Consider the following 51,673-nt stretch of genomic DNA (forward strand, 5'->3'; position numbering starts at 1 on the left):
GTGACCAGAAGAAGCCGCGGTCGCCGACCCGGGCGCCACCCGCCTCGAGCGAGGCGTGGTCGGGCAACCGGTCGATGAAGCCGGAGACCCGGGCCAGCTGGCCGGCGTTGTTGACCGGGCCGTAGAGCACGTCCTCGTCGTCCGGCTGACCGGTTTTGATCCCACGGGCCTGCGCCGCGAGGGCGGCCACGAAGTCCTTGTAGACGGCCGGGGCGACGAGCACCCGGGTGGCCGCGGTGCAGTCCTGGCCGGCGTTGAAGTAGCCCGCCTCGGCGATCGCGGCGGCCGCCGCCTCGATGTCGGCGTCCTCGAAGACCACGACCGGCGCCTTGCCGCCCAGCTCCAGGTGGGTGCGCTTGAGGTCGGCGGCGGCCGAGCCGGCCACCTCCATGCCGGCCCGCACCGAGCCGGTGATCGACACCATCTGCGGGGTCTTGTGCTCGACCAGCGCGCGGCCGGTGCCGCGGTCGCCGAGCACCACGTTGAACGCGCCGGCCGGCAGGAACTCGGCGGCGATCTCGGCCAGCAGCACGCTGGTCACCGGGGTGGTGTCGGACGGCTTGAGCACCACGGTGTTGCCCGCGGCCAGCGCCGGCGCGATCTTCCAGACCGCCATCATGAGCGGGTAGTTCCACGGCGTGACCTGGGCGCAGACCCCGACCGGCTCGCGCCGCACGTAGCTCTCGTAGCCGTTGAGGTACTGCCCGGCGGAGCGGCCCTCGAGCAGCCGGGCGGCACCGGCGAAGAACCGGATCTGGTCGACCGCGGGCGGCAGCTCCTCGCTGGCGGTCAGGCCGAGCGGTTTGCCGGTGTTCTGCGACTCGGCGGCGACCAGCTCGTCGGCCCGGGCCTCGACCGCGTCGGCGAACTTCAGCAGCGCGCGCTGCCGGTCGCTCGGCGTGGTGTTGCGCCACTGCTCGAACGCCGTGGCGGCCGCCGTCATCGCGCGGTCCACGTCCTCGGCGCCGGAGACCGGGGCGGACGCGAACACCTCGCCGCTGGACGGGTCGATCAGGTCCGCGTACCGGCCCTCGGCGGGCGCGACCGCGGCGCCGCCGACGAAATTGTGCAGAACCTGCTTGGCGGTCATCCGGCCTCCAACTGTGGTATCAGTGCATGCGGCCCCATCTTTTCCGCTGAATCCGTGGCGGACAAGGGGGTGCAGGCATTTTTCCGTGTTACGAGTGTGTGTGCTTACGCGTGCCGGCGGACCGCGAGCACGGCCACGTCGTCGCCGGGTGGCTCGGCGCCGACCGTGGTCATCACCGTGGTGCAGACCGTCTCCGCATTGTCCGCCCTGACCAGGCCGACCAGGCGCCGCAATCCGGTATCGATCACCTGATCCCGGCGTTCCACGAGACCGTCGGTGTAGCAGAGCAGCAGCGCGCCGGGCGGGAACTCCAGGACGCTGCTGCGCCGGGGCGTGGCCGGGCGGCCGATGCCGAGCGGCGGGTCGACCGGCACGGCGGCCAGCCGGGCCGGGCCGTCCGGGTGGGCCAGCACCGGGCGCGGGTGGCCGGCCGAGGAGACCAGGATCCGGTCCCGGTCCGGGCTGATCATGGCGTACAGGGCGGTGGTCAGGCTGCCCGCCTCGAAGTGGTGCACCTTGCGGTTCAGCAGGGCGAGCGCCTCGGCCGGGCCGTCGCAGATCAGCGCGTAGGCCCGGAGAGCGCTGCGGACCCGGCCCATCACCACGGCCGAGGCCAGGCCGTGCCCGGAGACGTCGCCGATCACGATGCCCAGCCAGCCGGAGGGCAGGGTGAACACGTCGTACCAGTCGCCGCCGATGCCGGACGCGTGCCCGGGGACGTACCGCGCCGCCAGCTCGACGCCGGGGACCTCCGGCAGCCGGGCCGGCAGCAGGCTGCGCTGCACGGCCAGGGCCGCCGTCTGGTCCAGCTTGTCGGCCCGGATCCGGCCGGCCGCTCCGGCCCGGTCCGCGACGAGTTCCAGCAGGCGTACGTCGTCGGCGCCGAAGCGGCGCGGGTTCAGCGTCCCCACGTGCAGCACGCCGACCAGGTCGGTGCCGACCATCATCGGTACGCCGAGCAGCGACCGGATCCCCTTCTGCACCAGGATCGGGTTGACCACGTCTGCCGGGGTGACGTCGGCCAGCCGGACCGGGCGCCGGAGCGCGGCGACCCGCCCGGCGAAACCGGTGCCGACGGCGACCCGGAACCCGGCCCGGACCTCGTCCTCGAGCCCCTTGGCCGCGGTGGCGACGAGCTGCTGGGCGTGCTCGTCGAGCAGCAGGATCGCCGCGGTGTCCACGTCCAGGAGGTCCCGGACCCGGTCGAGCAACTCGTCGAGCAGGTCCGAGACGTCCAGACGGGAGAGTGCCGCATCGGTGACGGCTTCGAACCGGCGGAGCCGCTCGTCGTCCTTGATGCGTCGGGGCACCGGTTCAGCCTAGTGTCGGTTCCCTCAGGCGAGCGGTGACCGCCGGTCACGATTAGCGGGTGCGCACCTCCACCGGGGTGACCAGCCGGCGCTCCGGACCGGCCTCGCGGACCGGGCCGGTGAGCCGGACGGAGGCCGTGCACGGCAGGTTCCCGGCCGAGGTGCCGACGAGGATCCTCAGGTCACCGGGCTCCACCACGCGCCGCAAGTCGCGGCCGACGAACGCGGTCCGGTCGGTGTGCACCCGGAACGTCACGTCGGCTTCCGCGCCGGCGGCCAGCGCGATGCGATGGAAACCGGACAGCTGGCGCACCGGACGGGTGACCTGGGCGACCGGGTCGGCCAGGTAGAGCTGCACCACCTCGGCGCCTTCGCGCTCGCCGGTGTTGCGCACCCGTACGGTCACCGCGAACTCCCCGTCGGTCGGCACCGTCTCCGCGTCCACCCGCAGCTCGTCCACCGCGAACGTGGTGTACGACCGCCCGTGCCCGAACGGGTAGAGCGGTGTCGGGTCGAGGTTGCTCACCCCGCTGTGCGTGGCGCCCAGGATCGGCTGCAGGTACGTGCCCGGCTGCCCGCCCGGGTGCCGCGGGATCTGCACCGGCAGCTTCCCGGTCGGCTGGATCCGCCCGCTGAGCACCCCGGCGATGGCGTGCCCGCCGGCCTGACCGGGCATGAACGCCTGGACCAGCCCGGCGACCCGGCCGTCCAGCGCGCCCAGCGCGTACGGCCGGCCGGAGACCACCACCACCACGACCGGGGTGCCGGTGGCCAGCAGCTCCTCGATCAGCTCGGCCTGCACTCCGGGCAGCCGCAGGTCCTCGGCGTCGCAGCCCTCGCCGGAGGTGCCCTTGCCGAACAGGCCGGCCAGGTCGCCGACGAACACCACGGCCAGGTTCGCGTCCCGGGCGTTGCCGACCGCCTCGGCGAAACCGGTGCGGTCGTCGCCGTTCACGTCGCACCCTCGGGAGTACGTGATCTCGTTGGCCGGGAACTCCGCGCGCAGCCCGTCGACCGCGGTGGGGATGTCCAGCCCGAGGCCGAGCTGGGGGTAGCGGGGGAGCACATGGTTGGGGAAGGCGTAGCAGCCGAGGAAGGTGCGGGCGTCGTCGGCGCACGGGCCGATCGCGGCGATCCGGAACGGCTCGGTGATCGGCAGCGCGGTGCCGGTCTCCAGCAGCACGATCGAGCGCTCGGCCAGGTCGATCGCGATCTGCTGGTTCTCCGGCGCGTTCAGGTCGGTCAGCGGCGCGGCGAGCACCGACGCCTCCGGGGTCCAGCCCTCGTCGAGCAGGCCGAGCTCGGCCTTCTGGGTGAGCAGCCGGCGGGCCGCGCGGTCGACGTACGCCTCCGGCACCTCGCCCCGGCGCACCCGCTCGATCAGCCCGGCGCCGAACCCGATGGTGTCCGGCAGCTCCACGTCGATGCCGGCCACCAGGGCCTGCGCGCCGGCGTCGGTGTTGTCCTCGGCGACGCCGTGCATGGTGGCCAGGAACGGGACCGCCCAGTAGTCCGAGACGACGGTGCCGGTGAAACCCCACTCGTCCCGCAGCACCTCGGTGAGCAGCCAGGAGTCCGCGCCGGCCGGGACGCCGTCGACGTCGGAGTAGGAGTTCATCACCGACCCGACCCCGCCACCGCCCCGGCTGACGTCGGCGACCGCGGTCTCGAACGGCGGGAAGATCAGCTCGATCAGCTCGCGGCGGCCCATCGGCACCGGGCCGTGGTTGCGCGCGCCGCGCGAGGCGGAGTAGCCGGCGAAGTGCTTGAGGGTGGCGATCACCCCGGAGCTCTGCAGCCCCCGCACGTACGCCGATCCGAGCATCGAGACCAGGTACGGGTCCTCGCCGATGGTCTCCTCGACCCGTCCCCACCGGTAGTCGCGGACCACGTCGAGCACCGGGGACAGGCCCTGGTGCACGCCGAGCGCGGCCATGTCCCGGCCGATCGCGGCGGACATCCGCTCGATCAGCTCCGGGTCGAAGGTGGCGCCCCAGGCGAGCGCGGCCGGATAGACGGTGGCGCCGAACGCGGTGAACCCGGTCAGGCACTCCTCGTGGACCAGGGCCGGGATGCCGAGCCGGCTGCCCATCACGATCTGCTGCTGGCGGATCAGCTCGGTGGCGCCCTCCGCGGGGGTGAGCGGCACGCTGCCGTACACCCGGGTCAGGTGGCCGAGGCCGTGCCGGGCGGCGTCCTCGAGCGCGACGCTGCCGCCGGCCGCGAAGACGTCCTGCATCGGGGCGACGTTGTGCTGCTCCTCCGGGTCGTACCCGTCGTCCTCGCCGGTGTCGCCCATGTCGTTGCCGACCCAGCGGCTGCCGAGCTGTGCGACCTTCTCCTCGAGGGTCATCTCGGCGAGCAATGCCTCGACGCGGTCGGTCACCGGCAGCGCCGGGTCACGCCAGGGCTGGGTCACCTGTTCAGTAGTCAACGTTTCCTCCGGGGGTCCCCCCGAAACTTTCGGGGGCCTTGGCGTGCGCGCCGACGTTCTGAAAATGCCTGCCGACGCTGCCTACTCTCGCGCTCCGGGCACGGTTACGGCAAGGGTCTTGACACCTGTCACAGCGAAACCCTACGTTAACGAAACCTCGCGTTAATTTGCGGCTGTCACTCGAAAGTTCCGGAACTCGGTGACCGCCGTCGCCATCGCTAAATCACCCACCGCGCTTCGGCGCGGCTTGCTTCGAGTACGGAGAATAAGCGTGAAGCGCAGGAATTTTCTGAGTCTCTCCGCGGGTGCCGCCGCGGCCACCGGTCTCGCCGCGTGCGGCAAGTCGGGCCCCGGCGACTCCTCCAGCGGTGGCGGTTCCGGTGACAAGGACGCCGCCGGTTACTGGTTCCTCAGCGGCCCGCCCGGAGAGCCGATCCGGCAGGGTGCGGTCGATCGGTTCAACAAGGCCAACTCGGCCAACCAGATCAAGGTCACCGCGATCCAGAACGACGCCTACAAGGACAAGCTGAAGACCTCGCTCGGCGCCGGCCAGGCCCCCAGCATCATCTGGGGCTGGGGCGGCGGCGGCCTGAAGAGCTACGTCGACGCCGGCCAGGTCGACGACCTGACCGACTGGTTCGGTCAGAACGCCGCCGTCAAGGACCGTCTGTTCAAGGCGTCCTTCGGCCCGGCCACGATCGACAAGAAGATCTACGCGATGCCGTGCGAGACCGTGCAGCCGATCGTGATGCTCTACAACAAGGAAGCCTTCGAGAAGGCCGGTGTGGCGGCCCCGCCGCAGACCTGGGCCGAGCTGATGAGCATCCTGCCCAAGTTCAACGAGAAGGGCATCGCGCCGTTCTCGCTCGGCGGGCAGTCCCGCTGGACGAACATGATGTGGCTGGAGTTCCTCTTCGACCGGATCGGTGGCCCCGAGGTGATGGACGCCGTCTACGGCGGCCAGAAGGACGCCTGGAACAACCCGGCCGCGATCGACGCCCTGACCAAGACCCAGGAGCTGGTCAACGCGAAGGGCTTCATCAAGGGCTTCTCGTCGATCACCGCCGACTCGAACGCCGACCAGGCGCTGCTCTACCGCGGCAAGGCGGCCATGGAGCTGCACGGCAGCTGGTCCTACGGCATCATCAAGGCCGAGGGCGGCAACTTCATCAAGGACGGCAAGCTCGGCTTCTTCAACTTCCCGGCGGTCGACGGCGGCAAGGGCGACCCGACGAACACGTACGGGAACGCCGGCCAGTACCTGTCGATCTACTCGAAGGCCTCCGAGCACCAGAAGGAGACCGCGAAGAAGTTCTTCACCAGCCTGCTCGACGACACCGAGCAGCAGGGCTGGATCGAGACCGGCGGTGTGCCGATCGTGCAGGACGCGAAGGCCAAGCTGGCCGCCTCGCCGGACGCCGAGTTCCTGAACTTCGTCTTCGACGTCTCCTCCAAGGCCGCCGGGTTCGGTCAGTCCTGGGACCAGGCGCTGAGCCCGTCGTCCGCCGAGACGCTGCTGGACAACATCGCCAAGCTGTTCCAGTTGCAGGTGACGCCGCAGCAGTTCGCCACCAACATGAACGCGGTCATCGGCAAATGACGATCGCACCGCCTGTCGTGCGGACCGCTCCCTCCACCGCTTCCCGCGGTGGGGGGAGCGGTTCCGTCTCCTGGATGGCGTGGCCGGCACTTGTGGCATTCACGATCTTCGGGATCCTGCCGCTCTTCGGCGTGCTGGCGCTCAGCTTCACGTCGTGGAACGGCATCAGCCCGGAGCTCAGCCTGACCGGGCTGGACAGCTGGAAGACCGTGCTCAGCGACCCCGGCCTGCCGCACGCGATCTGGGTGACCTTCCTGATCATGGCGCTCTCCTGGCTGGCGCAGACCCCGCTCTCGATCCTGCTCGGCGTCTTCATCGCCGCGCACAAGCGGTACCGCACGGTCCTCGCGGTGCTCTTCTTCATCCCGCTGCTGCTCAGCCAGGCCGCCATCGCGATCACCTACAAGATGCTGCTGGACCCGAACTTCGGCCTCGGCGCCAGCCTCGGCGTCGAGTTCCTCCAGCAGGACTGGCTCGGCGACAGCACCCTGGCGGTCGGCGTGGTGATCTTCGTGGTGTCCTGGCAGTGGATCCCGTTCCACTCCCTGATCTACCAGGGTGGCATCCGGCAGATCCCGGCCTCGATGTACGAGGCCGCCGAGATCGACGGCGCCGGCCGGATCCGGCAGTTCTTCAGCATCACGCTGCCGCAGCTGAAGTACACGATCATCACATCGTCGACGCTGATGGTGGTCGGCTCGCTGACCTTCTTCGACCTGATCTGGGTGCTCACCGCGGGTGGCCCCGGTGACGCGACCCGCGCGCTCGCGGTCGACATGTACGTGACCGGATTCAGGTCCAACCTGATGGGCCCGGCGAGCGCGATCGCTGTCATCCTGGTCCTGGTGGGCCTGGGTCTGGCTCTGCTGCTGCGCCGGCTCGGTGGCCGCGACGCGTCGCAGAGTCAGCTGGAAGGAGCCTGATCATGACCACCGTGCTCGACACCCGGGCGCCCGGCCGATCGGCCAAGGTGCCGCCGCCCTCGGGCAGCCGGCGTTCCAAGCTGTCCCAGCTCAACTGGGCCGGCGGCCTGGCCGGCTGGCTCTGGCTGCTGATCGTGGTGATCCCGATCTACTGGATCGTGATCACCAGTTTCAAGGCGCAGGCCGACTACTACGGGACCAACCCGCTCGCACCGCCGGCCAGCCCCACGCTGGAGAACTACCGGTTCGTGCTGGAGAACCACTTCGTCCGGTACTTCTTCAACAGCGTGATCGTCACGCTCGGCTCGATCATCCCGGCCGTCGCGGTGTCCTTCATGGCCGCGTACGCGATCGTCCGGGGCAGCGCGGTGAGCCGGTTCCTGCGCACCGCGAATGCGATCTTCCTGCTCGGGCTGGCGATCCCGCTGCAGGCGGTGATCATCCCGGTCTATCTGATCATCATCAAGCTGGAGATGTACGACACGCTCGGGGCGATCATCCTGCCGTCGATCGCGTTCGCCATCCCGCTCTCCGTGCTGGTGCTCTCCAACTTCATCCGTGACGTGCCGAAGGAGCTCTTCGAGTCGATGCGGATGGACGGCGCCACCGAGTGGGGCACGCTGTGGCGGCTGGCGCTGCCACTGACCCGGCCGGCGCTGGTGACCGTCACGATCTACCAGGGCCTGCAGGTGTGGAACGGCTTCCTGCTGCCGCTGATCCTGACCCAGAGCCCGGAGCAGCGCACCCTGCCGCTCGCGCTGGCGAGTTTCCAGGGCCAGTACAGCGTCAACATCCCGGCCGTGCTGGCCTCGGTGGTGCTGACCACCCTGCCGATCCTGACGCTCTACATCATCGGCCGCCGTCAGCTGCTCAGCGGTCTGACCGCCGGCTTCGGCAAGTAGGCCGCGCGGCCGCCGGCCGCTACTCGGGGGTGTGGCCCCGGGTGGCGGCCAGCGGCGCGGTGCTCTCCCGCACCATCAGCTTGGTGACCAGCTCCACCCGCGGGGTCTCGATGGTCTCGCCGCGCGACAGCCGCAGCACGGTCCGCGCGGCGAGCGACCCCATCTCGGCGAGCGGCTGACGGATCGTGGTCAGCGGCGGGGACGCCCAGCAGGCGTCCGGCAGGTCGTCGAAACCGATGACGCTCAGGTCGTCCGGCACGCGCAGGCCGCGGCGGCGGGCCGCCTCGTAGACCCCGAACGCCATCTGGTCGCTGGACGCGAAGATCGCGGTGGGCCGGTCGGGCCGGTCCAGCAGCCGGCCGCCGGCCTGGAAACCCGACTCGTTGAGGAAGTTGCCCTGCTCCATCAGGTCGGGGTCGAGCGGCACCCCGGCGGCCTCCATGGCGGCGCGGAAGCCGTCCAGCCGGGCGCGGCTGCAGAGCAGATCCTTCGGCCCGGCGATGAACCCGATCCGCCGGTGTCCGAGCCCGATCAGGTGGTCGGTGGCCGTTCGCCCGCCCGACCAGTTCGTCGCCCCGATCGTCGGCACGTCGGTGGCCGCGCCACCGGCCGGATCGATGATCACCACGGGCACGCGCAACCGGTGCAGCTCGCTGTGCACCGGCTCGGCCACGTCCGACGTCACGAAGATGACGCCGTCGGAGGCCCGGGCGCGCAGGTTCTGCAGCCACTGCCGGGTCGCCGTGGTCCGCCGGTGCACCTGGGACACCACGGTCCCGACGCCGGCCGCGTGGGTCACGTCCTCCACGCCGCGGACCAGCTCCAGGGCCCACGGGCTGTCCAGGTCGTTGAAGACCAGGTCGATCAGCCGGGCGCGTCCGGAATGCCGAGAGTTCCGGGGGCGGTAGTCGTGCTCGCGGAGCAACCGCTCGATCAGCTCACGGGTCTGCGGCGAGACGTCGGAGCGCCCGTTGAGCACCCGCGAGACGGTCGGCACCGAGACTCCGGCGGATTCCGCGATGGACGCGATGGTGACGCGCTGCTTGCCGACGACCATGGGGGTGCACTCCTTACCTCCGGGGTGCAATGCCTGTGGGGACATCTCATGACTGCAACTTCCGGGCCCGGCACCGAAATCATGCCATGCCGGAGTGTCGGTTTTGCACGCTGGAAACCGCCGTTTTTCGGTTAACCGGTTAAGCGCTGGCTGCGGTTTTGCCCTGGGAGCGCTTCCGGTCGAAGTCCCGAAAGTTCCGGAGAGCGCTCCCTGGAACGCGTCAGGAAAGGGAGCCGCTGGTCAGGGCCGGATGGCGGGTGGCGGAGGGCGCTCGGTGATCGGGGAACGCCTGGTGACGCACCTCATCCACACGAAAAAGGGGGAGCCGGTCTCGGCTCCCCCTTTTTCGCGAACGGTCAGGAGAACTGCGGGATGACCTCGTCGGCGAACGCCAGCAGCGGCTCGTGCTCGTACGCCACCCGCGGGATGTACGCGATCACGTAGTCCGCGCCGGCCTCCGCGATCCGCTCCACCCGCTCACGGATCGCCGCGGTGGACTCGCCGGGCTCCAGGTTCAGGCTCGTCGACTTGGCGATCCGGTCGAAGTCGGTGCCCTGCTCGTCGCAGTGCCGGCGGAGTACGTCCAGCTTGTGCCGGATCACCTCGGGGTCACCGCCGCCGATGTTGCAGCCGTCGGCGTACTTCGCGACCAGCTTCAGCGTCACCTTCTCGCCGCCGCCACCCAGCCACAGGTCGGGCTTGCGCTGCCCGGCGCCCTTCGGCTGGTTGATCGCCCCGTCGATCCGGTAGTGCTTGCCCTGGAACACCGGCTGTTCCTCGGTCCACATCTTGTGGACGATCTCGACGGCCTCCCGGAACGCCCGCATCCGCTCCGGCACGTCCGCCCACTCGTAGCCGTAGGCCTTCCACTCGTGCTCGTACCACCCGGCGCCCAGCCCGGCGTAGAGCCGCCCGCGACTCGCCACGTCCACCGTCGACGCGATCTTGGCGTACAACGACGGCTGCCGATAGCCGTTGCACCCGACCATCTGCCCGATCTTCACCCGGCTGGTGTCCCGGGCCAGCGTCGCGCTGACCGTCCAGGCCTCGAACGTCGTGTTGACCGTGGGCTCCGGCACGGTGTGGAAGTGGTCGTACACCCAGACGCTGTCCCACGGGCCGGCGTCGGCGAGCTTGGCCACCGCGGTCATCGCCTCGTACTGCTCCACCGGATCGTCGATCTCGACCAGGTCCATCCGCCAGCCCTGCGGCACGAAAACCCCGAAACGCATGCTCATACCGCTCAACCTACCGACCCTCTGGCAAACCCCTTTTGGGTACGAGCGGGGAGTCCCGTCCGCAGGCTACGAGCCGCGTCCCGCCCGTGCCTCCGCGAGACCGCCCGCACTCGCGGCCGCAGCGCGCCTCCCGGTCCCCGGCTGGTTCCCAGGGGTGTCTCCGGGGGTGTGAGGCACCCCTGAGAACCAGCCGAGGACCCGGTGCCGGAGGCGGCCTTGACCACCGGCGCGGTTCGACGGCCGCGAGGTTGGACGGCCGGGGGCCAGGGCTGGCGGCTGGGGCTGGCGGCTGGGGGCTGGCGGCTGGCGGGGCGGAAGCAGGGGTGTGGGTTAGGTGTGGTTGCGGAGCCAGCGGCGGAGGGCTTCGGCGGGGTTGGGGGCGGGGGACTCCGGCAGGGCGGTCAGGACCTCGGCGTCGGTGGCCCGGCGGGCGGTGGCGACGGCCGTGCGGAGCTGGGCCGAGGTGACGCCGGGGCCGCCGGTCAGTTCGAGGATCAGGTCACCGTCGCGGATCGCGGCGTTCGGCGGGTCGGTCTCGTCGATGCCCCAGGCGGTGCCGAGGAACGTGGACGGGCCGGTCGAAGGCAGCAGCGGGTGGGCGAAGCCGGGGCAGTCCGGTGTCAGCTGGCACTCGATCGGGAGCAGGGTGGTGACCAGCCGGATCCGGCCGGTCACCGAGGAGCCGTTCAGGATGGCGCCGGTCGCCAGGTATTCGTCGCCGCCGGAGCCGAGGCCGAAGGTCTGCTGGGCCGGTTGGTAGCCGGGGATGGTGACGACGCGCAGCTGGTCGCGGGTCCAGCCGGCGTGGGCCAGGCGCAGGTCGATCTCGGAGGGGCCGCTGTCGCGGAAGGCCACCAGGCCGGAGCCGGCCAGGACCAGCAGGATCAGCGCGGCCGGGGTGCGCAGCCACCAGCCGCGGGTCAGCAGGGCCGCGACCGGGAGCATCACGGCGCCGCCGAGCAGGACGGTCAGCCGGCCGTTGTGCAGGACGCCGAGGTCGTGCGCGTTGACGATCGCCCGGCCGGCCAGCCAGGCGATCGTGCCACCGTCGATCATCAGGGCGGCCCAGAGCAGGCGGCGGGCCGGGGTGGCGCCCAGCGGGGTGACCACCGAGGTGGCCCGGGCCAGCAGGTAGAGCAGGGCGACGGCGCCGAGCACGGCGACCACGAGCATCACCGTGGCCAGGGCGGCGACGCCGCCGCCGAGGTCGAAGCCGCGCGTGATGCCGGCCAGCACGAGCGGGGCGCAGCCGCCCAGCACCCACACGGTGACGAGCTGCCAGACGAGCTGCCCGGGCCGGGACGCTGCCGGATCCGTCCAGCGTGGACGTCCGGCCGGCGACTCGGCCGGCTCGCGGCGGGCACCGGAATCGGCCTGGTCGCGGCGGGCGCCGGACCAGACCTCGACGGCTTGGGTGCCGGGCTCGGCCGGGGTGCGGCGGCTGCGGGGCTGTGCACTGTGACGGGGCGCGGCCATCGACACAGGGTGGCAGGTTGATCACCATTCGTGCTGCCCCGGCCGGAGCCCGAATTGGCGCATCGGATGAACAGGAAGCTTTACCGCACGATCGCTGAGGCCGTCGATATCAGAGGGGTAACGGTCTGACCGTTGGGGCGTGCCTTCCGGGCCGGGGAGCGTGAAGGTGTGTTCCAGGGGGTGAGACGGGGGAATGTTCACGATCCTCTGGGGCGCGGTGCGCTCCCGGGCCGCTCAGGGGTGTGCGCTGCTCGTGCTCACCGCGCTGCCGGCCGCGGTGGCCGCCGCCGCGCCCTGGTACGCGCTGACCGCGACCGCCCACGCCTCGGCCGTCGTCGTCGCCGGCGTCCCGGCCGCCGAGCGCACCCTCTACGTCCACCGCCCCGGTGACACCGGCGGCGACCCGGAGTCCGCGCTGCGCGTCTTCGGTGAGTCGGTGCGGCGTGACCTGCCGATGCCCGGCGCGGACGGCGTGCTCGGGCTGAGCCGGGCGATGAGCACCACCGACCCGGCCGGCACCCCCGACAAGGTCAACGTCGACTACCGGGACGGCTTCTGCGCGCACGTCCGGATCACCGGCTCGTGCCCGGCGGTGGCCGGCGACGCCGCGATCACCGCACCGGTCGCCCGGCGGCTCGGCGTCCGGCCCGGCGGGACGATCGGGGTGGCGGTCAACTCCGAGGGCGTGCCGATCCCGCTGCGGGTCACCGGGATCTACACGATCGGCGACGCGTCCACCGGGTACTGGACCGACCCGCTGTTCAAGGTGGAGAGCGGCCTCGACCCGATCTTCACGGTCGCGCCGACGTTCACCGGGGGCGCGCTCGGCCAGCCGGTCCTCGCCTGGTCGGCCGAGGTGCCGGTGCCGCTGATGCGCGGCGACGGCGGGTACGACCTCGGTGACCTGGTCGCCCGGGCCGGCGCGCTCGGCGAGATCACCGACCCGACCGGGCCGCTGCGGGCCGTCCTGGCCGAGGCGGGGGAGCGGCTGCTGCGGGCCGTCCTGCTCGCCGCGGTCCCGGTGCTGCTGCTCGGGTGGTACGCGATCGCGCTGGCCGGCCGGTACACCGCCCGGGACCGGCGGCGCGACGCGGCCTGGGCGAAACTCCGCGGCGGCAGCCGATCCCGGCTGCTGGCCCTGCTCTCCGGCCAGCACCTGGCCCCGCTGCTGGCCGGTGGCCTGCTCGGGTTGCTGACCGGTGCGGGCGCCGGGTGGCTGCTGGCCGGGGCGCCGGTCGCCGGCGAGCGGGTGGTCACGGCCGCCTGGGCGATCGGGGCGGTGCTGGCCGTGCTGCTCGGGGCGCTGGGCACGCTGGTGGTGGCGGACCTGCTGCTGATCCGTACCCCTGTGGTGTTGTTGAACCGCGAGGTGCCCACCGCCCGCAGCGGACGGGCGGCCCTGCTCGCCGACCTCCTGGTGATCGCGGTCGCGGTCGCGGCCGGCTACCAGGCCCGGTCCGGCAGCCCGGACGCCGGCGTCGGCGCGATCGCCCCGTTCGCGGTCGCCGTCGCGGTCGCGGTGCTGCTGGCCCGGTTGCTGATCCGGGCCGCCGACCGGGGTGGTGGCGCCGCGTTGCGGGCCGGACGGTTGCGGCTCGGCCTGACCGCGGTCCGGATGTCCCGGCTGGCCGGCCTGGACCGGGTGTGCACGCTGCTCGCCGTCGCGGTGGCGATGCTGGCCGGCACGACCGGCGCGGCCACCGCCGACCGGGACGCGCACACCGCGCGGGCCGAGGCCGAACTCGGCGCCGCACGGGTGCTCACCGTCCGGGCGGAGAACTGGACCGCGCTGCGGCACGCGGTCGCGGTCGCCGACCCGCAGGGCCGGTACGCGATGGCCGCCGCCGTCGACCGCACCGCCAGCCCGCCGGTCGTCGTGGTGGACACCGCCCGGCTCGCCGCGGTCGGCGTGTGGCGCCCCGAGTTCGGCCCGCGCCCGCAGCCACCGGCCGCCGTCGACGCCGTCCCGCTGATCACCGGCCACGCTCTGGTGCTGCGGGTCCGCAACGACCGTCCCGCCCCGGCCACCGTCGACGCGATCCTGCAGGACGAGGTCACCGGCGCCACGGTGACCGTCGGCTTCGGACCGGTGCCACCCGGCGAGCACACCGTCACCCGGCGCGTGACCGGCTGCACCGGCGGCTGCCGCCTGGTCCGCTGGCAGCTGCCCAGTCCGCCCGGCCCGGACGGGCGGTCCGCACCGGAACCGATCACCCTGCACTCGCTCCGCGGCCGCGACCCGGACACCGACCTGCTCAGCACGGCCCGGTTCGGCGACGCGACCCGCTGGCGGACCGCCACCTCGGACGCCGGCCTGGCCCTGGCCGGTGGCGCCGGCGGCCTGACCGTCGCGGCCGGTGGCAGCGCGGTCAAGAGCGGCGCCGACCGGCTGTACGCCGTGGACGCCACCCTCCCGCTGCCCCTGCTGCTGGCCGGGCCCACCCCGGTGGCGTGGCGGTTCGGCGAACCGGCGATCAACGTGCTCGGCGCCGGTCAGGTCCCGGCCCGGGTCACCGCGGAGGTCGCCGCGCTGCCGGTGCTCGGCGCCGCCGGGGTGCTCACCGACTTCGACGCGGTACGCCGGATCGCGGCCGAGACCGGCGCCACCGGCATCACCCAGGTGTGGCTGACCGGCGACGCCCCGGCCGCCGTCGTCGACCGGCTGACCGGGGCCGGGCTGATCGTGCTGGCCGACGAGACCGCCACCGCCCGGGCCGGCCGCACGCCCGGCCGGGGCACCGCGCCGGCCGGGTCGTTCGCCCTGCTCTGCGCGGTGATCGCGCTGCTCACCGCGGCCGCCGCGAGCGCGGTGGCGGCCGCGGTCGACCGGGCGCCGCAGCGGGCCTCGGCGCGGGCCCTGCGGGTGCAGGGGCTGCCCGCGTCGACCGCCGCCGCGACCCGCCACCTCGGACCGTTCGCCCTGGTCGTGGCGGGCACCGCGAGTGGCGTGCTGGCCGCGCTGGTGGCCCGCCGGGTGGTCGGCGAGCCGGCGTCGTTCTTCGCCGACGGCTGGCGGCTGCTGCCACCACCCGAGGCGCTCGGCTGGCTGCCGCTGCTCGGCGCCGCGCTGGCCGGGTTCCTGGTGCTGGGGGTGCTGGGCTGGCTGACCGCGGCCGTCGAGCGGACCCGGACCGAGGGGACCCCCCGATGATCGCGCTGGTGTTCGCGATGGTCTGGGCCCGGCGCGGTCCGGCGCTGGTCCTGGCCGTGCTGGCCGCGTTCGCGGTCGCACCGGCGGTCGCGGCGCCGGCCTACCTGCGGGCCGCCGGCCGGGTGGTGGCCGCCGGGCAGGTGGCGCAGGCCGCACCGGCCGAGCGGACGGTCAGCATCCGGGCCGACGACAAGGACCATCGAGCGGCCGGCACCGGACCGGGCGGCGGGGTCGACCTCTCCACCACCGGCGTGAGCCTCGTCGACCTGCCCGGGTTCCGGTACGCGTACTCGGCCGAGTTCGCCACCGTCGGCCTCGAACGGGACGACCGGCGCCGGACCCGGCTGGTCCAGCGGCAGGACGTCTGCGCGCACCTGGTCATGGTCACCGGGCGGTGCTTGCTCGGCGAGGGTGACGTGGTGCTCGGCGAGCAGACCGCGACACGGCTGAAGCTGGTCGCCGGGCAGTCGGTGTCGCTGTCGTACGCGGTGTTCAGCAAGGACCCGGACGTGATGGAGTACACCGCCGACGGCGCCCCGAAACGGTTCTTCGTGGCCGGCGTGTACCGGGTGCCGGACCCGGCCGAGGCGTACTGGGGCACGCACGGCTACTTCGCACCGGACGAGCTGGCCCCGGGCGAGCCGGCGTTCACCGACCAGACCACGTTCGCCCTGATGGAACACGGCGACGCCGAGCTCGGCGTGGACGGCTGGGCCGGGCCGGGCGCCCTGGACGTGGACCGCCTGCCGGCTCTGCGCGCCGCCCTCGACCGGCTCGGCGCGACCGTCGCCGACCTGGGCGCCGACCTCTCCGTCCCCGGTACGACGAGTGCCGGGCTGCGGCTGGAGTCGCAGATGCCGGCGCTGATGGCCCGGATCGACGAGGGGCGCACCACGGCCGGCCGGATCGTCCCGGTCCCCGCCGTCGCCCTGATCGTGCTGGCCTGCCTGGCCATCCTGCTCGCCGTCGCGGCCGGCGCCGAGGTCCGCCGCCCGGAGACCGCGGTGCTGGCGCTGCGGGGCGCCCGCCGTCCGCACCGCTGGCTGCTGGCCACCGGGGAGAGCCTGGTCGCGGTGCTGGCCGGCACGGTGGCCGGCGCCCTGGCCGGGCAGTGGCTGGTCGACGCCGTGGTGGCGGTCCGCTGGCCCGGGGTGGGCGCCGACCCGCACCCGGGGTCGTTCGTCTACGCCCCGCTCGCCGCGGCCGCCGTGGTGCTGGCCGTGCTGCTCGCCCAGGGCGCGACGATGCTGCGCCCGGTCAGCGAGCTGCTGCGCCGCGCCCCGGCACCGGGCCGCTGGGCCGGGCTCACCGTGGACATCCTGATCGGCGCGCTCGCGGCCGCCGCGGCGGTGCAGCTCGCGCTCGGCGGCGGCGACCTGGTCGGCGTCGGCGCGACCGCCCCGGCGCTGGTCATGCTGGCCCTGGCCCTGCTGGTGGCGCGCGCCCTGCGCCCGCTGGCCGCCCGCTCCGGGCACCGCGCGCTGGAGCGCGGCCGGCTCGGCCCCGGCCTGACCGGGCTGCTGCTGTCCCGCCGGCCGTCCACCGGCCGGGTGTTCGCGCTGCTGGTCGCGGCGGTCGCGGTGAGCTGCTACCTGGTCGCCGCGTCCGACGTCGCGGCCCGCGGCCGGCAGGTCGAGGCCGGGCTGGGCACCGGCGCCGACCGGGTGCTGTCGATCCGGGACACCGGCCGCAACCAGCTGCTCGCCGCGGTGCGGGCGGTCGACCCGGACGGCGTGTTCGCGATGGCCGCGGTCCGGATCACCCAGACCCCCGGTGAGCCGCCGCTGCTCGGCGTCGACTCGTCACGGCTGCCCGCGGTGGCCAGCTGGCCCGGTGGCGGCGCGGCCGGCCCGGACGAGATCGTCGCGGCGCTGCACCCGGAGGCGCCCGCGCCGCTGGAGGCGCCCGGCCGCGCGACCGTCACCCTGGACGTGACCGCCGCGGACTTCGAGCACGGCAAGGGGGTCAGCATGGACGCGGTGCTGACCCCGTCCGACGGCAGCGGGCCGGACGTGGTCGCGCCGATGGGCGTGATCGACCCGGGCCGGCACACCTACACGTACTCGGCGGCCGGGTGCGCCGGGGGCTGCCGGTTGAACGCGCTGCGGATCGCCGGCGGCAACGCGGTCCTCGGCGTGCACGGCGTGCTCACCGTGCACGGCTGGGGCAGCGGCGACCCGGCGGCCTGGCGGGTCACCGAGGGCGGCCGGCTCAGCGCCGCCCCGGACGGGCTGCGGATCGACGTGACCAGTCTGGACGGTCTGCCGGAGGGGTTGCTGGTGCAGCCGGCCGACGTGCCGTGGCCGCTGCCGATCGTGGCCACCGGCACGTACGTGCCCGGCTCGGTGACCGGACTCGACTATCGCCAGGTCCCGGTCACGGTGGCCGGTCGGCTGCCGGCCGTACCGGGGGTGGGCGCGCCCGCCGCGCTGATCGACCTGGAGTACGCCGACCGGGTGTCCGCCGACGGCGCGCCCACGCCCGGTGCCCAGGTCTGGCTCTCCGCGAAGGCGCCCGCCGACGTGCTCGACCGGCTGGCCGCGCAGGGTCTCGAGGTCACCGCCGACATCCGGGCCGGGCAGACGGCCGCGCGGCTGGACCGGCAGGGCCCGGCCGTCGCGCTCGGATACGCCGGGCTGGTCGCCGCCCTCGTCGCGATCCTGGCCGCCGGGGTGCTGGTGCTGACCGCCGCGGCCGGCCGGGACCGGCAGGTGGAGGACCTGTCGGCGCTGCGGGCGCAGGGGCTGAGCCGGGGTGCGATGCTACGGGCGGCGCTGTGGGCGTACCCGGTCCTGGTGGCCGGTGCGGTGCCGGCCGGCGTGGTGATCGCCCTGGCCGGCTGGGCGGCGACCGGGTGGGCGCTGCCGCTGGCCGGTCTGGACCCGTCCCCGCTGCCCCGGCCGTCCTGGCCGTCGGCGCTCAGCGTGCTGCTGGCCGCGGCGATTCTCACGGTGGTCCTCGGCGGGACCGCCCTACTGGCCGGCCGCCGCACCCTCCGCAAGATCCGATAAAACCTTTCCGGTACGGATACCGAGCGCCCCGCCGCAGGCTACGAGCCACGCCCCGGGCCGGTCCCGCGCGACGCCGCCGCTCGTCCCGGACCACGACGCGCCTGCGGGCTGTCGGCTGGCTGCGCGAGGCCGCTGTCGCTCCGGACCGTGACGCGCCTGCGGGCTCCGGCTGGTTCTCAGGGGTGCCTCGAGGGCTCCGAGGCACCCCTGAGAACCAGCCGGGGTCTCTAGGCTGGGCCGGTGAGTGAACCGCAGCTGCTCTCCGCGCACGCCGGGAACTGGACCGGCGACGGCACCGGCGTCACCGTGATCCTGCCGCCGCCCGGCACCGTCGGGTCCGGTGAGGTGCGCGGCGGCGCGCCGGCCACCCGCGAGTTCGACCTGCTGCACCCGGCCCGCCTGGTCGACCGGGTCGACGCGGTCGTCCTCTCCGGAGGCTCGGCGTTCGGCCTGGCCGCCGCGGACGGTGTGATGACCCTGCTGCGCGAACGCGGCCGGGGCTTCCCGACCGCGCTCGGCCCGGTCCCGATCGTGGTCGGCATGTCGATCTTCGACGGCTCGGTGGCCGGGACGCCGCCGGCCGCCGAGGCCGGCCGGGCCGCCGCGCTCGCGGCCCTGGACGGCGACGAGTTCCGCACCGGCGCCACCGGGGCCGGCGCGGGCGCGCACACCGGGACGTGGCGTGGCCGTGCCGACCCCGGCGGGCTGGGCCGCGCCGACGGCCGGGCCGGCCCCGCCCGGGTGACCGCCCTGGTCGTGGTCAACGCGTGGGGCGACGTGCTCGCCCCGGACGGCCGGCCGTTCTTCGGCGGCGCCGAGACGTACCAGGCCGCCATGCCGTTCCAGCGCGCGAACACCACGATCGCGGTGGTGCTCACCGACGCGAAGCTGACCAAGAACGACTGTCATCTGCTGGCGCAGAGCGGCCACACCGGCTTCGCCCGGGCGCTGCACCCGGCGCACTCCCGCTACGACGGTGACGCCGTCGTCGCCCTGGCCACCGGCGAGCTGACCGCGGACGTCGACCTGGACCTGCTGCGCGCAGTGACCACCGAGACGATGGCGGCGGCGATCCGGGCCGCCGTGGCGTACCCCTGAGGTTTTTCCTGGATCGTCCTGGTGTTATCACTGTGGGATGTTTGTTGACTTCACCGCGCCGGTGGCGGCGTCCCCGGCCGAGGCGGAAGCCGCGGCCGTGTCGGCGGAGCAGGTCGGTTATGACGGCTTCGGGGCGGCGGAGACCAAGCACGACGTCTTCACCACGCTCGCCCTGGTGGCCCGGGCCACCGAACGGATCTCGCTGCAGTCCGCGATCGCGGTGGCGTTCGCCCGCAACCCGATGACCGTGGCGGTGCTCGCCAACGACCTGCGGCTGATCTCCGAGGGCCGGTTCCGGCTCGGGCTCGGCTCCCAGGTCAAGCCGCACATCGAGCGCCGGTTCGCGATGCCGTGGAGCCGGCCGGCGGCGCGGATGGAGGAGTTCGTGGCCGCGCTGCGGGCGATCTGGCACGCCTGGGCCACCGGCGAGCGGCTGATGTTCCGCGGCGAGTTCTACAAGCACACCCTGATGACCGAGTTCTTCGACCCGGGCCCGAACCCGCACGGCAACCCGCCGATCGAGCTGGCCGCGGTGGGTGAGCTGATGACCGCGGTGGCCGGGCGGGTCGCCGACGGGCTGCTCGCTCACCCGCTGACCAGCGTCACGTACCTCGCCGAGCGGACCCTGCCGGCCGTGCGCGCGGCACGCGGCGGCTCACTCGACGGCTTCACCATCGGGCTGGGCGCGATGGTGGTGCTCGGCGCCGACGAGGCACAACGCTCCCGGGCCGAGCAGGCGGTGCGCGCGCAGATCGCGTTCTACGCGTCCACTCCGGCGTACCGTCCGGTGCTCGAGGTGCACGGCTGGGGTGACCTGGCCGACCGGCTCAACGTGCTGTCCCGCCGGCAGGACTGGACCGCGATGGCCGCCGAGGTCACCGACGAGGTCCTCGACACGTTCGCGGTGGCCGGCGATCCGGCGACGGTCGCGGCCGGGCTCAAGGACCGATTCGGTACGACGATCGACCGCATCTCGCTCTACACGCCGTACGAAACGGACCGCTACCAGCTGGCAGCGGTCCGCTCGGCACTACGGGCTGACTAGTCACCCGACCTGGATGCTGTCCACCCGGTCCGGGTAGAACGCGACGTGGTCCTTGATCTGCGCGACCGCGTCGTACGGCGCGACGTACTCCCAGATCGCGTCCACCACGGTCTGGCCGTCGACCGTGATCGAGTAGTACCCGGCGTCACCCTTGTACGGGCAGTACGTCCGGGTCTCGGTGCGGGTCAGCAGCGACCGGTCGACGTCGGCGAGCGGCACGTACTGCATCGCCGGATACGTCGACTCCTGCAAGCTGAGCGCGTCTTGCGTGTCGGCCACCACCTTGCCGGCGACGGTCACCACGACCCGCTTGCCGGTCGGCGTGATGGTGATCGGGTGATCCGGTCCGGGCAGCAGCCGGGGCTTGTCACTCATTGTCCAGCCTCCTGATTTCGACAGTTCCGAAGCTACTACGGTGGCAACGTGACGAGCGCCGCGATCATTGCCGTGAACGGGACCGGGATCGGATACGAGGTGGTCCGGCACGGCCGGGTGAGCAGTGTCGCCGAGGCGGCCGAGGCCCTCGGTGTCGAGCTGCGCGACCTGGTCAAGACGCTCGTGGTGCGGCGCGGGCCGGACGAGTACCTGTTCGTGCTGGTGCCCGGGGACCGGTCGATCTCCTGGCCGAAGCTGCGGGCGCTGCTCGGGGTGAACCGCCTGTCGATGCCGGACGCCGGCACCGCCAAGGAGGTCACCGGGTACGAGCGGGGGACGATCACACCGTTCGGGTCGGCCACGGCGTGGCCGGTGATCGCGGACGAACGGACCCGGGGGCGGACGATCAGTCTGGGCGGCGGGGAGCACGGTGTGGGCCTGCGGGTCGGCGCCGACGACGCGGTGACCGCGCTGGGCGGCACCTTCGCCGACGTCACCGACCCCGCGTAGCAGTTCAGCCCTTCAGCGCCGCCGCCACCGCGTCGCTCAGCGACGTCGTCGGCCGCCCGATCAGCTCCCGCAGGTCACTGCCCGGGTTGTCCAGCGCCCCGTTCTCCTTGATGTGCACGTCGGTGTCCGCCAGGATCGCCGCAAACCCCTCCGGCACCCCCGCACCAGCCAGGATCGTGACCAACTGGTCGGCGGGCACATCGCTGTACCCGATCTCCGTCCCGGTCTGCTTGCTCACCTCGGCCGCCAGCTCAGCCATCGTGAACGGCGTGTCCCCGCCCAGCTCGTACACGGACTTCACGTCGTCGGCCACCAGCACCGCGGCTGCTGCCTCGGCGTAGTCGGCGCGGCTGGCCCCGGCGATCCGGCCCTCGCCGGAGCTGCCCAGGAAGCCGCCGTTCGCCGTCGCGGTCGGGATCTGCGCGGTGTAGTTCTCGTGGTACCAGCCGTTGCGCAGGAACGAGTGCTTCAGGCCGGACGCCGCGAGGGCCTCCTCGGTCGCCTTGTGGTCGGCGGCTAGCAGGACCGGGGTGGTGTCGGCCCGCAGGATGCTGGTGTACGCCACGAACCCGACCCCGGCCGCCTTGGCCGCCTCGATCGCCGCGTGGTGCTGGGCGAGCCGGCTGCCCGGCGAGCTGGTGGAGACGAGCAGCAGCCGGTCGACGCCGGCGAACGCGGTGGCCAGGGTCTCCGGCTTGTCGAAGTCGGCCGCACGGACCTGGACGCCGCGGGCGAGCAGCCCGGCCGCCTTCTCCGGGGACCGCACCGCCGCGATGATCGAGCTCGGCTCGACACCTCGGCTGAGCAGGGCCTCGACGACGAGACGGCCGAGGTGTCCGGTGGCGCCGGTGACAGCGATGGTGGTCATGAGAGCTCCTTCAGGGCCAGCAGTGGGTGCTGCATCCGAGAATGCACTAACTTTTCGAAAGCGCCAACTGCAAGTGGGCACCATCACCAAGGAAAGCACGGTGGAGCTGGGTATATTCGACGCATGACTGATCCCGCCGACGACCTGATCCCCAGCGTCTTCGCCCGGGACTGCACCTCCCGCGGCGTGATGAACAACGTCACCGGTCGCTGGGGCGGCCTGGCCCTGGCCGCGCTGCACGACGGCGCCTTCCGATTCAACGCCCTGCGCCGCCGGGTCGACGGCGTGAGCGAGAAAATGCTCGCCCAGACCCTGCAGGCGCTCGAGCGCGACGGCCTGGTCCACCGCGAGGTGCAGGCCACCATCCCGCCGCGGGTGGAATACACCCTGACCCCGCTCGGCGCCCGGGTCGCCACCAAGCTGAAAGAGCTGATCGAGCTGCTCGAGGGCGAGATCGACCAGGTGCAGTCGGCGCGCGAGGAGTACGACCGGGAGCACCCCGCCCCGGTGCGGTAGGTTGCGATCGTGAGCACGTCGATTCAGCCCGAGGTCCTGCCGTCCGGCACCGGTTGTGTGGAGTGTCTGGAGTCCGCCGGTTGGTGGGTCCACCTGCGCCGATGTGCGCAGTGCGGGCACATCGGCTGCTGCGACACCTCGCCCTCGCAGCACGCCACGGCACACTTCCGGGAGACCGGCCACCCCGTGATCCAGTCTTTTGAACCGGGCGAGGACTGGTTCTGGGACTATCGGAGTGAGCAGGCGGACAACGGCCCCGAACTGGCCGCACCCACCAGTCACCCGGACGATCAGCCGGTGCCCGGCCCGGACGGCGCCGTACCGGCGGACTGGCGCACCAAGATTCACCGGTAGGAGTCAGACCTCTCCGGCGTTCGGCGGTTGCAACCGGAAGGAAGCCGAGCAAACCGTACGAAGGCCTTGAGTCTTCCTCAGGTGGCCAAGCTCATGGTCGATCGTGTGGGCAGTCAGCCAACCCTGGAGGGAAGATGCTCGGCCTGGAGAACATCGGCACAGCCAAACGGCTGGGCATCATCGTCGTCACCGGCGCGGTCGCGCTCGGTGGCATGGCTGCCATCACCCTGATCGGCCAGAACAATCTGGCCGAACAGGGTCTGCGTGTCAGCGAGCTGCAGTGCGGCCAGGCCGCGCTCAACCACCTGAACAACCGGCAGAGCGAGCTCAAGGTGGACGCCTACCGGGCGGCCCTGGGCCAGGACGTCACCCAGGACGCGGCGGACGACATCCAGTCCTCGGTCGACGCCTCGGCGGGGGTGAACTCCTGTGGCCTGCCGGCTCCGATCGTCGAGCAGTTCACGAGCTACGACGCGGACTTCGCCGACTTCAACACGTTCATCAACGACTTCGTCGCGGCCGGTGTGGCCGACCCCAAGTCGGTGATCGACAAGATCGACCAGATCGCCGAGAAGAACAACCAGACCGACGACGACCTGGACGCGATCACCGAGGTGGTGGAGAAGGAGGTCGCGGCGCAGCAGGCCGCGATGGTCAGCACCGTCGGCTCCACCCGGAACACCGCGATCGTGGTCGCCCTGATCGCGCTGGCCCTGCTGGTCGGCATGGCGATCCCGATGGTCCGCTCGATCCTCGGCCCGATCCGCCGGATCGGCCTGGTGATCGAGGCGCTGGACCGCGGTGACCTGACCGGGCGCAGCCACATCAAGACCCGCGACGAGCTGGGTGTGATGGCACAGGGCCTGGACCGCTCGCTGGACAAGCTGCGCGACTCGATGACCACCATCGCCAAGGACTCCGACTCGCTGGCCACCGCGGCCACCGAGCTGGCCGCGGTCTCCGCGGAGATCGCCTCGGCGGTCGACAACACCGACCGGCAGAGCAGCTCGGCCGCCACCGAGGCGGACGAGATCTCCCGCAACGTGCAGAGCGTCGCGGCCGGTTCCGAGGAGATGGGCCTGTCGATCCGGGAGATCTCCCGCAACGCCGCCGAGGCCGCCCAGGTCGCCTCGATCGCGGTCGGTGAGGCGGCGCGGGCCACCGAGACGATCCGCAAGCTCGGCGACTCGTCGGCCGAGATCGGCAACGTGATCAAGCTGATCACCAGCATCGCCGAGCAGACCAACCTGCTCGCTCTGAACGCCACCATCGAGGCGGCGCGGGCCGGCGACGCCGGCAAGGGCTTCGCCGTGGTCGCCTCCGAGGTCAAGGACCTGGCACAGGAGACCGCCCGAGCCACCGAGGACATCGGCAGCCGGGTCCTCGCGATCCAGCAGGACACCAGCGGCGCGGTCGAGGTGATCAACCGGATCTCCGAGGTGATCGCGCAGATCAACGACTTCCAGACCACCATCGCCTCGGCGGTGGAGGAGCAGACCGCCACCACCGGCGAGATGAGCCGCAGCATCGGCGAGGTGGCGGCCGGCTCGAACCGGATCGCCTCGAACATCACCGACGTCTCGTCGGCCAGCCAGGCCACCGTCAGCGGGGTCAACCAGACCCGCGAGGCCAGCGAAGAGGTCTCCCGGACCGCCGAGGAGCTGCGGGCCCTGGTGGGCGCGTTCACGTTCTGATCCGTACGACGTAGCGCGGAAGGGCCGGTCGCCGACGCGACCGGCCCTTCTCTCATGTCCCGGGCCGGGGGGCCGATGGAACGCACGTGGGAACCGAGACTGTCCAGCACCGGGCGGCGGCACTCGACGACACGCTGCTCACCCGGCGGCGCATGGTCGAGATGGCTGCTCTGCTGTCGCGGTCGATCGGCCTGGTGACCACGCTGCTCTACGGCTTCGGCATCGGCGGGATCGGCCCGGCCGACCCGGTGCCGGCGCTGACCGGGGTGAGCCTGCTGGGCGCGCTGCTGATGGCGGTGTCCTGCGTGTTCTCGCTGCGCGGCGTCCGGGCGCCGGGATCCCGCTGGTACACCTGCCTGAGCGTGCTGCAGGTCGCCCTGGACACGGTGACCGTGGTCGCCTTCGTGGCGGTCACCCAGGCGCACACCACGCAGACCACCTGGCCGGTGCTCGGCCTGCCGATCGCGATCGCGGCGATCCGGCACCAGCTGGCCGGCGCGCTGGCCGCGTGGGTGGTCACCTCGGTGGCGCTGCTGAGCATGCCGCTGCCGGGTGGCGAGGGCCTCGGCGGGATCTGCCTGAACATCATGATCGCTCTGATCACCGGAGCGCAGTCCAGCGCGTTCCAGCGCCAGCTCACCACCCTGCAGCAGGTCCGGCGCGAGCTGCAGCACCAGGCCAGCCACGACTCGCTGACCGGGCTGCCGAACCGGGCCCAGCTGGCCGAACGGGCCGAGCGCTGCGACGGCCGGCCGCTCGCCGTGCTGCTGCTCGACCTGAACGGGTTCAAGCAGGTCAACGACACGTACGGGCACGCCGCGGGCGACGTGCTGCTGCACGAGGTGGGTCAGCGGCTGGGCGCGGTGCTGCGCGACGGTGACCTGGCCGGGCGGCTGGGTGGCGACGAGTTCGTGGTGCTGCTGCCCGAGGGTGACGCCGCGTCGGCACGGCTGACCGGCGAGCGGATCCGGGCGGCGATCTCCCAGCCGATCACGATCAGCGGCGGCGCCGCGATGACCGTCGGGGTGAGCATCGGCGCCGCGTTCCGCCCGGCCGGGGGCACCGCGGACCTGGACGCGCTGACCGCTGAGGCGGACGCCGCCATGTACCGGGAGAAACACGCCCGCCGGGCGGCATGATTCACCATCTGACGTTCCCGCGATGCCGCGTGCCGTTCCGCGCGCCCCGGCGTTGATCCCGCTGACGCCGCCCAGCCGGGACGGTCCGGCAAACGGCCCGGCTGGGCGGTCCCTCACGAGCGGGTCAGGACCAGGACTCCAAGATTTCGGCGACACTCGCGGTCCGGCTCGGTTCCGGCACGCGTGACGGCGTACGACCGAATCGCGGAGCCGGAGCGGGCTGGACCTGCCCGCCCACCTCGACAAAAGCGGACCTGGCCCGGTTGTGCGGATGGTCCGGTGCCTCGCGCGGCGAGAGCACCGGGCTGACACACGCGTCCAGTCCCGCGAAGACGTCCGCCCACTCGTCGCGGCTCCGGGTCAGGAACCGTTCCGTGAAGGTCCGCCGCAGCTCCGGCCAGGCCTTCCGGTCGAACTGGGCCGGCAGGTCCGGGTCGTCGTCGAGTCCCAGCCCCTTGAGCAGCGCGGCGTAGAACTGCGGTTCCAGCGCGCCGACCGCGACGTGCCCGCCGTCCGCAGTGGTGTACGTGTCGTAGAACGGCGCCCCGCCGTCGAGCAGGTTCTCCCCGCGCCCGCCACGCCACGTCCCGGCCCCGATCATGCCGTGCAGGAACGTGGTGAGCAGCGCCGAGCCGTCCACCATCGCGGCGTCGACGACCTGGCCCCGGCCGGAGCGCTCGCGTTCCAGCAGCGCGGCGAGCACCCCGACGGCGAGCAGCATGCCGCCACCGGCGAAGTCGGCGAGCAGGTTGATCGGGGCGTGCGGTCGTTCACCGGCCCGGCCCAGCGGGTCGAGCGCGCCGGCGATCGCCAGGTAGTCGATGTCGTGCCCGGCCGCGGCGGCCAGCGGACCGTCCTGTCCCCATCCGGTCATCCGCCCGTAGACCAGGCGCGGGTTGATCTCGGCACACCGGTCCGGACCGAAGCCGAGCCGCTCGGCGACGCCCGGGCGGTACCCCTCGACCAGCACGTCGGCCTCGGTGATCAGGGTGAGCAGACCGGTCAGTCCGTCCGGCGACTTGAGGTCGAGGGTGACCGTGCGGCGGCCGCGCTGCAGCGGACCGGCCTGCGGAACGAGCGGTCCGGTCCCGCCCGGCCGCTCGACCAGCACCACGTCGGCGCCCAGGTCGGCGAGCACCATGCAGCCGAACGGCCCGGGAGCCAGCCCGGCCAGCTCCACGACCCGGATCCCGTTGAGCGCGGTCATGGCTGAGCCTCCATCGGCATGCCCTCCCGGCCCTCGCCTGCGGGGCCGCTGGTAGGAGCGGGTGGCTGCCGCTCGGTGCGGTCGGTCATGCCGGTGCGAACCGTTCGCCGTACCGCGCCGCGAGCTCGGTGGCTCGGCCCTTGAAGTCGGGGTGCTGCTCGACGTAGCGGATCACGCCGCCGGTCCAGGCCGGGAATCCGATGCCCAGGATCGATCCGATGTTGCCGTCCGCGTCGGTCCGCAAGACCCCTTCGGTACGACAGCGCAGCGCGTCCAGGGCCTCACTGAACAGCAGACGCTCCTGCAGATCGGCGAACGGGACCGCTCGTCCCTCGTCGGTGGCCAGCTCGGCCAACCCGGTCCAGAGCCTGCCGCGCCGCCCGTTCTCGTACGCATAAAAACCGCGCCCCGACGACCGCCCGGAGCGATCGTGTTCGGTCAACATCGTCTCGACGAGAGCGTGCGCCCGCTCGTGCCCGACCGCCACCCCGGCCGCCCGGTACGCCAGGTGGATCTTGCGCATCAGCGTCAGCGTGACCTCGTCGGCGAGCGCCAGCGGACCGGTCGGGTACCCGGCCTGCAGCGCGGCCTGCTCGACCGACGCGGCCGGCACCCCCTCGGCGACCATCCCGATCGCCTCGTTGATGAACTGGCCGATCACCCGGCTGGTGAAGAAGCCGCGCCCGTCGTTGACCACGATCGGCGTCTTGCCGATCCGGCGGCCCAGGTCGAACGCCCGGGCGATGGCCGCGTCACCGGTCCGCTCGCCGACCACGATCTCCAGCAGCGGCATCTTGCCGACCGGGGAGAAGAAGTGCATGCCGATGAAGTCGGCCGGCCGGCTCACCCCCTCGGCCAGGCCGGTGATCGGCAGCGTGGAGGTGTTCGAGGCGAGCAGCGCGCCGGGCGCCAGGACCGGCTCGATCTCCGCGAACACCTGATGCTTCAGCGTCGGGTCCTCGAACACCGCCTCGATCACCACGTCGCAGCCGCGCAGGTCCTCGACGTCGGCGGTGGTGGTGATCCGGGCCAGCACGGCCGGATCACCTTCGGTCACGGCGCGGGCCGCGGCCTCCGGCGTGACGTCCTTGACCACCACGTCGAGGCCGGCCCTCGCGCAGGCGTACGCGATCCCGGCGCCCATCATCCCGGCGCCCAGCACCGCGACCTTGCGAGCCGGCGCGACCTCGGCCGCCGGCCGGGCCTGCCCGCCGTTGACCGCGCGCATGTCGAAGAAGAACGCGCCGATCATGTTCTTCGCGATCCGGCCGGTGAGCAGCGTGATCAGCCGCCGGGTCTCGATCACGAACGCGGACTCCAGGTCGACCTGGGCGCCCTCCACGGCGGCCGCCAGGATCGCCTCGGGCGCCGGCATCCGGTTGCCCTTGAGCTGCTTGCGCAGCGTGGCCGGGAAGGCCGGCAGCTGCGCGGCGAGTTTCGGGGTGGCCGGCGTGCCGCCGGGGATCCGGTAGCCGGGCCGGTCCCAGGGCTGTGCCGCGTCCGGGTTCGCCGCGATCCACTCCCGGGCCTTGGTGATCAGCTCCTCCGGGGTGGCGACGATCTCGTCGACCAGGCCGCCGTCGCGGGCCGCGGCCGGCTTGAGCCGCTTGCCGGTGAGCAGCCAGGTCATCAGGGCCGGGGCGAGACCCAGCATCCGTACGGTCCGGGTCACCCCGCCGGCGCCGGGCAGCAGCCCGAGGGTCACCTCGGGGAAGCCGAGCCGGGTGCCCGGCGCGTCCAGGGCGATCCGGTGGTGTGCGGCGAGCGCGATCTCCAGCCCGCCTCCGAGCGCGGCCCCGTTGATCGCGGCGACCACCGGCCGGCCGTACGTCTCGAGCCGCCGCAGATCCCGCTTGATCGTGCCGAGCAGGTCGAACAGCGCGGGCGCGTCCTCCGGCCGGGCCTGGCTCATCATCGGCAGGTCGCCGCCGGCGAAGAACGTGCTCTTCGCGCTCGCCACGATCACACCGGTGACCTGGTCGCGCTCGGCCTCGAGGCGGTCCAGCGCGGCGCTCATCGCGGCCGTGTAGACGGCATTCATCGTGTTGGCCGATTGGTCCGGGTCATTCATCGTCAGCGTGACGATGCCGGCCTCGTCCCGGGCGTACTCGATCATGAGGAGAACTCCGTAACGCGCTCGATGACGGTGGCGACGCCCATGCCGCCGCCGATGCAGAGGGTGACCACGGCCCGGTGCAGGTCGCGCCGCTCCAGCTCGTCGACGACCGTGCCGACCAGCATCGCGCCGGTCGCGCCGAGCGGATGGCCGAGCGCGATCGCGCCGCCGTTGACGTTCACCTTCTCCGGGTCCAGTTCCAGATCGCGGATGTACTTGAGCACCACCGCGGCGAACGCCTCGTTGATCTCGAACAGGTCGATGTCGGCGACACCCAGCCCGGCGACCGCCAGGGCCTTGCGGGTGGCCGGGGTCGGACCGGTGAGCATCAGCGTGGGGTCGGCGCCGCTGACCGCCGCGCCGACGATCTTGGCTCGGGGGGTCAGTCCGAGTGCACGCCCGGTCTCAGCGGAACCGATCATCACGAGCGCCGCGCCGTCCACGATCCCGGACGAGTTGCCCGCGTGGTGGACGTGGTTGATCTCCTCGAGCCAGTGGTACTTCTGCAACGCCACCGCGTCGAACCCGGCCTGCTCGCCGATCCCGGCGAACGACGGGCGGAGCTTGCCCAGCCCGGCCCGGGTGGTGTCCGGGCGCGGATGCTCGTCGACGGTCAGCACGTCCAGGCCGTTCGGGTCGCGGACCGGCACGATCGACCGGGTGAACGCGCCGCCGGCCTGCGCCTTGGCGGCCCGCTCCTGGGAGATCAGCGCCCAGCCGTCCGCGTCGTCGCGGCTGAAGCCCTCGAGCGTCGCGATCAGGTCGGCGCTGATCCCCTGCGGGACGAAGCTGGTGGCCAGCGCGGTCTCCGGGTCGAGGAACCAGGCGCCGCCGTCCGAGCCCATCGGGTTGCGCGACATCGACTCGACGCCACCGGCCAGGATCAGGTGCTCCCAGCCGGAGCGGATCCGCGACGCCGCCTGGTTGACCGCCTCCAGGCCGGAGGCGCAGAAGCGGTTGAGCTGCACCCCGCCGGTGGTGTCCGGCAGGCCGGCCACCAGGGCGGCCGCGCGGGCGAGGTCGCCGCCCTGCTCGCCGACCGGGGTGACGATGCCGAGCACCAGGTCGTCGATCCGGTCCGGGTCGAGACCGGGGGACCTTTCCCGTACGGCGTCGATCAGGCCGGTGACCAGCGTGATCGGCTTCGTGCCGTGCAGGGCGCCGGTCTCCTTGCCACGCCCGCGCGGTGTTCTCACCGCGTCGTAGAGATAAGCGTCAGAGGGCACGGGCGATCAGCTCCTTCATGATCTCGTTGGTACCGCCGTAGATCTTCTGGACCCGGGCGTCGGCGTACATCCGGGCGATCGGGTACTCGGTGGTGTAGCCGTAGCCGCCGAAGATCTGCAGGCAGCGGTCGACGACCTCGCACTGGCCCTCGGTCAGGTAGAGCTTGGCCATCGCGGCGGTCGCCACGTCCAGTTCACCCCGGGCGTGCCGGACGATGCAGTCGTCCAGGAAAATCCGCGAGACCCGGGTCCGGGTCGCGCACTCCGCCAACACCATGCGGGTGTTCTGGTGGCCGATCAACGGCTTACCGAAGGCGGTTCTTTCTTTTGCGTACGCCGTGGCCAGCTCGACGGCGCGTTGCATCGCGGCGACCGCGCCCACCCCGATCACCAGGCGTTCCTGCGGGAGCTGGCGCATCAGCTGATAGAAGCCGGTGTTCTCGGCCTCCGCGCCGCCCAGCACGTTCGCGGCCGGCACCCGGAAGTCGTCGAAGAACAGCTCGGCGGTGTCGTTCGCGTGCAGCCCGATCTTCTCCAGGTTGCGGCCCCGGCGGAACCCGGGCGCGTCGTCGGTCAGCTCGCAGATCAGCAGCGAGATGCCGTGCGCCTTCGCCGACCGGTCGGTGGTCACCGCCAGGATCAGCAGCCCGGCCAGGTGCCCGTTGGTGATGAACGTCTTGGTACCGCTGACCAGGAAGTCGTCGCCGTCGCGCACCGCCCGGGTACGGATCGCCTGCACGTCCGAGCCGCCGTCCGGCTCGGTCATCGCGATCGCCCCGATCAGCTCGCCGCTGCACAGCTGCGGCAGCCAGCGCCGCTTCTGCTCCTCGGTGCCGTACGCCGTGAGGTAACCCGTGATGATCCCGCTGTGCACGGCGAGCCCGAGGCTGCCCTCGCCGGTCAGGGTCTGCTCGTGCAGCAGCACCGCCTCGTGGGTGACGTCGCCGCCTCCGCCGCCGTACTCCTCCGGCACCGAGAGGCCGAGCAGGCCGAGCTCGCCGGCTCGCCGGTAGTGCTCGCGGTCGGGGTGGCCCTGCTTCTCCAGGCGGGCGGCGTGCGGCACGACTTCCTTGAGGAAGAAGGTGCGCGCCAGCTCGGCGAGGTCGTCGTGCTCCGGCTTACGCCACGGCTCGGCGTAGGTCTCCAGTCCAGGCGTCGGCATCGACATACCCTCGAATACTATTGGCGATGTGTCAACAAGCTCGTGACGAATTGGCGGCATCCTTCGTTCGGTGCGGCGGCCCCATCGGCGAACCGGGCATCTCGGAAGCCGATGAATCGACGTGCCGTAAGGTCACGACTGTGTCGACAGGGGCTGAACGACCAGGCCAGACCGTGATCCGGGGCCGGCGGCTGGAGCCGGACGCCCGGCGGGAGCAGATCCTGTCGGTGGCGGTCCGGCTGTTCGGCGAGCGCCCGTACCCGGAGGTCTCCACCACCGACGTGGCCCGCGACGCCGGGGTGGCCCGCGGCTTGGTCAACCACTACTTCGGTACGAAGAAGGAGCTCTACCTCGAAGTCGTCCGGGTGATGCTGACCGTGCCCGAGGTGGCCCTGGAACGCCTGCCGGTCGGCGACCCGCCGCAACGGGTGGACGCGATCGTCACCTGGTTCCTCGACGTGGTGTCCCGGCACAGCACGTCCTGGCTGGCCGCGATCACGGCCGGCGGGATGGCCGGCGACAGCGACGTCGACCGGGTGATCACCGAGGCCGTCGACGTGGCGGCGGACAGCGTCCTGGCCGCGGTCGGCCTGGGCGACCGCCAGGACGAGGCCCTGCGCGGAATGGCCCGCGCCTATGTCGGAATGGCCACCTACACGGCCCGGGAGTGGCTGCAACGAAACGTGCTGACCCGTGACCAGGTGCACCTCTTGCTGACCACCACCCTGCTCGCCATCCTCGAAAAGGTCTTCCCCAAAGCCCTCTAACCCAGCCCCCCGCCGCGGCTCAGCGACGCTTGCGTGTGAAGTTGTGGTGCGCTCCGCACCGAAAGTCCCCACGTCGCGGCTCAGCGGCGCTTGTGTGTGGAGTTGTGGTGCGCTCCGCGCCGAAAGTCCCCACGCTGCGGGTTAGTGGCGCTTGATTGCTCGGGGGGCCAGCGCGGTGGTGGTCAGGGCGAGAGCGGCCAGGAAGAGGCGGTCGGGGAGGGTCGAGGCGTTGGCCAGCAGGCCGAACAGGGTGTGGCCGACCACCGCACCCAGGGCCGCGCCGAGCAGGTGGGCCGGGGTCCACGTCGGTGTGGCGGTCCAGCGGCGCAGGGCGTGACCGATTCCGGTCGCTACGAGGGCAGCGGCGGCCATCGGGAGCAGGGCCCAGGCGCCGTGGGTGAAGGACGGCTGCTCGGCTCCGGCGAACGGGAAGATCAGTGCGAGGAACGCGAACGCGGCCCCGCCACTCCACCCGGCGACCACGGCGGGTGAGGGCGGCCGGCTGGCTGTCGGGGGTGTCTCGGGCGCTTTGAGGCACCTCTGGGGTCCAGCCGGCTCGTGTTGGCTGGCTGTCGGGGGTGTCTCGGGGGCTTTGAGGCACCGCTGGGGTCCAGCCGCCGGCTTGTGCTGCTGGTGACCCGCTGCCCCGCGCCGGCCGGGACTTCGGGGGAGGGCCGGGGCCGGTGCGGTGCGGCTGCCCCCGGGGGCCGGGTGGGCGGGTGTCGGGGGCGCGGGGCGGGTGGGCTCTGGTCGTACAAAATAGGCGGCGGTGGTGAGGAGCGACGCTGCCGTCAGGAAAAAGACGGCCGCGAGGGGCGGCAGGGTGTAGTTCGGGTCCTCGACCGGTGGGATCGCGAGCCGCAGCAGCAGGGCGCCGAGCGCGGTGACGACGCCGGTGATGATCAGGCCGCCGCGGCGCAGGTAGGGCCGGCGGCCGTGGCCCGCGAAGATCAACTCGGTCAGGACGATCGGGACGGTGATGCTGAAGACCGGGTGATAGGCCAGGTTCAGCTCGGCGTAGGCGGTGTTCAGGCCGAACAGGCGCGGGGCCCAGTCGGCGGCGCCGTACAGATGAGGGCTGGTCAGGCCCTGCAGCACCAGCCCCTCCTCGATCACACCGTAGGCGGCCCCGAACAGCAGCAGGCTGGGGAACCCGCCACCGATCCGGCGCGTCACCTCCCGGATCAGCAGCGCGCCGCCGCCGTAGATCGGCAGGAAGATCAGTACGACCCAGGCCTGGCGCAGCGGCACGGTGCCCAGCGACAGTTCGGCGATCAGCGGGGCGAGCAGGACCAGCGTCCAGGCGGCGCCGCGGTGGCGGGGGCGGGTGTCGACCGGGACCGGCGCGTCGAAGGCGGACCGGACCGTCCGGGAGTTGACCGTGACCGCGAGGGCGATCAGCGTGACCAGTTGGACGGCCTGGACAGCGAGCAACCACGCCGGATACTCCGCTGTGACCAGCAGCCAGCCGATCACCGGCACGCCCAGTGCCGAGACGGTCCGGATCCGGCGCAGGGCCCGAGGATCGCCGGTCCGTAACCGCCGGACGATCCGGAGGTAGAGCAGGGCGACGCAGAGCACGGTGGCCGGGCGGCTCCACAGTGTCCGGGCCAATCCGGCGGGGTCGGCGCCTGGGTGGTGAAGTCGCTGGTAGGCGAGGATCTGGTCGTGCAGCAGCAGGGTGAGCAGCGCGAAGAGCACGCTTGTCGCGAGGTTGGCCAGGACCAGGGTGACAACGGTCTTCTTCGTCATGCCCTGACGGTAGGAATTCCCGGCGGTCGATTCCTCAGGCTGTGGAGGGGTCTTCGCTCTACGACTTCAGGATGAGGGCGGGCTGTCCGGAGGGGCGGGTTTCTGGGAGAGGGCGGCTTCTTCAGCCGGGGCGGGCTTCCTCAGGACGGGCGGGGGCGGACCACTCCCAGGTCGTAGGCGAGGACGACGGCCTGGACCCGGTCGCGGACGTCGAGTTTGCGCAGGACGGCGGAGACGTGGGTCTTCACGGTCGCCTCGGTGACGGTCATCCGCGTCGCGATCTCGGCGTTCGAGGCGCCCCGGGCCAGCAGCTCCAGGACCTCGCGCTCGCGGCCGGTGAGCCGGTCCAGCCGGGCGTCCGCGCCGGGCGGACTCAGGTCGGCGGCCACGAAACGGTCCAGCAGCCGTCGGGTCGCGGTCGGGGCGAGCAGCGCCTCGCCGCGGGCCACCACCCGGATCGCCTCGGCCAGATCACCCGGGCGGACATCCTTGAGCAGGAAGCCGCTCGCCCCGGCCCGCAACGCGGCGTAGAGCGATTCGTCAAGGTCATAGGTGGTCAGCATGATCACCCGAGGCGCGTCCGGGGTTGCGGTGAGCCGGGCGGTCGCGGTCAGCCCGTCCATTCCAGGCATGCGTACGTCCATCAGCACGACATCCGGCCGGCTCTGCGCCGCGAGTCGGAGAGCCTGCTCGCCGTCGCCGGCCTCACCGACCACCTCGAGGTCCTCCCGCGCCTCAATGATCATGCGAAACCCGACCCTGACCAGCGCCTGATCATCAACGATCAGCACTCGTACGCTCATACCCGCCTCCCCGTCGGCGGGGGTTGCCAGGGTAGGTGGGCTCGGACCAGGAAGCCGCCGGTGGCGGGGTCCGGTGCGGCGGTGAGTGTGCCGCCGAGCAGGACCGCACGTTCCCGCATCCCGCGGATGCCGTTGCCGGTGCCGTTCGGGGAACCGCCCCGGCCGTCGTCGCGCACCTCGACCGTCACCTCCGAGGCGGTGACCCGGACCAGGACGTCCGCCTGCCGCGCGGCGGCGTGCCGGAGCGTGTTGGTCAGCGACTCCTGCACGATCCGGTAGGCGCTCAGTTGCACCCCGGCCGGTGGCTCGGCGGCACCGTCGCGGCGCAGCGTCACCGGGAGGCCGGCCGCGGTGAACGTCCCGACCAGCCGGTCGAGATCGGCCAGGGTCGGCTGCGGCGGGGCGTCGAACTGCCCCGGATCGGTCGGGGCCGGCCGGGGTGGGGGGCTCGGGGTGTCGGCTCGTACCGTACGGAGAAAAGACCGCAACTCGGCCAGGGCCTCGCGGCCGGCAGCCTCGGTGCGCCGGATCGCCTCGCGGGCCTTTCCCGGATCGATGTCGAAGACGTCGTCCGCGGCCGCGGCCTGGATCACCATCACCGACACCGTGTGGGACAGCACGTCGTGCAGTTCCCGGGCGATCCGGGCGCGCTCCTCGAGGACGGCCTGGCGCTGCTCGGCCTCGTGCCGGGCGCTGCGGGCCCGGCCCAGCGCGCCCCAGCTCCAGGCCAGCAGCGACGCCGCGAGCCAGGCCCCGGCCGGCGCCCACCGGCCCTGCAGCAGGGCCGGCCCGCAGACCGCCAGCACCGTCGCGGCCAGCGCCCACCGGCTCTCCCGCGCGGGCCGCGCCCAGGCGTAGGTGCACAGCACCACGAAGACCAGCCCCGGCCCGAGCGACGGCACCAGCAGCTGCAGGGCCGCGCTGCCGGCCAGCACCGCCGCGGTCACCCGCCGGGGCGCACGGTCCAGCCAGCCGAGCAGGGCGACCTGCCCGGCAGCCAGCGTCACGGCGAGGACCCGGCCGGGGACCGGAGGCAACCCGGCGGTGTCCAGCCAGAGAGCCGGCGCCACCAGGACCGCGCCCAGCAGGAGCAGGGCCCGGCGCCATTGCGGCGACAGGCGGGCCTGGTAGCCGTCCTCCATACTGACGGACCCTACCGCCGGGCCGGTCCGGCGAGATCACGGCATTTCCCGGGGCGATCCGGGGTAGTGGGCAGTTCGTCCGGACCACCCGCGGATGCGGCTGATCGACTTGGCGGGGGCGATGGAGTATCCGAGGGGTGTGCGGGCCGATGGGTTACCCGCCGTGCTGTCCGATCCTGATCGGCTCGCGGCGCTGGCTGCCAGCGGGCAGTTCGGCAGCGCACCGGAGCAGGTGTTCGACGACCTGACCCGGCTCGCCGTCTCGGTGACCGGCTGCGCCATCTCGGCGATCACCTTCGTCGGCACCGAGCGCACGTACTGGAAGTCCGTGCCGCACCTGGCCTACACCGGGCGGGAGACCTGGCAGAACGGTGTCGGGGAGAGCTTCTGCTACTTCCCGATCGGGATGCACGGGCCGGTCATCGTCGACGACGCGGCCAACGACCCCCGGGTGAAGGGACACCAGGCGATCGAGCCGTGGGGCGTCGGCGCCTGGGCCGGCTTCCCGATCATGACGGCGGACGGGCATGCGGTCGGCACCATGTGCGTGATCGACACCAACCCGCGGCAGTGGCGGACCGACGAGCTGGAGACCCTGGCGATCCTGGCCCGGGCGGTGTCCAACGAGGTGAACCTGCGGATCGCGCTGGCCAACGCCCGTACCGCGCTGGACACCGCGCAGGAGGCGCTGGCCCGGACCGGCGAGCTGTCCCGCAGCCTGCAGGAGAGCCTGCTGCCCCCGGTGCTGCTGCCGCCGCCCGGGCTGGACGCCGCCGCGCGCTACCTGACCGCCACCGGGGACGCGTCGGTCGGCGGCGACTTCTACGACCTGTTCCAGGCCCGCGGCCCGTGGTGGAGCGCGGTGCTCGGCGACGTGTGCGGCAAGGGCACCGAGGCCGCCAAGGTGACCGCGCTGGCCCGGTACACGCTGCGCGCCGACGCCGGGGAACACCTGTCGCCGGCGTCGGTCCTGCGCCGGCTGAACACCGCGATGCTGGCCCAGCGGGCACCCCGCTTCCTGACCGCCGTGCAGGCCACGTTCCGGGCCACCGCGGCCGGGCTGGCCGGACGGCTGTGCCTGGCCGGGCATCCGCCGGCGCTGATCCGCCGGGCCGACGGCCGGGTGCAGCCGGTGGGTGTGCCGGGGGTGCTGCTCGGGGTGGCCGAGACGGTCCGGGTGACGGACGTCCGGTTCCGGATGGCGCCCGGTGACCTGATGCTGCTCTACACCGACGGGGCGTGCGAGGCGAGGGCGGACCGGCGCGGTCCGGAACCGGGCAAGGCGATGTTCGACGAGGAGGCGCTGGCGCGGGCCCTGGCGGCCAGTCACGGCCTGGACGCGGCCGGCACCGTGGAACATCTGGCGGCGACGCTGAGCGCCTACCACCACGGCTGGCACAGCGACGACGCCGCGCTCCTGGCGCTGCGGGTCCCACCCCACCCCTGACCCGGACCGCGGCGTCCCTATCGGTGACCGGCCGGCCATCGCTGCCTCGAGCCGCGGGAGGCAGCCCTCAGCGCCGGCGGGGAGTGGTGGGGCGCGACGTTCGCCGGCTCCCGAGGCCCGTGCCGCGGTTTCCGAGCCCGGCTGGTTCCTGGGGGTGTGTCAGCGGCCTGGATGCACCCCTGTGAGCCAGCCGGGGAACGGAGGCGCGGGGCGGTCCGGGGCGGTGGCGGTGTCGCGCGGGTCCAGGGGTGGAGCTTTCGGGGGCGGTGGGAGGCCGCGATCGTGTCCTGCGGAGGTTCTGCTGCTTGCGTGGGGAGTTTGGGTGCGGAGCGCGCCGTAACTTCACACGCTGCGGGGTGGGGGTGTCGTGACTTCGCGCGGGTGGGGGAGGGGCGTGCGGCGCCGGTGGAGGTCGGCGCCGCACGCGGCTTTTGCGGGGTGGTGATGTGGCGGTCGTGACCCGCCACGGACGTCGCCCCGGAGGGCTTCGCGTTCTGGACGCGCCAGCGGCCAGCGAAGCCCGCAGGGGTCCCGGCGGGAGCGGCGATCTGTACCCCGGCGGACGCACGACATCATGAATTTGATCTTGATTGGGTCAGTGCTTGGTGCCTCCGGGGCCCATCGCGGTGAGGAACTTGTCGCGGAACGAGTTCATCGGCCAGACCGGAGCGTCCGGTGCCGGCTTGAGGCCGTCGGTCCAGCCCCAGTTGGCGATCCGGTCGAGCACCTTCGGGTCCTTGGCGACGATCGTGATCGGCACGTCGTGGCTGGCGTTCTCGCCGGTCACCACGGGCGACGGCTGGTGGTCGCCGAGGAAGACCATGACCAGGTTGTCGTCGCCGTAGGTGGTGATCCAGTCGACGAGGGTGGTGAGCGTGTACTGGATCGACTTGCCGTACTCCTGGCGGACCTTGGACGAGGCGGTCCAGATCTCCGCCTTGGTCGGCTGGTTGGCGACGATCGCGTTGTAGACCGACCCGTCGCCGACCTGGTCCCAGGGCATGAACTCGGGGATCGGCGCCCACGGCGTGTGGCTGGAGACCAGCGGCATCTCGATGAACAGCGGCCGGCGGCCGGCCTTCTGGTACTCGACCTGGCTGAACTGCTTCAGCGTGTACTGGTCGGGCATCGGCGCCCAGCTGAACTTGGGGCCGGCGTACCCGAGGTTGCGGGAGTCCCACACCCGGTCGAAGCCGTAGAAGTTGCCCTCCGGCCAGGCCCGGGTGGCGCCCGGCATCACGCTGACGGTGTCCCAGCCGGCCGACTTGAACAGGCTCGGCAGGGTGAGCCGGCTGCTGGCGGTGAGGTTCCGGTACCGGCCCTGGTTGTTGATCCACAGGCCGGACATCGTGGTGGAGTGCGCCAGCCAGCTGCCGCCGCCGAACGTCGGCGAGGTGAGCCAGCCGCTGCGGGAGCTGAACCCGGCCGCCTTGAGCTTCGCGGTGCCGTTGGTCAGGACGGGGTCGACACCCTCGGCCAGGTACGGCGACTCGACCGCGTTCCGCCCGTAGCTCTCGACGAACGTGAGCATCACGTCCTTGCCGGTCAGCCCGGTCAGCAGCTGGTTGCCGGGGACGTTCTGGAACGCGTCGATCTTCACTTCGCGGTTGAACGCGGCCTCGTTCTTGATGCCGGCCCGGGCCTGCGCGGCGCGATCCCAGGCGTAGCTGACCGTGGTGCGGGCCGCCATCGGGACGTTCGGGAGCAGCGTGGGCAGGCCGAGCACCAGGGCCAGGGCCCAGGCGACGGTGATGCCGCCGGCGGTGAACGCGGACTTGCGGCGGTCCTCGGCGAGCAGCGCGGCGACCCGCAGGCTGGCCCAGGTGGTCAGGCCGAGCACCACGGTGACCAGCAGCACGATGGCGGCGATCGCGCCGTACGCGCCGGCCGGTCCGTAGGACTCGTGCACGAAGTCGTAGGCGTCGTCGAAGAGCACCCAGTCGAGCACCGGGTCGAACGGCCGGGCGAGCACCTGGAAGAAGCCCATGTCCAGGCACTTCTCCAGGACCAGCCAGCCGAGCGTGACGCCGAACAGGGTGGCGAGCACGCGGCGGGGGCGGCGCGGCAGCACGATCAGCACGGCGATGCCGATGGCCGCCTCGATCGGGATCCGGGTGAAGTTGCCCAGGGTGAGCCGGCGCAGCACGTTCGGGAAGAGCAGCGCGGCGAAGACGATCAGGCAGGCGAGGGTGGTCAGGCTGCGGCTGACCGCGGTGTGCCGGAAGAAGCGGCGTACCCGGCCGGGCGGTTTCGGTCCGGACCGCTCGGTCCCGGCCTCGGGGCCCTCCACGGCCTCGACGACGGTCACCTCGGTCGGGGTCTCGGTTTTTGGAGCGGCCGCGGCCGCTTCCGCACCAGGCTCGGTCGTCGCGGCGACCGGGGTCGCCGCAGCGGCCGGGGTCGCCTCGGCGACCGGGGCTGCCGGGGTCGCCTTGGAAGAGGCGGTCAGGGGCGCGGCGGGCGCTGCTTCAGCGGCGCCGCCGGGGGCGGGCGTCGCCGGCGAACCCGGCTCGTCGTCCGGGTTCTGCTGATCGGCAAGGTCTGTCTGTGACACGTCTGTGGGAACGCGTGTCCGCCCCGGATGGTTCAGCGTCGTGACGAACTTGCTGATCTCCCGTACCCTGTTGATCTTCTTGAAGATCGACGGGAACGGGCACGATGACAGCTCGGACGACGCTCGTGATCCCGGCCGACCGGCTCGCTTCCCTGCAGGTCCCGGCCCTGGCCGTGGACACCGGCGGCCCCGGCCCGGTCTGGGTCGACATCCCGCTGGGCGGGGTGGCCGGCTCCGGCACGATGCGGGTCCCGCTCGCCGCGCGCACTGTCGAACGGGCGGGCCGCCGCCTCCTCGAGTTCCGGTACCGCCCGCTGGTCGGCTGGCTGCTGTTCGCCGCCTACCTGGTCGCGGCCGAGGTGTTCGTCCGGAGTGACGGCGGGCCTTGGTACGGGGCCTGGATTCCGGGATTCATCGGTGCCTGGTCCGTGATCAGCAGGCGGCGGCCGGAGCAGGTGCCGTACCGGACGTACCGCAGTGAGGTGGTGCTGCCGGAGATGGACCCGGCACTGAGGATCCGCCCGCCCGGAGATATCCGCTTCATGACCGAATCGCAGGAGCCTGCACGATGACCGACCGGACGACACTCGTCATCCCCGCCGACCGGGTGGCCACCCTGGAGATCCCGCCGCTGGCGCTGGACACCGGTGCGCCCGGCCCGGAGTGGCTGGACATCCCGGTGAGCATCTGGGTGTTCCGGCGCAAGCCCAGCATCCGGCTACCGTTCAGCCCGCAGGTGGCCGCCAAGGCCCGCTGGCGGATCCGGTTCGCGCCGTATCTGACCGTCGGGGGCCTGGCCTCGATGCTCGGGTATGTCGCGTTGGCCTTCGGCGGCCGGACGCCCTGGGGGTTCCCCCTGATGGCGGCCGCGTTCGGGACGTCGATGCTGTCCTATCAACGGGTGATCCGGCAGATGCCGGCTCGCACCCGTGACGGTGGCCTCCGGCTGCCCGAGGTTCCGGTCGAGGTCGCCCGGAGCTGGCAGGACGTCAACCCGGGCCTGACCGAGACCACCGAGCCCGCGCCGCACTGGTACTCCCGCCGGGTCTACGGCTTCGCCGCGCTCGGTCTGATCCTGGCCGGGATCCTGCTCGTGGTGATCATCGCCAACGACGGCATCGCGGACTTCTACCTGGTCTTCGTGGCCGCTGCCCTGCTGGCCGCCGGCCTGATGGCGGCGCTGAAGACGCTGCCGCCCGGCTACATCCGTTTCGACCGTCGCACATAGGGTCCACAAAGGACTACGCTCGGCAGCGTGCGTGGTGGACTGCTCTCCCTGCTGCTCAAGATTGTCGCGTTGTGGTTCGCCGCGACGCTGCTGGCCTGGCCGGCCGCGGTGCTGACGGTCCCGCCGGCGCCGGGCGAGCCCGACCGGCAGCTGGGCTGGGCCGTGCTCTGGCTGCTGCTGACGCCGGCCACGGCCGTCGCCACGGCGTGGTGGTACCGGCCGGACCGGCTCGGGCTCCGGCCGCTGCCGTTGCTCGGCCGGGCCGCCGGGGTGCTGGCCGCGCCGGCGCTGACCGTTGTCGCCTGGGACGCGGCCGGCATGCCGTGGTGGAGCGTGCCCGGGCTGGCCGGTGGGAACGTGGTGGTCGCGGTGCTCGCCTGCATCCTGGCCTGGGCCGCGCTGGACCGGTTGCCGCCGGCCTACCTGGCCGTCGCCGCGGTGGTGGCGCTGGCCGGCGCGGCCGGGCTGGGCGCGGCCACCGGGGCGGAGAGCGCGGTCGCGGTGGTGACCGGATCGACGACCACGACCGGGTCCCGGGTGTGGATCGGGGTGGCGCTGGCGATCGTGCAGCTGGTGGCGCTGGCCGTGGCCGGGCTGGCCGGCTGGCGGCTGTTCGACCAGTGGCGGACCGGGACGCTGAGCCACGCGACCGACCGCCGGCAGGGGCAGTGGCCGCCGAAGCCGGGCGAGATCTGGTACGCGGACGTGCCGTTCGCCGAGTCGGACGACTCGAAGGACCGCCCGGTGCTGGTGCTGCGCACGGCCGGGCGGCAGGCCGAGGTCCTGAAGATCACCAGCCAGGACAAGTCGAAGTATCCGCAGCACTACCTGTTCCTGCCGTATGCGAAGTGGCACCGGGTGCTGGATCGGGACAGCTGGCTGGAACTGCGGCCGCAGCGGCTGGACTATCCGCGCTTCCGGAACCTGCGCGGGCTCGCCCGGTTCGGCACCGTGCGTACGGTGAAAGGTCGGGAAAACGCGGCGAAAGCCGCCGCCTGAGTGACCGCGGTGTCACGGACGTCATAGCCTCTTGCAGGTTTCCTATTTTACCTATAGGAAATAGGGAGAGGAGGTCGTCCATGCGCCGCATCCGCGTGACCGTCGCTAGTCTTGTCGCCACGTCTCTCTTGGTTCTGGCCGGTTGTTCGGCCGAGTCGTCCGGCAGCGCCGCCGACGCCGGCAAACCCGTCAGCGGTGGTTCGCTGACCTGGGCCGTCGAAACCGAGCCGATCACGTTCAACCCGCACCTCTACGCGCAGGCCAAGGCCCGGCTGCTGGTCTGGAACAGCTTCGAGGCCCTGCTCACCCACGACGACAAGGGCGGCTACCTGCCCTGGCTGGCCACCGGCTACGAGGTGTCCGCCGACGGCAAGACGTACACGTTCACGCTGCGCACCGGGGTGACCTTCAGCGACGGCACGACGTTCGACGCGGCAGCGGTCAAGGCGAACGTCGACCAGCTGCGCGCCGACGGGTACGCCCCGGCGGTGGCCGCCGTGCAGCTGAAGAACCTGGCCACGGTCGAGGCCAAGGACGCCTCCACCGTCGTCTTCCACCTGACCGAGCCGGACGTGCTGATCCTGGACTTCCTCTCCTCGCCGCAGGGCGCGCAGGTGTCGCCCGCGTCGCTCAAGGCCGCCAAGAACCTCAAGGCCGGCGGCCCCGAGCTGGCCGGCACCGGCCCGTTCATCCTGGACAGCTACACCCCGGGCCAGCAGGTCCACTTCAAGAAGAACCCGGCGTACGACTGGGCGCCCGCCAACGCCGGGCACACCGGTCCCGCCTACCTCGACGAGATCACCTACCGGTTCCTCAAGGAGTCCTCGGTGCGCGTCGGCGCGCTGACCTCCGGGCAGGTGCAGGTGATCGAGGGCGTGCCGGCCACCGACGAGTCGCTGATCAGCGCGAGCCCGAACCTGAGCCTGCAGCGCGGGCTCAACTCCGGGTCGGCGTACTCGTACTACTTCAACACCGCGCACGCGCCGTTCGACGACGTCCGGGTCCGGCAGGCGTTCCGCGAGGCCCTGGACGTGCCCGCGGTGCTCGACGGGGTCTACCGGACCACCGCGACCCGGGCCTGGAGCGTGATCGGACCGACCAGTCCGTTCTACGACAAGACCCTGGAGGGCACGTACAGCGGAGACGCGGCCACGGCGAACACGCTGCTCGACGCGGCGGGTTGGGCGACCAAGGACCCGGAGGGCTTCCGGACCAAGGACGGCAAGCGGCTGACCGTCCGGCTGGTGCAGTCCGCGCCGTTCGTCCGGGACCGCCGGGACGTGCTGGCCCAGGCGATCCAGGCCGCGGTCAAGCAGAGCGCCGGCATCGACCTGCAGGTTCAGCTCGTCGACCAGGGCACCGCCACCAAGGCGCTGGCCGACGGCGAGTACGAGGTCTTCGACAACTCCCGCGCCGACACCGACGCCGGCGCCGCCCTGAACCTGCTGCTCTACTCGACCGGCGCGATCAACCGGACCGGCGTCAAGAACCCGGACCTGGACAAGCTGCTCGACGACGCGGTGGCCACCACGGACGTGGCGAAGCGGACCGCGACGTACCGGGCCCTGCAGAAGCTGGTGATCACCGATCAGGCGCTGGTGTTCCCGCTCTACGCGCCGCAGGACCAGATCGCCGCGGCCAAGACGGTCGGCGGGGTCGGCTTCGAACCGACCGCCGGGGTGCCGGGAAGCGCCTACCGCCTCTGGTTGAGCAAGTGACCAGGGCGATCCTGCGCCGGGTGGGCGCCGGGGTGCTGGTTCTCTGGGCCGCTGCCACCGCCGCCTACCTGGCGCTGCTCGCCGCGCCGGGCGACACGGTCGACGCCATCATCGGTGACGGCGCCGACAGCCCGCTGATCCGCTCGCAGATCATCCAGGAGTGGCACCTCGACCGCCCGGCCGTGGTGCAGTACGTCGACTTCCTCGCTCGGGCCGTCCAGGGTGACCTGGGCCGGTCCTACCTGCTGCAGCGGCCGGTCGCCGAGGTGATCGGCGGCCAGCTCGGGCCGACGCTGCAGCTGGCCGCGACCGCGGCCGGGTTCGGCATCGTGCTCGCGCTGGTGCTGGCCGTCGTCGCCCGGCGGCCCTGGGTGCGCCGGCTCAGCTCGACCACCGAGCTGGTCCTGGTCTCCACCCCGCCGTTCCTGATCGGGATCGTGCTGCTCAGCCTGTTCTCGTTCCGGCTCGGCTGGTTCCCGGTCTCCGGCGCGCAGGGCGCGGCCGCGCTGGTGCTGCCGGCGATCACGATGGGCCTGCCGATCGCCGGGACCCTGGCACAGGTGCTGCGTGACGGGCTGGACCGGGCCCTGGACGAGCCGTTCGCGGTCACCGCCCGGGCCCGCGGGCTGCGGGAGAGCGCGGTGCTGGTCCGGCACGCGCTCAAGCACGCGCTGCTGCCGACGGTGACCATGCTCGGCTGGTCGTTCGGGGTGCTGATCGGCGGCACCGTGATCATCGAGCAGGTCTTCGGCCGGCCCGGACTCGGCCAGGTCACCGTGCAGGCGGTGAACGCCAGCGACCTGCCGGTGGTGCTGGCCGTGGTGATCCTGGCCGCCGCGGTGTTCGTCGTGGTCAACACGCTGACCGACCTGGCCTACCTGGTGATCGACCCGCGGCTGAGGAGGAGTTGAGCGATGACCATCGCCCTGATCCGGCCGGTGGCGGCCCGCCTCACCTGGCGGGTGCCCCGGCCCGGCGTCACCGCCGCCGCGCTGTTCCTGCTCGTCGCGCTGACCTCGGCGGTGTGGCCGTCGCTGTTCGCCGGCGACCCCCTGGCCGCCGACCCGCTGCACGTGCTGGAGGGGCCGTCCGGGCAGCACTGGTTCGGCACCGACCAGCTCGGCCGGGACGTCTTCGGCCGGGTGGTGCACGGCGCCCGGCACTCGCTGACCATCGGCGTCTCCGCGATCGTCATCGCGGTCGGCGCCGGCATCCTGCTCGGCCTGATCGCCGGGCTCAGCCACCGGATCGCCGACGAGGCGCTCAGCCGGTCGTTCGACGCGCTGTCCGCGTTCCCCCTGGTGCTGCTCGCGCTGCTGTTCATCGCGATCGCCGGTACCGGCACCACCAGCCTGATCGTGGCGATCGGGGTGGCGCTGGTGCCGCACTTCGCCCGGGTGGTGCGGGCGCAGACGTTCGTGGTGCGCCGCGCCGCGTACGTCACGCACGCCGTCGCGTTCGGCGCCGGCCGGGCCCGCCTGGTGGTGCGGCACGTGCTGCCCAACGTGCTCGGCCCGATCCCGGTGCTCGCCGTGATCGGTCTCGGCGAGGCGATCCTGCTCGCCGCCGGGCTGAGCTTCCTCGGGATGGGACCGCAGCCACCCTCACCGGAATGGGGCGCGATGATCTCCGAAGGCCGCGGGTACCTGCACATCGCCTGGTGGACGTCGATCCTGCCGGGCGCCGTGGTCACCGCCACGATCATCTCGCTGACCGTGGCCGGGCGCTTCCTGCAGCGCCGGTTCGAGGGACGGGACCTCGCATGATCAACGTCGAGGACCTGCGGGTCACGTTCCACCTGCCCCGGCGGACCGTCGAGGCGGTCCGCGGGGTCAGCTTCACGGTCGAGCCCGGCGAGTGCGTCGCGATCGTCGGCGAGTCCGGCTCCGGCAAGAGCGTCACCGCCCGCAGCCTGGTCGGCCTGGCCGGTCCGGGTGCGCGGGTGGACGCCACCCGGCTCGAGGTCGACGGTCAGGACGCGCGCCGCTTCGCGCCCCGCGACTGGCGCCGGCTGCGCGGCGGCTTCGCCGGACTGGTGCTCCAGGACGCGCTGGTCTCTCTCGATCCGCTGCGCACGGTGGGCGCGGAGATCGGCGAGGTCCTGCGGGTCCACGGTCAGGGTTCGAGGCTGTCTCGTACGAAACAAGTGCACCGCCTGCTCACCGAGGTGCACGTCCCCGAGCCGGAACGCCGCGCCAAGCAGTACCCGCACCAGCTCTCCGGGGGCCTGCGCCAGCGCGCGCTGATCGCCTCCGCGCTGGCCGGCGGCCCGAAACTGCTGATCGCGGACGAGCCGACCACCGCCCTGGACGCCACCGTGCAGGCCCAGATCCTGACGCTGCTCGCCGAACGGCGCGCGGCCGGCGAGACGCTGCTGCTGATCAGCCACGACCTGGCCGTGGTATCGCGACTCGCCGACCGGATCCTGGTGATGAAGGACGGGCGGCTCGTGGAGTCCGGGCCGTCGCGGGTGCTGCTGACCGGTGCTGATCACCCGTACACCAGGGAACTGATCGCGGCCGCGACCGGCCGCCGCCGTGCGCGAACCGCCCAGCCCGGACCCGAGCCGGTGGTGATCGCCGAGGCGGCCGCGCTGCGCAAGGTCTACGGCGACCGGACGGTGGTCCGCGACGTCGGCCTGAGCATCCGGCACGGGGAGATCGTCGGGCTGGTCGGCGAGTCCGGCTCCGGCAAGACCACCGTGGCCCAGCTGCTGTTCGGGCTGGTCGAGCCGACCTCCGGGAGCGTGACGTTCGAGGGCGCCCGGTTCAGCGGGGTGCCGGAACGGGCCCGCCGGCCGCTGCGCCGCAAGCTGCAGTTCATCGCGCAGGACCCGCTGTCGGCGTTCGACCCGCGCTGGACCGTGCGGCGGATCGTCGCCGAGGCCCTGCCGCGCGGCGCGACGGTGACACCGCTGCTGGAGCGGGTCGGGCTCGGCGAGGACGTCCTCGACCGGTACCCACGGCAGCTCTCCGGCGGGCAGCGGCAGCGGGTCGCGATCGCCCGGGCCCTCGCCCCGCGACCGAGTCTGATCATCTGCGACGAGCCGGTGTCCGCGCTGGACGTCTCGGTGCAGGCGCAGGTGCTCGACCTGCTCGCCGAGATCCGCGAGCGGGACGGGACCGCGCTGCTGTTCATCTCGCACGACCTCGGTGTGATCCGGGACCTGGCCGACCGGGTGCTGGTCATGCACGACGGGCGGGTGGTGGAGGAGGGCGACGTCGCGGCCGTCTTCGACCGGCCCGGCCACGAGTACACCCGGAAACTGCTCGACGCCGTACCGAAACTGGAGGTTCCGGCATGACACTGCACGTGGCGGTCGCCCTGACCGGGTCATCGTTCGACGCGTCCCGATGGGTCGACCAGATCCGCCGGGCGGACGAGGCGGGGATCGACTTCGCGACCTTCGACGACACGTTCGGCCGGTCGGGCCCGGACGCGGTGCTGGTGGCGTCGCGGGTGGCGCCGCTGACCCGGTCCATCGGGCTCGTGCCGGTGGCCACGACCACGCGCACCGAGCCGTTCCACCTGTCCACCGCGCTGGCCACGCTCGACCACGTCAGTCACGGCCGGGCCGGCTGGCAGGTGCGGATCTCCGCCGACCCGGCCGAGGCGGAGCTGCTCGGGCGGCGGGCGCCGCTCGGTGTCGACGACCTGATCAGTGAGGCGGCCGACGCGGTCGAGGTGGTGCGCCGGCTCTGGGACAGCTGGCAGGACGACGCGATCATCAAGGACGTCCCGACCGGCCGGTACATCGACCGGGACCGGCTGCACTACATCGACTTCACCGGGGAGCACTTCACCGTGAAGGGGCCGTCGATCGTGCCACGGCCGCCGCAGGGGCAGCCGGTGATCGCGGCACTCGCGCACGCCGCACAGATCTGGGACCGGCTCGACGTCGACGTGTACTTCACGACGCCGTCCGACGTGGACAGCGCCGCGACGATCGTGCGTCAAATTCGCGCCCATGGCCGTACCGATAAATTGGTTTTTGCTGATCTTGTGGTGTTCCTCGCCGGGGATCAGGAGACCGCGATCCGCCGCCGGGCCGCGACCACCTCGGACGCCGCGGTCTTCGCCGGCACACCGGAGCAGCTCGCCGGCCTGATCGCCGGCTGGGAGCCGTCCGGGATCAGCGGCATCCGGCTGCGGCCCGGTGACGACGAGCACGACCTCACCGCGATCACCCGGGACCTGATCCCGCTGCTGCGGGAGCGCGGCCTGTTCACGCCGTCCGCCGAGCCCGACCTGCGCACCCGACTCGGCCTGCCGGCGGCCGTCAACCGTTACGAAGGAGCCGCACGTGCCTAAGCAGATCATCCTGGCGGCGCACTTCCCGGGCGTGAACAACACGACGGTCTGGAGCGACCCGCGGGCCGGCAGCCAGATCGACTTCGGGTCGTTCGAGTACCTGGCCCGCACCGCCGAGCGCGGCCTGTTCGACTTCTTCTTCCTGGCCGAGGGCCTGCGCCTGCGCGAACAGCGCGGGCTGATCCACGACCTGGACGTGGTCGGCCGCCCGGACACGCTGACCGTGCTGACCGCCCTGGCCGCGGTGACGACGCACCTGGGGCTGGCCGGGACGCTGAACGCCACCTACCACGAGCCCTACGAGCTGGCCCGCCAGCTGGCCACGCTCGACCACCTGTCCGGCGGCCGGGCCGCGTGGAACGTGGTCACCTCGCCCGGCGCGTTCTTCGGCGAGAACTTCCGGCGCGGCGGGTTCCTCGACCACGCCGACCGGTACGTCCGGGCCGGCGAGTTCATCCAGGCGGCCCGCACGCTGTGGGACTCCGACGGCGGCGACTTCCACATCCAGAGCTCGCAGTTCGACATCAAGGGCCGGTTCGGGGTGCCGCGCAGCCCGCAGGGCCACCCGGTGATCCTGCAGGCCGGCGACTCGGACGGCGGCCGGGAGCTGGCCGCCCGGCACTCCGACGCGATCTTCTCCCGGCACCACCAGCTGGCCGACGCGCAGGAGTTCTACCGGGACGTGAAGGGTCGCCTCGCTTCATACGGGCGACTTCCCGATTCGTTGAAGATCATTCCTGGGGTGTCCTACGTGCTCGGCGACAGTGATGCCGACGCCCAGGAGAAGGCTCACCACATCCGGCGGCAGCAGGTCAGTCCGCAGACCGCGATCCTGCTGCTGGAACAGCTGTGGAACCGGGACCTCTCGGCCTATGACCCGGAAGGGCCGCTGCCCTCGGCCGACCCGCTGCTCGACGAGGACGAGACGATCGTCAAGGGCCGGGCCGGCATGTATCCGGACCGGTTGAAGACCGCGGCCGAGTGGCGGGCGCGCGCCGAGGCGAAGAACCTCTCGATCCGGGACCTGATCATCGAGGTGACCGGGCGGCAGAACTTCATCGGCACCGCGTCCTCGGTCGCCGCCTCGCTGAACGAATATGTCCAGACCGACGCGTGCGACGGGTTCATCCTGGTCCCGCACCTGACCCCGGCCGGGCTTGACGACTTCGTCGACCAGGTGGTCCCGTTGCTGCAGGAACGCGGTGTGTTCCGGACGTCGTACGAGGCCACCACCCTGCGCGGCAACCTGGGGCTGGCATGAAATTCCTGCTGCTCACCCTGATCACCTACTTCGACCACACGAAGAGCCCGGCCACCCGGCTGCGTGAGGTGGTCGACAGTGCGGTCCTCGGCGAACAGCTCGGCTTCGACGGGTTCGCCGTGGGGGAGCGGCACGAGCGGCCGTTCCTCTCCTCGGCCCCACCGGTCGTGCTGAGCCACATCGCCGCGAAGACGTCGACGATCCAGCTGTGGACCGGGGTCACCACGCTCAGCCTGCTCGACCCGGTCCGGGCGTTCGAGGATTACAGCACCCTGGACAACCTCTCCGGCGGCCGGCTGGAACTGATCGTCGGCAAGGGCAACGGGACCGCGCAGGCCCAGCTGTTCCACGTCACCGTCGAGGACCAGTGGGACCGGCAGCGGGAGAGCTACGAGCTGTTCCGCCGGCTCTGGCGCGAGCCGAAGGTGACTTGGGAGGGGAAGTTCCGGCCGTCGCTGACCGACGCGGAGACCTGGCCGCGGCCGTTGCAGCCGGAGATCCCGATCTGGCACGGCAGCGCGACCAGCAAGGCGTCGGTCGAGCTGGCCGCGCGGTACGGCGACCCGCTCTTCTCGGCCAACGTGACGAACCCGATCGAGCCCTATGCCGCTCTGATCGATTACTACCGGGAGCGCTGGACCTTTCACGGCCACGACCCGGCGAAGATCCGGATCGGGGCGGGCAGCGCCGGGTTCTACGTGGCCCGCACCTCGCAGGAGGCCCTGGACGTCTACCGGCCGATCTGGCAGGCCCGGGTCGACCAGTTCCGCAAGGTCGGTGTCGAACCGGTCTTCGCCACCCTCGAGGACGCCGTCGAGCGCAGCTCCGCGCTGGTCGGCTGCCCGCAGCAGATCATCGACAAGGTGCACCGCTACCACGAACGGTTCGGCCACGAGATCACCCACCTGGCCGCGGAGACCGAAGGCCTGACCGAGAAGCAGCAGCGGGCCAGTCTCGAACTGTTCGCCGGCGAGGTCGCCCCCGTGTTACGCCCGCTGAAAGGTCGGTAAGAGCCATGCCCGTACCCCTCTCGATCCTCGACCTCGCGCCGCTGGTGTCCGGCGGCGACGTCGGTGACGCCCTGCGGCGGACCCTGGACCTGGCCCGCAGCGCCGAGCACTTCGGCTACCACCGGTACTGGGTGGCCGAACACCACTTCACCCCGGGCGTCGCGTCGGCACAGCCGGCGCTGCTGCTCGGGCAGCTGGCCGCGGTCACCGAGCGGATCCGGCTGGGGTCCGGTGCGGTGCAGACCGGGCACCAGACCGCGCTCTCCATCGTGGAGCAGTTCGGCTTGCTGGACGCGCTCTACCCGGGGCGGTTCGACCTCGGGCTGGGCAGGTCCGGTCAGGCGAAGAAGGAAGCGCTCCGGGCCGCTGAGTCTTACGCTGTCGAGGTGCACGAGGAGGTCGTCGACGGGCTGCTCATCCCGAAGCCGTTCTCCTGGGCGCCGATCTTCGCCTCGGATCGCACCGCGCTCGCCAGCAGTCTGCTGTCCCAGCCCGGCGCGGAACCACTCGGGCTGACCGAGATCCTCGACCAGATCGACGGGCTGCTGGCCGGGCCGTACCCGGACGGCAAGGGCAACGAGGTCACCGCGGTTCCCGGCGCCGGCGCCGACCTGGAGGTGTGGCTGCTGGGCAGCAGCGGCGGGGAGAGCGCGCGCACGGCGGGGGCCCGGGGCCTGCCGTTCGCGGCGAACTACCACGTGGCGCCGGCCAAGGTCCTCGAGGCGGCGGCGGCCTACAAAGCGTCTTTTGTGCCGTCGGCGACCCGCGACAAGCCGCACCTGATGGTCTCGGCCGACGTCGTCGTGGCGGAGGACGACGAGACCGCGCGGCGGCTGGCCGCGCCGTATGCCCTGTGGGTGCGCAGCATCCGGACCGGGCTGGGCGCGGTGCCCTACCCGAGCGAGGAGGAGGCCGCCGCCTTCACATGGACCGATCATGACCGTGACCTGGTCGCGGATCGGGTGGCGACCCAGTTCGTCGGGTCGCCGGCGACGGTCGCCGCTCAGCTGGAGACCCTGCGGCGGGTCACCGGCGCCGACGAACTCCTGATCACCACGATCACCCACCGGCACGCGGACCGGGTCCGCTCCTTCGAACTGCTGGCCAAGGAGTGGGCAGGGTAGGCGGTCCGGCTCCGCGTCACCCCTTTTGCGGTACGAATACGGAGCGGCCGTCCGC

General features: G+C 72.4%; 41 protein-coding genes (1 of these 41 only partly in view). 25 read left to right on the plus strand and 16 right to left on the minus strand.

Going from position 1 to position 51,673, the window contains the following annotated elements; translation table 11 throughout:
• The 3 genes from Apa02nite_RS29360 to Apa02nite_RS29370 all read right to left on the minus strand — a co-directional run.
• Positions 1 to 1,090, minus strand: the 5' portion of a protein-coding gene (locus tag Apa02nite_RS29360; protein ID WP_203827891.1) for a gamma-aminobutyraldehyde dehydrogenase. The gene continues 347 nt to the left of window position 1, outside the view; only the first 1,090 of its 1,437 coding nucleotides appear in the window; it begins with the start codon at positions 1,088 to 1,090; the stop codon falls past the left edge of the window.
• Positions 1,091 to 1,194: 104 nt separating this feature from the next.
• The gene (locus Apa02nite_RS29365; RefSeq protein WP_203827892.1) at positions 1,195 to 2,400 is read right to left on the minus strand and encodes a PP2C family protein-serine/threonine phosphatase; all 1,206 of its coding nucleotides are present in this window, start codon (positions 2,398 to 2,400) and stop codon (positions 1,195 to 1,197) included.
• A gap of 52 nt (positions 2,401 to 2,452) precedes the next feature.
• Positions 2,453 to 4,834 (minus strand): glycoside hydrolase family 3 N-terminal domain-containing protein, encoded by a 2,382-nt coding sequence (locus Apa02nite_RS29370; protein ID WP_239164653.1) that lies wholly within the window; start codon positions 4,832 to 4,834, stop codon positions 2,453 to 2,455.
• Positions 4,835 to 5,105: 271 nt separating this feature from the next.
• On the opposite strand from Apa02nite_RS29370, the gene Apa02nite_RS29375 reads away from it, so the two are divergent.
• The 3 genes from Apa02nite_RS29375 (at position 5,106) to Apa02nite_RS29385 (ending at position 8,259) form a co-directional block, all read left to right on the plus strand.
• Positions 5,106 to 6,434 carry an extracellular solute-binding protein gene (locus Apa02nite_RS29375; RefSeq protein ID WP_239164654.1) on the plus strand — a complete coding sequence of 443 codons (1,329 nt, stop codon included), beginning with the start codon at positions 5,106 to 5,108 and terminating at the stop codon, positions 6,432 to 6,434.
• A gap of 74 nt (positions 6,435 to 6,508) precedes the next feature.
• Complete coding sequence (locus Apa02nite_RS29380; protein ID WP_067691894.1) at positions 6,509 to 7,357, plus strand: carbohydrate ABC transporter permease; 849 nt, start codon at positions 6,509 to 6,511, stop codon at positions 7,355 to 7,357.
• 2 nt (positions 7,358 to 7,359) lie between these two features.
• A complete protein-coding gene (locus tag Apa02nite_RS29385) occupies positions 7,360 to 8,259 on the plus strand; it encodes a carbohydrate ABC transporter permease (RefSeq protein WP_203827893.1) in 900 nt (299 codons plus the stop codon).
• 19 nt (positions 8,260 to 8,278) lie between these two features.
• Here Apa02nite_RS29385 and Apa02nite_RS29390 read toward each other — a convergent pair whose 3' ends face one another.
• The 3 genes from Apa02nite_RS29390 to Apa02nite_RS29400 form a co-directional block, all read right to left on the minus strand.
• Positions 8,279 to 9,316, minus strand: coding sequence for a LacI family DNA-binding transcriptional regulator (locus Apa02nite_RS29390; RefSeq protein ID WP_067691888.1), 1,038 nt, complete (start codon positions 9,314 to 9,316; stop codon positions 8,279 to 8,281).
• A gap of 356 nt (positions 9,317 to 9,672) precedes the next feature.
• Positions 9,673 to 10,554, minus strand: coding sequence for an LLM class F420-dependent oxidoreductase (locus Apa02nite_RS29395; RefSeq protein ID WP_067691885.1), 882 nt, complete (start codon positions 10,552 to 10,554; stop codon positions 9,673 to 9,675).
• A gap of 330 nt (positions 10,555 to 10,884) precedes the next feature.
• Positions 10,885 to 12,030, minus strand: a complete 1,146-nt coding sequence (locus Apa02nite_RS29400) for a hypothetical protein (RefSeq protein ID WP_203827894.1) — start codon at positions 12,028 to 12,030, stop codon at positions 10,885 to 10,887.
• A 193-nt stretch (positions 12,031 to 12,223) separates the two neighbouring features.
• On the opposite strand from Apa02nite_RS29400, the gene Apa02nite_RS29405 reads away from it, so the two are divergent.
• From Apa02nite_RS29405 to Apa02nite_RS29420, 4 genes are all read left to right on the plus strand, one after another.
• Positions 12,224 to 15,181 (plus strand): FtsX-like permease family protein, encoded by a 2,958-nt coding sequence (locus Apa02nite_RS29405; RefSeq protein ID WP_203827895.1) that lies wholly within the window; start codon positions 12,224 to 12,226, stop codon positions 15,179 to 15,181.
• Positions 15,178 to 18,192 carry an ABC transporter permease gene (locus Apa02nite_RS29410; protein WP_203827896.1) on the plus strand — a complete coding sequence of 1,005 codons (3,015 nt, stop codon included), beginning with the start codon at positions 15,178 to 15,180 and terminating at the stop codon, positions 18,190 to 18,192. Before Apa02nite_RS29405 ends, Apa02nite_RS29410 begins: the two co-directional genes overlap by 4 nt.
• Positions 18,193 to 18,432: 240 nt before the next feature.
• On the plus strand, positions 18,433 to 19,290 hold the full coding sequence (locus tag Apa02nite_RS29415; protein WP_203827897.1) for a P1 family peptidase: 858 nt from the start codon (positions 18,433 to 18,435) through the stop codon (positions 19,288 to 19,290).
• A gap of 37 nt (positions 19,291 to 19,327) precedes the next feature.
• Positions 19,328 to 20,335: a TIGR03617 family F420-dependent LLM class oxidoreductase gene (locus Apa02nite_RS29420; protein ID WP_067691869.1), complete on the plus strand. Its 1,008-nt coding sequence runs from the start codon at positions 19,328 to 19,330 to the stop codon at positions 20,333 to 20,335.
• Here Apa02nite_RS29420 and Apa02nite_RS29425 read toward each other — a convergent pair whose 3' ends face one another.
• On the minus strand, positions 20,336 to 20,710 hold the full coding sequence (locus tag Apa02nite_RS29425) for a DUF427 domain-containing protein (protein ID WP_203827898.1): 375 nt from the start codon (positions 20,708 to 20,710) through the stop codon (positions 20,336 to 20,338).
• A gap of 48 nt (positions 20,711 to 20,758) precedes the next feature.
• Here Apa02nite_RS29425 and Apa02nite_RS29430 point away from each other — a divergent pair, with 48 nt between their 5' ends.
• Entirely contained in the window at positions 20,759 to 21,220 is a 462-nt protein-coding gene (locus Apa02nite_RS29430) for an aminoacyl-tRNA deacylase (RefSeq protein WP_203827899.1), read from the plus strand.
• A 4-nt stretch (positions 21,221 to 21,224) separates the two neighbouring features.
• Here Apa02nite_RS29430 and Apa02nite_RS29435 read toward each other — a convergent pair whose 3' ends face one another.
• Positions 21,225 to 22,088, minus strand: a complete 864-nt coding sequence (locus Apa02nite_RS29435) for an SDR family oxidoreductase (RefSeq protein WP_203827900.1) — start codon at positions 22,086 to 22,088, stop codon at positions 21,225 to 21,227.
• A 123-nt stretch (positions 22,089 to 22,211) separates the two neighbouring features.
• On the opposite strand from Apa02nite_RS29435, the gene Apa02nite_RS29440 reads away from it, so the two are divergent.
• The 4 genes from Apa02nite_RS29440 (at position 22,212) to Apa02nite_RS29455 (ending at position 25,791) form a co-directional block, all read left to right on the plus strand.
• Positions 22,212 to 22,604 (plus strand): winged helix-turn-helix transcriptional regulator, encoded by a 393-nt coding sequence (locus Apa02nite_RS29440; protein ID WP_203827901.1) that lies wholly within the window; start codon positions 22,212 to 22,214, stop codon positions 22,602 to 22,604.
• Between the two features lie 9 nt (positions 22,605 to 22,613).
• Complete coding sequence (locus Apa02nite_RS29445; RefSeq protein WP_203827902.1) at positions 22,614 to 22,958, plus strand: UBP-type zinc finger domain-containing protein; 345 nt, start codon at positions 22,614 to 22,616, stop codon at positions 22,956 to 22,958.
• Between the two features lie 134 nt (positions 22,959 to 23,092).
• Positions 23,093 to 24,652 (plus strand): methyl-accepting chemotaxis protein, encoded by a 1,560-nt coding sequence (locus Apa02nite_RS29450; RefSeq protein WP_203827903.1) that lies wholly within the window; start codon positions 23,093 to 23,095, stop codon positions 24,650 to 24,652.
• An 86-nt stretch (positions 24,653 to 24,738) separates the two neighbouring features.
• The gene (locus Apa02nite_RS29455) at positions 24,739 to 25,791 is read left to right on the plus strand and encodes a GGDEF domain-containing protein (RefSeq protein ID WP_239164655.1); all 1,053 of its coding nucleotides are present in this window, start codon (positions 24,739 to 24,741) and stop codon (positions 25,789 to 25,791) included.
• A 124-nt stretch (positions 25,792 to 25,915) separates the two neighbouring features.
• Here Apa02nite_RS29455 and Apa02nite_RS29460 read toward each other — a convergent pair whose 3' ends face one another.
• The 4 genes from Apa02nite_RS29460 to Apa02nite_RS29475 all read right to left on the minus strand — a co-directional run bounded on the left by Apa02nite_RS29460 (position 25,916) and on the right by Apa02nite_RS29475 (position 31,502).
• Positions 25,916 to 26,998 carry a CaiB/BaiF CoA transferase family protein gene (locus tag Apa02nite_RS29460; protein ID WP_203827904.1) on the minus strand — a complete coding sequence of 361 codons (1,083 nt, stop codon included), beginning with the start codon at positions 26,996 to 26,998 and terminating at the stop codon, positions 25,916 to 25,918.
• Between the two features lie 85 nt (positions 26,999 to 27,083).
• A complete protein-coding gene (locus Apa02nite_RS29465; protein ID WP_203827905.1) occupies positions 27,084 to 29,114 on the minus strand; it encodes a 3-hydroxyacyl-CoA dehydrogenase NAD-binding domain-containing protein in 2,031 nt (676 codons plus the stop codon).
• Positions 29,111 to 30,340, minus strand: a complete 1,230-nt coding sequence (locus Apa02nite_RS29470; RefSeq protein ID WP_203827906.1) for an acetyl-CoA C-acetyltransferase — start codon at positions 30,338 to 30,340, stop codon at positions 29,111 to 29,113. Before Apa02nite_RS29470 ends, Apa02nite_RS29465 begins: the two co-directional genes overlap by 4 nt.
• Positions 30,330 to 31,502 (minus strand): acyl-CoA dehydrogenase family protein, encoded by a 1,173-nt coding sequence (locus Apa02nite_RS29475; protein WP_203827907.1) that lies wholly within the window; start codon positions 31,500 to 31,502, stop codon positions 30,330 to 30,332. Before Apa02nite_RS29475 ends, Apa02nite_RS29470 begins: the two co-directional genes overlap by 11 nt.
• A gap of 140 nt (positions 31,503 to 31,642) precedes the next feature.
• On the opposite strand from Apa02nite_RS29475, the gene Apa02nite_RS29480 reads away from it, so the two are divergent.
• Entirely contained in the window at positions 31,643 to 32,269 is a 627-nt protein-coding gene (locus Apa02nite_RS29480) for a TetR/AcrR family transcriptional regulator (protein WP_239164656.1), read from the plus strand.
• A gap of 141 nt (positions 32,270 to 32,410) precedes the next feature.
• Here the strand turns inward: Apa02nite_RS29480 and Apa02nite_RS29485 are convergent, their stop codons facing one another.
• The 3 genes from Apa02nite_RS29485 to Apa02nite_RS29495 form a co-directional block, all read right to left on the minus strand.
• Positions 32,411 to 34,021: an AF_0692 family protein gene (locus tag Apa02nite_RS29485; RefSeq protein ID WP_203827909.1), complete on the minus strand. Its 1,611-nt coding sequence runs from the start codon at positions 34,019 to 34,021 to the stop codon at positions 32,411 to 32,413.
• A gap of 140 nt (positions 34,022 to 34,161) precedes the next feature.
• The gene (locus Apa02nite_RS29490) at positions 34,162 to 34,824 is read right to left on the minus strand and encodes a response regulator (RefSeq protein ID WP_067688344.1); all 663 of its coding nucleotides are present in this window, start codon (positions 34,822 to 34,824) and stop codon (positions 34,162 to 34,164) included.
• Positions 34,821 to 35,966 (minus strand): sensor histidine kinase, encoded by a 1,146-nt coding sequence (locus tag Apa02nite_RS29495; protein ID WP_203827910.1) that lies wholly within the window; start codon positions 35,964 to 35,966, stop codon positions 34,821 to 34,823. The genes Apa02nite_RS29490 and Apa02nite_RS29495 overlap by 4 nt, the downstream gene beginning before the upstream one ends.
• 163 nt (positions 35,967 to 36,129) lie before the next feature.
• Between Apa02nite_RS29495 and Apa02nite_RS29500 the strand changes: the two genes are divergently transcribed.
• The gene (locus Apa02nite_RS29500; RefSeq protein ID WP_203827911.1) at positions 36,130 to 37,413 is read left to right on the plus strand and encodes a SpoIIE family protein phosphatase; all 1,284 of its coding nucleotides are present in this window, start codon (positions 36,130 to 36,132) and stop codon (positions 37,411 to 37,413) included.
• A gap of 595 nt (positions 37,414 to 38,008) precedes the next feature.
• On the opposite strand, the gene Apa02nite_RS29505 is transcribed toward Apa02nite_RS29500, so the two are convergent.
• A complete protein-coding gene (locus Apa02nite_RS29505; protein ID WP_239164657.1) occupies positions 38,009 to 39,967 on the minus strand; it encodes a sulfatase-like hydrolase/transferase in 1,959 nt (652 codons plus the stop codon).
• A gap of 104 nt (positions 39,968 to 40,071) precedes the next feature.
• On the opposite strand from Apa02nite_RS29505, the gene Apa02nite_RS29510 reads away from it, so the two are divergent.
• From Apa02nite_RS29510 to Apa02nite_RS29560, 11 genes are all read left to right on the plus strand, one after another.
• Entirely contained in the window at positions 40,072 to 40,539 is a 468-nt protein-coding gene (locus Apa02nite_RS29510) for a hypothetical protein (RefSeq protein WP_203827912.1), read from the plus strand.
• Positions 40,536 to 41,195: a hypothetical protein gene (locus Apa02nite_RS29515; protein WP_203827913.1), complete on the plus strand. Its 660-nt coding sequence runs from the start codon at positions 40,536 to 40,538 to the stop codon at positions 41,193 to 41,195. Before Apa02nite_RS29510 ends, Apa02nite_RS29515 begins: the two co-directional genes overlap by 4 nt.
• 27 nt (positions 41,196 to 41,222) lie before the next feature.
• Complete coding sequence (locus Apa02nite_RS51290; protein ID WP_239164658.1) at positions 41,223 to 42,194, plus strand: hypothetical protein; 972 nt, start codon at positions 41,223 to 41,225, stop codon at positions 42,192 to 42,194.
• 80 nt (positions 42,195 to 42,274) lie between these two features.
• The gene (locus Apa02nite_RS29525) at positions 42,275 to 43,912 is read left to right on the plus strand and encodes an ABC transporter substrate-binding protein (RefSeq protein ID WP_203827914.1); all 1,638 of its coding nucleotides are present in this window, start codon (positions 42,275 to 42,277) and stop codon (positions 43,910 to 43,912) included.
• On the plus strand, positions 43,909 to 44,823 hold the full coding sequence (locus tag Apa02nite_RS29530; protein ID WP_203827915.1) for an ABC transporter permease: 915 nt from the start codon (positions 43,909 to 43,911) through the stop codon (positions 44,821 to 44,823). The genes Apa02nite_RS29525 and Apa02nite_RS29530 overlap by 4 nt, the downstream gene beginning before the upstream one ends.
• A 3-nt stretch (positions 44,824 to 44,826) precedes the next feature.
• Positions 44,827 to 45,678 (plus strand): ABC transporter permease, encoded by an 852-nt coding sequence (locus Apa02nite_RS29535; protein WP_203827916.1) that lies wholly within the window; start codon positions 44,827 to 44,829, stop codon positions 45,676 to 45,678.
• Positions 45,675 to 47,216 (plus strand): nickel ABC transporter ATP-binding protein NikE, encoded by a 1,542-nt coding sequence (gene nikE / locus Apa02nite_RS29540; protein WP_203827917.1) that lies wholly within the window; start codon positions 45,675 to 45,677, stop codon positions 47,214 to 47,216. Before Apa02nite_RS29535 ends, nikE begins: the two co-directional genes overlap by 4 nt.
• Positions 47,213 to 48,223, plus strand: coding sequence for an LLM class flavin-dependent oxidoreductase (locus Apa02nite_RS29545; protein ID WP_203827918.1), 1,011 nt, complete (start codon positions 47,213 to 47,215; stop codon positions 48,221 to 48,223). Before nikE ends, Apa02nite_RS29545 begins: the two co-directional genes overlap by 4 nt.
• Positions 48,216 to 49,484, plus strand: a complete 1,269-nt coding sequence (locus Apa02nite_RS29550; protein ID WP_203827919.1) for an LLM class flavin-dependent oxidoreductase — start codon at positions 48,216 to 48,218, stop codon at positions 49,482 to 49,484. The genes Apa02nite_RS29545 and Apa02nite_RS29550 overlap by 8 nt, the downstream gene beginning before the upstream one ends.
• Positions 49,481 to 50,494 (plus strand): LLM class flavin-dependent oxidoreductase, encoded by a 1,014-nt coding sequence (locus Apa02nite_RS29555; RefSeq protein ID WP_203827920.1) that lies wholly within the window; start codon positions 49,481 to 49,483, stop codon positions 50,492 to 50,494. Before Apa02nite_RS29550 ends, Apa02nite_RS29555 begins: the two co-directional genes overlap by 4 nt.
• A 5-nt stretch (positions 50,495 to 50,499) precedes the next feature.
• Positions 50,500 to 51,618: an LLM class flavin-dependent oxidoreductase gene (locus Apa02nite_RS29560; RefSeq protein ID WP_203827921.1), complete on the plus strand. Its 1,119-nt coding sequence runs from the start codon at positions 50,500 to 50,502 to the stop codon at positions 51,616 to 51,618.
• Positions 51,619 to 51,673 lie beyond the last annotated feature (55 nt).

The sequence above is a fragment of the Actinoplanes palleronii genome, from assembly GCF_016862315.1.
GTDB lineage: Bacteria > Actinomycetota > Actinomycetes > Mycobacteriales > Micromonosporaceae > Actinoplanes > Actinoplanes palleronii.

Excerpts from the sequence above, each read along its gene's own strand:
- Apa02nite_RS29420 (WP_067691869.1), top strand. The coding sequence starts at position 19,328 with ATGTTTGTTGACTTCACCGCGCCGGTGGCGGCGTCCCCGGCCGAGGCG.
- Apa02nite_RS29465 (WP_203827905.1), bottom strand. The coding sequence starts at position 29,114 with ATGATCGAGTACGCCCGGGACGAGGCCGGCATCGTCACGCTGACGATG.
- Apa02nite_RS29435 (WP_203827900.1), bottom strand. The coding sequence starts at position 22,088 with ATGACCACCATCGCTGTCACCGGCGCCACCGGACACCTCGGCCGTCTC.
- Apa02nite_RS29535 (WP_203827916.1), top strand. The coding sequence starts at position 44,827 with ATGACCATCGCCCTGATCCGGCCGGTGGCGGCCCGCCTCACCTGGCGG.
- Apa02nite_RS29390 (WP_067691888.1), bottom strand. The coding sequence starts at position 9,316 with ATGGTCGTCGGCAAGCAGCGCGTCACCATCGCGTCCATCGCGGAATCC.
- Apa02nite_RS29545 (WP_203827918.1), top strand. The coding sequence starts at position 47,213 with ATGACACTGCACGTGGCGGTCGCCCTGACCGGGTCATCGTTCGACGCG.
- Apa02nite_RS29490 (WP_067688344.1), bottom strand. The coding sequence starts at position 34,824 with ATGAGCGTACGAGTGCTGATCGTTGATGATCAGGCGCTGGTCAGGGTC.
- Apa02nite_RS29405 (WP_203827895.1), top strand. The coding sequence starts at position 12,224 with ATGTTCACGATCCTCTGGGGCGCGGTGCGCTCCCGGGCCGCTCAGGGG.
- Apa02nite_RS29485 (WP_203827909.1), bottom strand. The coding sequence starts at position 34,021 with ATGACGAAGAAGACCGTTGTCACCCTGGTCCTGGCCAACCTCGCGACA.
- Apa02nite_RS29380 (WP_067691894.1), top strand. The coding sequence starts at position 6,509 with ATGGCGTGGCCGGCACTTGTGGCATTCACGATCTTCGGGATCCTGCCG.
- Apa02nite_RS29440 (WP_203827901.1), top strand. The coding sequence starts at position 22,212 with ATGACTGATCCCGCCGACGACCTGATCCCCAGCGTCTTCGCCCGGGAC.
- Apa02nite_RS29475 (WP_203827907.1), bottom strand. The coding sequence starts at position 31,502 with ATGCCGACGCCTGGACTGGAGACCTACGCCGAGCCGTGGCGTAAGCCG.
- Apa02nite_RS29495 (WP_203827910.1), bottom strand. The coding sequence starts at position 35,966 with ATGGAGGACGGCTACCAGGCCCGCCTGTCGCCGCAATGGCGCCGGGCC.
- Apa02nite_RS29450 (WP_203827903.1), top strand. The coding sequence starts at position 23,093 with ATGCTCGGCCTGGAGAACATCGGCACAGCCAAACGGCTGGGCATCATC.
- Apa02nite_RS29515 (WP_203827913.1), top strand. The coding sequence starts at position 40,536 with ATGACCGACCGGACGACACTCGTCATCCCCGCCGACCGGGTGGCCACC.
- Apa02nite_RS29555 (WP_203827920.1), top strand. The coding sequence starts at position 49,481 with ATGAAATTCCTGCTGCTCACCCTGATCACCTACTTCGACCACACGAAG.
- Apa02nite_RS29460 (WP_203827904.1), bottom strand. The coding sequence starts at position 26,998 with ATGACCGCGCTCAACGGGATCCGGGTCGTGGAGCTGGCCGGGCTGGCT.
- Apa02nite_RS29385 (WP_203827893.1), top strand. The coding sequence starts at position 7,360 with ATGACCACCGTGCTCGACACCCGGGCGCCCGGCCGATCGGCCAAGGTG.
- nikE (WP_203827917.1), top strand. The coding sequence starts at position 45,675 with ATGATCAACGTCGAGGACCTGCGGGTCACGTTCCACCTGCCCCGGCGG.
- Apa02nite_RS29510 (WP_203827912.1), top strand. The coding sequence starts at position 40,072 with ATGACAGCTCGGACGACGCTCGTGATCCCGGCCGACCGGCTCGCTTCC.
- Apa02nite_RS29525 (WP_203827914.1), top strand. The coding sequence starts at position 42,275 with ATGCGCCGCATCCGCGTGACCGTCGCTAGTCTTGTCGCCACGTCTCTC.
- Apa02nite_RS29395 (WP_067691885.1), bottom strand. The coding sequence starts at position 10,554 with ATGAGCATGCGTTTCGGGGTTTTCGTGCCGCAGGGCTGGCGGATGGAC.
- Apa02nite_RS29400 (WP_203827894.1), bottom strand. The coding sequence starts at position 12,030 with ATGGCCGCGCCCCGTCACAGTGCACAGCCCCGCAGCCGCCGCACCCCG.
- Apa02nite_RS29560 (WP_203827921.1), top strand. The coding sequence starts at position 50,500 with ATGCCCGTACCCCTCTCGATCCTCGACCTCGCGCCGCTGGTGTCCGGC.
- Apa02nite_RS29410 (WP_203827896.1), top strand. The coding sequence starts at position 15,178 with ATGATCGCGCTGGTGTTCGCGATGGTCTGGGCCCGGCGCGGTCCGGCG.
- Apa02nite_RS29425 (WP_203827898.1), bottom strand. The coding sequence starts at position 20,710 with ATGAGTGACAAGCCCCGGCTGCTGCCCGGACCGGATCACCCGATCACC.